Origin of the sequence: Methylobacterium sp. 2A, assembly GCF_009806555.1 — a bacterium.
Classification (GTDB): domain Bacteria; phylum Pseudomonadota; class Alphaproteobacteria; order Rhizobiales; family Beijerinckiaceae; genus Methylobacterium.
The window spans coordinates 56,421-112,946 of sequence record NZ_VUOK01000003.1 but is presented as its reverse complement, the minus strand read 5'-3'; the positions used below and the strand labels follow the sequence as shown (position 1 = coordinate 112,946).

General features: G+C 70.2%; 48 protein-coding genes, 1 tRNA gene and 2 pseudogenes (2 of these 51 running past the window's edge). 26 read left to right on the top strand and 25 right to left on the bottom strand.

Annotation, left to right across the window (positions count from 1 at the left end; translation table 11 throughout):
• Positions 1–139, bottom strand: partial view of a YeeE/YedE family protein gene (locus FVE89_RS00745; RefSeq protein ID WP_160532349.1) — the beginning only. 272 nt of this gene lie to the left of the window's left edge; 139 of the gene's 411 nt are visible here — the first part of the coding sequence; it begins with the start codon at positions 137–139; the stop codon falls past the left edge of the window.
• Positions 140–411: 272 nt separating this feature from the next.
• On the opposite strand from FVE89_RS00745, the gene FVE89_RS00740 reads away from it, so the two are divergent.
• The 4 genes from FVE89_RS00740 to FVE89_RS00725 all read left to right on the top strand — a co-directional run bounded on the left by FVE89_RS00740 (position 412) and on the right by FVE89_RS00725 (position 5,216).
• The gene (locus tag FVE89_RS00740) at positions 412–618 is read left to right on the top strand and encodes a hypothetical protein (protein WP_160532348.1); all 207 of its coding nucleotides are present in this window, start codon (positions 412–414) and stop codon (positions 616–618) included.
• A gap of 13 nt (positions 619–631) precedes the next feature.
• Entirely contained in the window at positions 632–1,477 is an 846-nt protein-coding gene (gene cysE / locus FVE89_RS00735) for a serine O-acetyltransferase (RefSeq protein WP_160532347.1), read from the top strand.
• Positions 1,478–1,894: 417 nt separating this feature from the next.
• Entirely contained in the window at positions 1,895–3,286 is a 1,392-nt protein-coding gene (locus FVE89_RS31455) for a family 2B encapsulin nanocompartment shell protein (protein ID WP_160532346.1), read from the top strand.
• Positions 3,273–5,216, top strand: coding sequence for a family 2A encapsulin nanocompartment cargo protein cysteine desulfurase (locus FVE89_RS00725; protein ID WP_160532345.1), 1,944 nt, complete (start codon positions 3,273–3,275; stop codon positions 5,214–5,216). The genes FVE89_RS31455 and FVE89_RS00725 overlap by 14 nt, the downstream gene beginning before the upstream one ends.
• Before the next feature lie 917 nt (positions 5,217–6,133).
• Here FVE89_RS00725 and FVE89_RS00715 read toward each other — a convergent pair.
• Positions 6,134–6,210 (bottom strand) — tRNA-Arg (locus tag FVE89_RS00715).
• Positions 6,211–6,647: 437 nt separating this feature from the next.
• Between FVE89_RS00715 and FVE89_RS00710 the strand changes: the two genes are divergently transcribed.
• Complete coding sequence (locus tag FVE89_RS00710; protein WP_160532344.1) at positions 6,648–7,352, top strand: L,D-transpeptidase; 705 nt, start codon at positions 6,648–6,650, stop codon at positions 7,350–7,352.
• 24 nt (positions 7,353–7,376) lie between these two features.
• Here FVE89_RS00710 and FVE89_RS00705 read toward each other — a convergent pair whose 3' ends face one another.
• The 4 genes from FVE89_RS00705 to FVE89_RS00690 form a co-directional block, all read right to left on the bottom strand.
• The gene (locus tag FVE89_RS00705) at positions 7,377–7,991 is read right to left on the bottom strand and encodes an LpxA family transferase (protein ID WP_160532343.1); all 615 of its coding nucleotides are present in this window, start codon (positions 7,989–7,991) and stop codon (positions 7,377–7,379) included.
• Positions 7,992–8,164: 173 nt separating this feature from the next.
• Positions 8,165–11,356 carry a CusA/CzcA family heavy metal efflux RND transporter gene (locus FVE89_RS00700; RefSeq protein ID WP_246730432.1) on the bottom strand — a complete coding sequence of 1,064 codons (3,192 nt, stop codon included), beginning with the start codon at positions 11,354–11,356 and terminating at the stop codon, positions 8,165–8,167.
• Between the two features lie 8 nt (positions 11,357–11,364).
• On the bottom strand, positions 11,365–12,705 hold the full coding sequence (locus FVE89_RS00695; protein WP_160532342.1) for an efflux RND transporter periplasmic adaptor subunit: 1,341 nt from the start codon (positions 12,703–12,705) through the stop codon (positions 11,365–11,367).
• A 34-nt stretch (positions 12,706–12,739) separates the two neighbouring features.
• The gene (locus FVE89_RS00690; RefSeq protein WP_160532341.1) at positions 12,740–12,937 is read right to left on the bottom strand and encodes a polyhydroxyalkanoate synthesis regulator DNA-binding domain-containing protein; all 198 of its coding nucleotides are present in this window, start codon (positions 12,935–12,937) and stop codon (positions 12,740–12,742) included.
• Between the two features lie 520 nt (positions 12,938–13,457).
• Between FVE89_RS00690 and FVE89_RS00685 the strand changes: the two genes are divergently transcribed.
• From FVE89_RS00685 to FVE89_RS00675, 3 genes are all read left to right on the top strand, one after another.
• Entirely contained in the window at positions 13,458–14,135 is a 678-nt protein-coding gene (locus FVE89_RS00685) for a response regulator transcription factor (protein WP_160532340.1), read from the top strand.
• Positions 14,128–15,492 carry an ATP-binding protein gene (locus FVE89_RS00680; protein ID WP_160532339.1) on the top strand — a complete coding sequence of 455 codons (1,365 nt, stop codon included), beginning with the start codon at positions 14,128–14,130 and terminating at the stop codon, positions 15,490–15,492. The genes FVE89_RS00685 and FVE89_RS00680 overlap by 8 nt, the downstream gene beginning before the upstream one ends.
• 159 nt (positions 15,493–15,651) lie before the next feature.
• Positions 15,652–16,431 (top strand): YfdX family protein, encoded by a 780-nt coding sequence (locus FVE89_RS00675; RefSeq protein ID WP_160532338.1) that lies wholly within the window; start codon positions 15,652–15,654, stop codon positions 16,429–16,431.
• Positions 16,432–16,511: 80 nt separating this feature from the next.
• On the opposite strand, the gene FVE89_RS00670 is transcribed toward FVE89_RS00675, so the two are convergent.
• Genes FVE89_RS00670 through FVE89_RS00625 form a run of 10 tightly spaced genes read right to left on the bottom strand, consistent with a single transcriptional unit; the run spans position 16,512 to position 25,282 of the window.
• A complete protein-coding gene (locus FVE89_RS00670; RefSeq protein ID WP_160532337.1) occupies positions 16,512–16,856 on the bottom strand; it encodes a RidA family protein in 345 nt (114 codons plus the stop codon).
• A gap of 26 nt (positions 16,857–16,882) precedes the next feature.
• Positions 16,883–18,043: an FAD-binding oxidoreductase gene (locus FVE89_RS00665; protein ID WP_160532336.1), complete on the bottom strand. Its 1,161-nt coding sequence runs from the start codon at positions 18,041–18,043 to the stop codon at positions 16,883–16,885.
• Positions 18,040–18,669 carry a hypothetical protein gene (locus FVE89_RS00660; RefSeq protein ID WP_160532335.1) on the bottom strand — a complete coding sequence of 210 codons (630 nt, stop codon included), beginning with the start codon at positions 18,667–18,669 and terminating at the stop codon, positions 18,040–18,042. The genes FVE89_RS00665 and FVE89_RS00660 overlap by 4 nt, the downstream gene beginning before the upstream one ends.
• Positions 18,666–20,063: an NAD(P)/FAD-dependent oxidoreductase gene (locus FVE89_RS00655; RefSeq protein ID WP_160532334.1), complete on the bottom strand. Its 1,398-nt coding sequence runs from the start codon at positions 20,061–20,063 to the stop codon at positions 18,666–18,668. Before FVE89_RS00655 ends, FVE89_RS00660 begins: the two co-directional genes overlap by 4 nt.
• Positions 20,060–20,380 (bottom strand): (2Fe-2S)-binding protein, encoded by a 321-nt coding sequence (locus tag FVE89_RS00650; protein WP_160532333.1) that lies wholly within the window; start codon positions 20,378–20,380, stop codon positions 20,060–20,062. The genes FVE89_RS00655 and FVE89_RS00650 overlap by 4 nt, the downstream gene beginning before the upstream one ends.
• Positions 20,361–21,494: an FAD-dependent oxidoreductase gene (locus tag FVE89_RS00645; protein ID WP_160532332.1), complete on the bottom strand. Its 1,134-nt coding sequence runs from the start codon at positions 21,492–21,494 to the stop codon at positions 20,361–20,363. The genes FVE89_RS00650 and FVE89_RS00645 overlap by 20 nt, the downstream gene beginning before the upstream one ends.
• Positions 21,491–22,306 (bottom strand): ABC transporter permease, encoded by an 816-nt coding sequence (locus FVE89_RS00640; RefSeq protein ID WP_160532331.1) that lies wholly within the window; start codon positions 22,304–22,306, stop codon positions 21,491–21,493. The genes FVE89_RS00645 and FVE89_RS00640 overlap by 4 nt, the downstream gene beginning before the upstream one ends.
• Positions 22,303–23,190: an ABC transporter permease gene (locus FVE89_RS00635; RefSeq protein WP_160532330.1), complete on the bottom strand. Its 888-nt coding sequence runs from the start codon at positions 23,188–23,190 to the stop codon at positions 22,303–22,305. Before FVE89_RS00635 ends, FVE89_RS00640 begins: the two co-directional genes overlap by 4 nt.
• Complete coding sequence (locus FVE89_RS00630; protein ID WP_160532329.1) at positions 23,187–24,248, bottom strand: ABC transporter ATP-binding protein; 1,062 nt, start codon at positions 24,246–24,248, stop codon at positions 23,187–23,189. The genes FVE89_RS00635 and FVE89_RS00630 overlap by 4 nt, the downstream gene beginning before the upstream one ends.
• Positions 24,248–25,282, bottom strand: a complete 1,035-nt coding sequence (locus FVE89_RS00625; RefSeq protein ID WP_160532328.1) for an ABC transporter substrate-binding protein — start codon at positions 25,280–25,282, stop codon at positions 24,248–24,250. Before FVE89_RS00625 ends, FVE89_RS00630 begins: the two co-directional genes overlap by 1 nt.
• 186 nt (positions 25,283–25,468) lie before the next feature.
• On the opposite strand from FVE89_RS00625, the gene FVE89_RS00620 reads away from it, so the two are divergent.
• Complete coding sequence (locus tag FVE89_RS00620; protein WP_160532327.1) at positions 25,469–26,353, top strand: LysR family transcriptional regulator; 885 nt, start codon at positions 25,469–25,471, stop codon at positions 26,351–26,353.
• A 75-nt stretch (positions 26,354–26,428) separates the two neighbouring features.
• Here the strand turns inward: FVE89_RS00620 and FVE89_RS00615 are convergent, their stop codons facing one another.
• Positions 26,429–26,728, bottom strand: a complete 300-nt coding sequence (locus FVE89_RS00615; RefSeq protein WP_160532669.1) for a hypothetical protein — start codon at positions 26,726–26,728, stop codon at positions 26,429–26,431.
• Between the two features lie 567 nt (positions 26,729–27,295).
• On the bottom strand, positions 27,296–28,009 hold the full coding sequence (locus FVE89_RS00610; RefSeq protein WP_160532326.1) for a Crp/Fnr family transcriptional regulator: 714 nt from the start codon (positions 28,007–28,009) through the stop codon (positions 27,296–27,298).
• Between the two features lie 162 nt (positions 28,010–28,171).
• Between FVE89_RS00610 and FVE89_RS00605 the strand changes: the two genes are divergently transcribed.
• Positions 28,172–29,068, top strand: coding sequence for a helix-turn-helix transcriptional regulator (locus FVE89_RS00605; protein WP_160532325.1), 897 nt, complete (start codon positions 28,172–28,174; stop codon positions 29,066–29,068).
• A gap of 30 nt (positions 29,069–29,098) precedes the next feature.
• Here the strand turns inward: FVE89_RS00605 and FVE89_RS00600 are convergent, their stop codons facing one another.
• The 3 genes from FVE89_RS00600 to FVE89_RS00590 form a co-directional block, all read right to left on the bottom strand.
• Positions 29,099–30,463 (bottom strand): S8 family serine peptidase, encoded by a 1,365-nt coding sequence (locus tag FVE89_RS00600; protein WP_342389774.1) that lies wholly within the window; start codon positions 30,461–30,463, stop codon positions 29,099–29,101.
• Positions 30,464–30,530: 67 nt separating this feature from the next.
• A complete protein-coding gene (locus tag FVE89_RS00595; RefSeq protein WP_160532323.1) occupies positions 30,531–31,340 on the bottom strand; it encodes a phosphatase PAP2 family protein in 810 nt (269 codons plus the stop codon).
• 39 nt (positions 31,341–31,379) lie between these two features.
• Complete coding sequence (locus FVE89_RS00590) at positions 31,380–33,191, bottom strand: adenylate/guanylate cyclase domain-containing protein (protein ID WP_246730431.1); 1,812 nt, start codon at positions 33,189–33,191, stop codon at positions 31,380–31,382.
• Positions 33,192–34,231: 1,040 nt separating this feature from the next.
• On the opposite strand from FVE89_RS00590, the gene FVE89_RS00585 reads away from it, so the two are divergent.
• Positions 34,232–34,960 carry an SDR family NAD(P)-dependent oxidoreductase gene (locus tag FVE89_RS00585; RefSeq protein ID WP_160532322.1) on the top strand — a complete coding sequence of 243 codons (729 nt, stop codon included), beginning with the start codon at positions 34,232–34,234 and terminating at the stop codon, positions 34,958–34,960.
• A gap of 335 nt (positions 34,961–35,295) precedes the next feature.
• On the opposite strand, the gene FVE89_RS00580 is transcribed toward FVE89_RS00585, so the two are convergent.
• The 3 genes from FVE89_RS00580 to FVE89_RS00570 are packed head-to-tail and all read right to left on the bottom strand — an operon-like array spanning position 35,296 to position 38,194.
• Entirely contained in the window at positions 35,296–36,093 is a 798-nt protein-coding gene (locus tag FVE89_RS00580) for an ABC transporter ATP-binding protein (RefSeq protein ID WP_160532321.1), read from the bottom strand.
• Positions 36,087–37,091, bottom strand: a complete 1,005-nt coding sequence (locus FVE89_RS00575; protein WP_160532320.1) for an ABC transporter permease subunit — start codon at positions 37,089–37,091, stop codon at positions 36,087–36,089. Before FVE89_RS00575 ends, FVE89_RS00580 begins: the two co-directional genes overlap by 7 nt.
• Before the next feature lie 8 nt (positions 37,092–37,099).
• Positions 37,100–38,194: an ABC transporter substrate-binding protein gene (locus FVE89_RS00570; RefSeq protein WP_160532319.1), complete on the bottom strand. Its 1,095-nt coding sequence runs from the start codon at positions 38,192–38,194 to the stop codon at positions 37,100–37,102.
• A 530-nt stretch (positions 38,195–38,724) separates the two neighbouring features.
• On the opposite strand from FVE89_RS00570, the gene FVE89_RS00565 reads away from it, so the two are divergent.
• The 12 genes and pseudogenes from FVE89_RS00565 to FVE89_RS00510 all read left to right on the top strand — a co-directional run.
• Positions 38,725–39,819, top strand: a complete 1,095-nt coding sequence (locus FVE89_RS00565) for an LLM class flavin-dependent oxidoreductase (RefSeq protein ID WP_160532318.1) — start codon at positions 38,725–38,727, stop codon at positions 39,817–39,819.
• Positions 39,819–40,757 (top strand): ABC transporter substrate-binding protein, encoded by a 939-nt coding sequence (locus tag FVE89_RS00560; RefSeq protein WP_160532317.1) that lies wholly within the window; start codon positions 39,819–39,821, stop codon positions 40,755–40,757. Before FVE89_RS00565 ends, FVE89_RS00560 begins: the two co-directional genes overlap by 1 nt.
• A 19-nt stretch (positions 40,758–40,776) precedes the next feature.
• Entirely contained in the window at positions 40,777–41,319 is a 543-nt protein-coding gene (locus FVE89_RS00555; RefSeq protein WP_160532316.1) for a cupin domain-containing protein, read from the top strand.
• 19 nt (positions 41,320–41,338) lie between these two features.
• Positions 41,339–42,664 (top strand): LLM class flavin-dependent oxidoreductase, encoded by a 1,326-nt coding sequence (locus FVE89_RS00550; RefSeq protein WP_160532315.1) that lies wholly within the window; start codon positions 41,339–41,341, stop codon positions 42,662–42,664.
• A 180-nt stretch (positions 42,665–42,844) separates the two neighbouring features.
• Positions 42,845–43,645, top strand: coding sequence for a MetQ/NlpA family ABC transporter substrate-binding protein (locus FVE89_RS00545; RefSeq protein ID WP_342389772.1), 801 nt, complete (start codon positions 42,845–42,847; stop codon positions 43,643–43,645).
• 278 nt (positions 43,646–43,923) lie between these two features.
• Complete coding sequence (locus tag FVE89_RS00540; protein ID WP_202130501.1) at positions 43,924–44,742, top strand: MetQ/NlpA family ABC transporter substrate-binding protein; 819 nt, start codon at positions 43,924–43,926, stop codon at positions 44,740–44,742.
• A 25-nt stretch (positions 44,743–44,767) separates the two neighbouring features.
• Positions 44,768–45,568, top strand: coding sequence for a MetQ/NlpA family ABC transporter substrate-binding protein (locus FVE89_RS00535; RefSeq protein ID WP_160532313.1), 801 nt, complete (start codon positions 44,768–44,770; stop codon positions 45,566–45,568).
• Between the two features lie 2 nt (positions 45,569–45,570).
• A complete protein-coding gene (locus FVE89_RS00530) occupies positions 45,571–46,695 on the top strand; it encodes an ATP-binding cassette domain-containing protein (protein ID WP_160532666.1) in 1,125 nt (374 codons plus the stop codon).
• Positions 46,676–47,329 carry a methionine ABC transporter permease gene (locus FVE89_RS00525; protein ID WP_160532312.1) on the top strand — a complete coding sequence of 218 codons (654 nt, stop codon included), beginning with the start codon at positions 46,676–46,678 and terminating at the stop codon, positions 47,327–47,329. Before FVE89_RS00530 ends, FVE89_RS00525 begins: the two co-directional genes overlap by 20 nt.
• Positions 47,326–48,693, top strand: coding sequence for an LLM class flavin-dependent oxidoreductase (locus FVE89_RS00520; RefSeq protein ID WP_160532311.1), 1,368 nt, complete (start codon positions 47,326–47,328; stop codon positions 48,691–48,693). Before FVE89_RS00525 ends, FVE89_RS00520 begins: the two co-directional genes overlap by 4 nt.
• A 311-nt stretch (positions 48,694–49,004) precedes the next feature.
• Positions 49,005–49,234: pseudogene (locus FVE89_RS00515) on the top strand (transposase); the annotation flags it as partial.
• 352 nt (positions 49,235–49,586) lie between these two features.
• Positions 49,587–49,894: pseudogene (locus tag FVE89_RS00510) on the top strand (IS3 family transposase); the annotation flags it as partial.
• Positions 49,895–49,898: 4 nt separating this feature from the next.
• Here FVE89_RS00510 and FVE89_RS31615 read toward each other — a convergent pair.
• Positions 49,899–50,303 (bottom strand): transposase, encoded by a 405-nt coding sequence (locus tag FVE89_RS31615; RefSeq protein WP_342389771.1) that lies wholly within the window; start codon positions 50,301–50,303, stop codon positions 49,899–49,901.
• A gap of 588 nt (positions 50,304–50,891) precedes the next feature.
• On the opposite strand from FVE89_RS31615, the gene FVE89_RS00500 reads away from it, so the two are divergent.
• The 3 genes from FVE89_RS00500 to FVE89_RS00490 all read left to right on the top strand — a co-directional run.
• Positions 50,892–52,823, top strand: coding sequence for a sigma-54-dependent Fis family transcriptional regulator (locus FVE89_RS00500; RefSeq protein WP_160532309.1), 1,932 nt, complete (start codon positions 50,892–50,894; stop codon positions 52,821–52,823).
• A 278-nt stretch (positions 52,824–53,101) separates the two neighbouring features.
• Positions 53,102–55,255: a hydantoinase/oxoprolinase family protein gene (locus FVE89_RS00495; protein ID WP_160532308.1), complete on the top strand. Its 2,154-nt coding sequence runs from the start codon at positions 53,102–53,104 to the stop codon at positions 55,253–55,255.
• Between the two features lie 37 nt (positions 55,256–55,292).
• On the top strand, positions 55,293–56,526 hold the 5' portion of the coding sequence (locus FVE89_RS00490; protein ID WP_160532307.1) for a hydantoinase B/oxoprolinase family protein. 1,097 nt of this gene lie beyond the right edge of the window; 1,234 of the gene's 2,331 nt are visible here — the first part of the coding sequence; the start codon lies at positions 55,293–55,295; its stop codon lies off the right edge, out of view.

The window sequence follows — 56,526 nt, the reverse complement described above, 5'->3', positions numbered from 1 at the left end:
CCCGCCAGCGTTCGCCCGGCCGTGCCAGCCCGGCGACCAGCCCGCTGATCCCGGCGATGCGGCCGTTGAGCAGCAGCAGCATCGCGGCTGAAAGGCCGATCAGCAGGCCGCCCCCGAGGGCGGTAAGGTAAGCGTCCATCGATCGCGAATCCCGGTGTCCTTCGGATCGGGATAGGGCCGGACATCGGCCGGAACAAGCCTTGCCAAACGGCGTTGGATCGACAATTATTGAGATATAACAATGGCTTAGCGAAAAACATGCTCTCATTCGGGCACGTCGCGAACGAAATCGTCTCCTCCGAGGGGGAGGAGGCGGAAGGCCTTTCCTGGGGCGCGATGCCGTTCCGTCCTGCAGGAATCGAGACACGGAATCAGGCTCGGTCACCCGAACCCGGCAACGAGGAGAACAGGATGCCTGCAGACGCGATCAGGCGGGGGGATCAGGTCGTGTTCGAGCGACTCGACCTCGCCGAAGCCCTCGGGATCTGGCGGAATGCCAGGGGCCGAATCGTCCGCATCCACGGCCGGAACGGGCGCCCGGGCACCGTCGATGTCGCGTTCGAGGGCCATGCCGTCCTGGAACGCTACCTGCCGGACCTGTTCCGGCGGGTGAACTGAGCAGGACGTCTCCGTGACCGCGCTCGCTACCCTGCAGCCGCCCCTGCGCGCGATCAGCCACAGCACCGACGAGTCGGACGTCTGGGCGGAATTGCGGGCCGAGGCCACGGCCGCGATGATCGAGGAACCGCTCTACGCGGGCCTGATCCAGGCGACGATCCTCGACCAGCGCAGCCTCTCCCACGCGCTGGCCTACCGCCTCGCCCACCGGCTGGGCGACGGCGACCTCGCCCGCCTGTCGATGCGCGACCTCTGCCTCTCCGCCTTCGAGGCGGATTCGCAGGCCGGCGCCCACGCGGTGCGCGACCTCGTCGCCATCCGCGAGCGCGACCCCACCTGTCGGCGCTATCTCGACCCCTTCCTCTTCTACAAGGGCTTCGCCGCCCTCGAAGCCTACCGGGTCGGCCACTGGCTCTGGCACCAGGGCCGGGCGACCCTGGCGCTGCATGTCCAGAGCCGCATCTCCGAGGTGTTCGGCTGCGACATCCACCCGGCGGCGCGAATCGGCTCGGGGGTGTTCATCGACCACGCCACCGGGGTGGTGATCGGCGAGACCACGGTGGTGGCCGACGACGTGTCGATCCTCCAGTCGGTGACGCTGGGCGGCAACGGCAAGGAGAGCGGCGACCGGCATCCCAAGATCGAGCGCGGCGTGCTCCTCAGCGTCGGCGCCAAGGTGCTGGGCAATGTCCGCATCGGCGAGGGCGCCAAGATCGCCGCCGCCGCGGTGGTGCTGTCCGACGTGCCGGCGCACACGACGGTGGCGGGCGTGCCGGCCCGAGTCGTCTCGCGCCTGCGCGCGGAGGAGGCGCCGGCGCTCAGCATGGATCAGTCGTTCGGCTTCGGCGACGGGATCTGAGGTCGCCAGAAAAATCCTTCTTTTGAAATGTTATCCTCAGGTTGCTCAGGCACGGGCCGGACGACAGAGGATGAATTTCTCGGTCGGCCGATTTTTCTTCGCTTTCCTTCTCCGTCCGGCGATAAACTGGGGGTCAATCTCCCATGCACCATGATCAAATGAAAATGCTCTTCCGTTGACCGGCTGAGCTTCGAGGCCTTACTCAGACTTTGCTGGTTCGGCAGCGGGCCGAGTCAGGCAGACAGCATCGCACCATTTCGGGTGCGCGCGGAAACATTTGATCCATCAGACCGGATCGGGCGTCAAAGCTGATCCGATCTTCATGACATCTTGCGCCCGGCCCGTTCCAGTGACGGGACCGCCCGCCGATGCGCGGGCCGGTGGGGCGCGCCCGCAACCAGACGGAGACGACGAACGATGAGCGGACCGGGTTTGAGCGTCAGCGCCACGGCGGCACGCAACCTTGCGACGGCAACCGTCACTTCTGTCCAGAACGCGGCCAACACGCCGCGCTGGCTGCTCCGGCTCCTGCCCTTCGTGGACGTGGCGGGCGGGGTCTACCGCGTCAACCGGCGGGCGGTCGTGCTGGCCAAGCCCGGCCGGGTCGAACTCGCCACCGAGGGGACCGGCCGGGTGGTCCGCCCCGGGTCGCTCCGGTCCGTGCCGCTGTTCAGCCGGCTGGGCGATGCCGAGCTCGCGACGCTCGCGGGCAAGTTCAAGGAGAGCCGCCACCAGGCCGGCGAGGTGATCCGCGAGGAGGGCGCCGCCGAGCGCGGCCTCACGGTGGTGGCCGACGGCACGGTCGAGCTGACCCTCTCGGGCCCCTACAAGGGCCGCCTGCGCCAGGGTCTCGCCACGAAGGGTGACTATTTCGGCGATGCCGGTCTCGCCGGCGAGACCGCCCCCGCCCCGGCCGTGAAGGCCCTGTCGGCGGTGACGCTGCTGACCCTCGACGCCGCCGCGGTGGAGAGCGAGGAGATCCGCTCCAAGATCGCCCAGTATCAGGAGGAGCGCGAGCGCCTGAAGGGCCACTCCAACGCCTACGGTGAGCAGGGTATAGAGCTCCTGGCGGTCCATACTGGCGAGCCGCGCCTGCCGACGACCTTCGTGGATTACCAGGTCGATCCGCGCGAGTACCACCTCTCGACCATCCAGACGATCCTCAACACCCACACCCGGGTCACGGATCTCTACTCCAACGAGATCGACCAGCTCCGCGAGCAGATCCGCCTCACGGTCGACGCCGTGAAGGAGCGCGAGGAGTGGGAGCTGCTCAACAACGCGCAGTTCGGCCTCCTGGGCGAGGTCGGCCCGCGCCAGCGCATCCCCACCCGCAGCGGCCCGCCCACCCCGGACGACCTCGACGAGCTGCTGACCCTGGTCTGGAAGAAGCCCGCCTTCTTCGTGGCCCATCCCCGCGCCATCGCGGCCTTCGGCCGGGAGGCGACGCGCCGGGGCGTCCCGCCGGTGGTGGTGCACCTGTTCGGCGCGCCGTTCATCACGTGGCGCGGCGTGCCGCTGGTGCCGAGCGACAAGCTGCCGATCGACATCGACCCGGCGACCGGCGCCGAGACCACCTCGATCCTGCTCCTGCGCGTCGGCGAGGGCGAGCAGGGCGTGGTCGGCCTGCAGAAGTCGGGCGTGACCGGCGAGATCGAGCCCGGCCTGTCGGTGCGCTACATGGGCACCAACGACCACTCGATCGCCTCGCACCTCGTGACCCGCTACTTCTCGGCCGCCGTGCTGGTCGAGGACGCGATCGCCCGTCTCGATAACGTGCTGCTGGGCAACTACCATGACTACGCCTGAGGCCTTCGCCATCGGGCTGCCCGGGGCGAGCCCGGGCGACTTGGCCCACGCGGATCTCGTCGGGCGGCTCGCCCGCGAGATCTACGGGCAGGGGCAGGCCGCGAGCCAGCCCTTCGCCCCGGCGATCCCGGCCGGCCCGCAGGCGCCTCAAGCGCTTGAAGGCCTGCCGCAGGGCCTCAGTGGCGCCCCGCTGCCGAGCGCCTCGGTGGGAATCCCCTCGGCTCCGACCGGGGGGCTTCCCTCGGGCTTCCAGCCCGACGTCGCGGCGCTCGGCGCCCGGTCGTACGGGGCGCCGCCGGTCGGCGCGCCGGGCCTCACCGGCCCGACCGTGCCGAACCTCGCCCCCGCGAGCCCCGCCTTCGCCGACGTGGCGGCGATCCCGCCGATCCATCCGGCGAGCCCGCGCCCCGTCCTGCCGGACTTCTCCTTCCCCAGCGCCCCGGCGCTGGCGACCGCCCTCCCGGGCGGTCCGGAGCTGCACCGGCAGATCGCCGCGGACCATCCCCGGGCCAACGCCTTCGCGCACGCGCTGGCCCCGCATCACGTCCCCGCCGCGCCGTCGACGGCCGGCGTGGAGGAAGCCCCGGTGGGCGACTACTACTTCCTGAACCTCGGCGCCCCGGCCCGCCGGGCGCCGGCCAGCCCCCGGGTGGAGCCGGCCCGCTACCCGGGTCCGGCGCCGCGGCTGACGGCGCAGGGGTCGAGCCCGGTGGCGGCGCCGTTCGACGTGGAGCATGTCCGCCGGGATTTCCCGGCCCTGCACCAGAGCGTCAACGGCCACCCGCTGGTCTGGCTCGACAACGCCGCCACCACCCACAAGCCGCAGGCCGTGATCGACGCGACCAGCGACTTTTACGGCAAGCACAACTCGAACATCCACCGGGCCGCCCACACCCTGGCGGCGCGCTCGACGGACCTGTTCGAGGGCGGGCGCGAGGCGGTGCGCCGCTTCCTCAACGCCCCCACGAAGGACGACATCGTCTTCCTGCGCGGGACCACGGAGGCGATCAACCTCGTGGCCGCCTCCTATGGCGGGGCCAATATCGGGGCCGGCGACGAGATCATCCTCTCGACCATCGAGCACCACGCCAACATCGTGCCCTGGCAGTTGCTGGCGCAGCGCACGGGCGCGACGATCCGGGTGATCCCGGTCAACGACCGGGGTGAGATCATCTTCGAGCAATACGCAGCCCTGCTCTCGGGCCGCACGAAGATCGTCTCGGTGACGCATGTCGCCAACGCGCTCGGCACGGTGAACCCGATCCGGGAGATCATCGCGCTCGCCCATGCCTACGGCGTGCCGGTGCTGGTCGATGCGGCGCAGTCGTCGCCGCATATGCCGCTCGACGTGCAGGCGCTCGATGCCGACTTCCTGGTCTTCTCCGGCCACAAGGTGTTCGGGCCGACGGGGATCGGGGCGCTCTACGGCAAGACCGCCCTGCTCGACGCGATGCCGCCCTGGCAGGGGGGCGGCCACATGATCGAGGACGTCACCTTCGCCAGGACGGTCTACAAGGGCGCCCCGGAGAAGTTCGAGGCGGGCACTCCCGATATCGCCGGGGCGGTGGGCCTCGGGGCGGCCCTCGACTACCTGGAGAGCATCGGCCTGCCGGCCATCGCCGCCTACGAGCACGACCTGCTGGACTACGCGCAGGGCGGTCTCGCCGAGGTGAAGGGCCTGCGCCTGATCGGCACGGCGCACGAGAAGGCGAGCGTCATGTCCTTCGTGATCGAGGGGCAGGAGAACGAGGCGGTGGCCCACCATCTCGACGCGCACGGCATCGCGGTGCGCTCGGGCCACCACTGCGCCCTGCCGGCCCTGCGCCGGTTCGGCGTCGACCAGTCGGTGCGGGCCTCGCTCGCCTTCTACAACACCCGCGCGGATGTGGACGTGTTCCTGAAGGCGCTCCACACCCTGCCGCGGCATTGACATCGGAGCGCGCCGGTCCCGCGGGGCCGGCGCGCTCGGCCATGCCGGGTTTGATTTTGCTCCCCGCCCAGCCTCTCGGAACGCGTTGGCCTACCGCTCTCCGGGCTTGAACGGCGGCTCCTTGCCGGGCGGGCACGCCCTCCTCGGCCCTGCTCAGCAACATGGCGACCGTCACGCAGGTGCCGGTCAGCGCGGTCAAATCGACCGCGCCCTGCTCGCCCAGGACCGCCTTGGCCCGCGCGGAGGTCTCGTCCGACACCGCATGCCGCGTGGAGAGTTCCAGGTAGAGATCATACATGGCGTCCTCGTCGGGCTTCATGCCCTCCGGCCGCTTGTTCGGATTGAGGTCCGCCGCGATCTGCTCGGAGAGCCCGGGCTCGAGGGCCGGCGGCTCATGGGCGAACCACGCCACCTGCGAGCGCCACAGCCGCACCTGAAACAGGATGGCGAACTCGTTCAGTCGCGTCGGCACCGAGGTGTGCCAGCGCAGATCGTCGAGCCGGTCGTACATCCGCTGCGCCATCTCGCGGCTGCGGATCATCGGATTGTAGGGCCGGCCAGTCCGACGCTTGAGATCTTCAGGATCGTCTCGCCGAGCGGGCATTGGGCCGGCGTGCGTTGCTCCAGGGTCCGTTGCGGGAAGCGCGGCGCGCCCGCTACCCGGGTCCCCTGCCCCGCCAGCCAGCTCCGCTCGCCGCGAGGATTGCCACGGCCGTGGTGCCGCAGATCCCGAACCTGCCCAACGCCGATCCCCAGATGCGGGCGCGCTTCGACCTGCCTCGGCGGGGTAGTGTCGAGGGGGCGGGAGCCGGGATCCAGCGGTTTCGCCGGGGTTGAGTCGCGCCGACGAAGCGCCCGGCTGCGGGCACACCGGCTCGGACATGCCCGCCGCATCATCGACCCGGCGAGCACAGGGCTGGCGACCCCGGTAGGGCTCGAACCTACGACCTGCCGCTTAGAAGGCGGCTGCTCTATCCAGCTGAGCTACGGAGTCGGGTGCCGAAGCCGGGTCGTAGCAGCCGCCCCGCCGCCTGTCATCAGGGCGCACGCGGGCCGTCAAGCTCATCCCAGCGGAACCGGAGTGAACCCACGCCCGGGCGAGCCACGGCCGTCCGGGCGCCGAGCCGGCCCTCGAAAGGCGGGCGACGGACCGTCCGACGTGCGGTGAGGCCTCTCAACGGCGGACGGCACTGGCAGACGGCGCATCGATCCGCAGACCGGTCGATCGCGCGGGCCCCGAGGCGAATACCTGCGCAACAAGCACTCCTACATTGCATTGGCTGCCCATCGCCTATCGACGACGGATATTAGCCACACTCCCGACGCATTTCCCCGGCTTTCGGCTGTCGACAGCCGAGCTTGCCAGCGACGCCGTGGCGCGGCACCCTCAGCTTGGCGGTTCGCGCGGCGGGACACGGGAAGTCCAGAGACATGACGATCGACGCTCTGAAGACCGGTGCCGGCGGGGTGGATGCGCAGTTCGGGCCGCGACCGGCCCGTCTCAGCCGCCGGGCGTTCCTGGCCGGCTCGGCCCTCAGCGCCGGCGCCCTCGCCCTCGGCGGCTGCGGGACCACCGACAGCCTGCTCCTCGCCGAGGCGAGGAACACCTACGGGCCGATGCCGAACGAGAAGTTCCCGATCCCGGCGGTCGACATCAGCAAGGTCGACCCGAAATATTACCGCCGGACCGTCAGCTACGAGACCAAGGAAGCGGCCGGCACGATCATCGTCGATCCCGCCAATTACTATGTCTACCGCGTCGAGGGCGACGGCACGGCCACCCGGTACGGCGCCAATGTCGGCCGCGACGGGTTCCGGTGGAGCGGAGACGCCTATGTCGGCCGCAAGTCCGAATGGGCGACCTGGACGCCGCCCAAGGAGATGATCCGGCGCCAGCCCGAGGCCGCGAAATACGCCCGCGGCATGCCGGGCGGCCTCGACAACCCGCTCGGCGCCCGCACCCTCCATCTCTACCAGAACGGCGCCTATACGCTCTACACGATCTACGCGAGCAGCGATGCCGAATCGATCGGCACGGGCATCACGAGCGGCTGCGTCGGCCTGCTGAGCCAGGACATGATCCACCTCTACGCGCGCACGCCGGTCAAGACGAAGGTGGTCGTCCTGCCGGCATAGAGCGCTCTAAGGCGGGACCCGCCCTCAGTCCGTCGGCCTCTGATCGACCAAGCCGAGCCGCGGGACGATCGTGCCGGGGGCCAGGAGGGCGCCCGGGGCGATCACCGCGTTCGCGCCGATGCGGCTGCCGTCGCCGACGAGCGCGCCGAACTTGACGGTCTCGGCCGCGATGACCCCGTCACGATGGGCGATCCGCAGGCGCGGGTCGGCCAGCTCGTTGCGGTGGTTGGCGATGACCGCGCCCGCTTCGAGGTTCACGTCGCAGCCCAGGATGCTGTCGCCGACGAAGTTGAAATGCGCGAGCCGCGATCCCCGGAACAGGAGGGTCGTCTTGAGCTCGGCCCCCGGCCCGACGATGCAGCCCCGGTCGAGCCAGCATCCGCCGCGCAGCAGGCTCCCGCCGGCGATCAGGCAATCCGGGCCGACGATCACGGGACCCTTCAGCACGGCCCCCGTCTCGACCCGGGCCGTGCGGTGGACGGCGATGTCGCCCGCGATCGCGTAGCCCGCGTCGAGCGTGTCGAGCAGCCGCGCCACCGTGTCGGCGAGCCCCGCGACGACATCCCATGCGTCACCGGCCGCGCGGGCCGCGAAGGGTGAGTCGTCCCAACCAGCGATGTGTTCGGAGAGGATCGACATGGTGGTCGGGAACTCCGCGCCCCGCCGCGCGGTCGCCGGGATGGTGACGTCCGGGGCGCCGTCGCAGGGGAGGCGGATATACCACGCCCACGCATCGGGCGAGGGCCGGCTTGCGCGCGAGCCCTTCACCCGCGAGGCGCTGCGCCGGACGCAGCCGGTCTATGACCGGTATCTCACGGGACTGTTCGGCGCCCCGCACGCGGCGGAGCCGGTTCCGTCACGCTTGGCGAAGACCCGCCCGCTTCCGCCGTGCGGTCCGCCCTCGCCCGACCCAGGCGCAGGCCCGCCACCCACGGATAGACCGCCGGCAGAACCACGAGGGTGAGCAGGGTCGCGGAGATCAGCCCGCCGATCACCACGGTGGCGAGCGGACGCTGCACCTCGGCGCCGGCGCTCGTGGACAGCGCCATCGGCAGGAAGCCCAGAGCCGCCACCAGGGCCGTCATCATCACCGGGCGCAGCCGCATCTCGGCGGCCCGCGTGGCCGCCTCTTGGGGGTCGAGGCCGGACGCCTCCAGGTCGCGGATGTAGCTCGTCAGCACGACGCCGTTCAGGATCGCGATGCCGAAGGTCGCGATGAACCCGATCGCCGCCGAGATCGAGAACGGCATGTCGCGCAGGGTCAGCGCCAGGATGCCGCCGGTGGCAGCCACCGGTACGTTGAGGAAGATCAGCCCGGCGAGGCGGATGTCGCCGAACATCACCACCAGCAGGACCAGGATCGCCGCGAGTGCGGCGGGCACCACGACGGTCAGCCGGGCGGTCGCCTCCTGCAGGTTCTGGAACTGCCCGCTCCAGACCAGCGCGTAGCGCGGCGGCAGCGTCACCTGCTGCTCGACGGCGGCCTTGGCGGCATCCACGAAGCTCTGGACGTCGCGGCCGCGGACATTCGCCTGCACGGAGATCCGTCGCTGCAGGCGCTCGCGGCTGATCTGCGCCGGACCGGAGGCCACGTCGACGCTGGCGACCATCGACAGTGGGACCATCATGCGGCTGCCCGCCTCGCGACCCGGATCGCCGCCGGCGGACCGGCCGACCGGCAGGGCGCGGATCCGCTCGATGTCGCTGCGGTCGGCGGGGTCCAGCCGCACCACGATCTCGGTGATCGAATTGTCGTCGCCGTAGACGACGCCGCTGGTGCGGCCGCCGATGCTCTCGACCATGTCGAGCACGTCCGAGACGTTGATGCCGTAGCGGGCCGCCCTGGCGCGATCGACCTGGATCGAGAGCGCCGGCATGCCGGCCTGCGCCTCGGCCTTCACGTCCGCCGCCCCGTCGACCCCGGAGACCGCCCGCACGATGGCGTCGGCTTTGTCCTTCAGAACCTTCAGGTCGTCGCCGTAGAGGCTGATCGCGACGTCGCCGCGCACGCCCTCCAGCAGGTCGTCCATGCGCATCTGGATCGGCTGGGAGAAGGTATAGGCCACGCCCGGTACCTCCTCCTTGAGCCGCTTGTCGAAGGCCGCCACGAGGCCCTCCTGCGTCTCGGCGGTCGTCCAGGTGGCGGGGTCGGTGAGGGTGATGAAGCTGTCGGTCGATTCGACGCCCATCGGGTCGGTGGGGATCTCGGCGCTGCCGGTGAGCGAGACGACGCGCTTCACCTCCGGAAACGACTTCAGCACCCGCTCGATGCGGGTCACCGTCGCCAGCGAGGCGGAGAGATCGATGCCCGGCAGCTTCTCGGAGGTGATGACGATCGAGCCCTCCGACAGTTTCGGCAGGAACTCGCCGCCGAGGCGCGTGGCCAGCACGCAGGAGCCGGCGAACAGGGCGAGCGTCGCCAGCACGGTCGTGAGGGCGTGCCGCTCGGCCGCCTTCAGCAGGGGCGTGTAGGCGGCCCGCATCCAATGGACGAGGCGCGTCTCGCGCTCGCCGACGCCGCGGCCCGAGAGGAAGATCGCGGCGAGCGCCGGCATCAGCGTCATGGTGACGACGAGGGAGCCGGAGAGCGCCAGGATGACGGTCAGCGCCATCGGCACGAACATCTTGCCGGCCACGCCCTCCAGCGCCAGGATCGGCACGTAGACCAGGATGATGATCGCCACCGCGAACATCACGGGCTTGGCCACCTCGGCGGCGGCGTCCCGGATCAGGTCCCCGGGCGGACGGTCCGGGTGCTCGCCGCGGGCGCGCAGCACGTTCTCGACCATCACCACGGCCCCGTCGACGATCAGGCCGAAATCGATGGCGCCGAGGCTCATCAGGTTGCCCGAGAGGCCGAACAGCCGCATGCCGGCAAACGCCATCAGCATCGCGAGCGGGATCGCGGCCGCCACGATCAATCCGGCCCGGAGGTTGCCGAGCAGCAGCAGCAGGACGACGATGACGAGGACCGCGCCTTCGAGGAGGTTGTGCTCCACCGTGTGGATCGTGCGGTCCACGAGCGCAGAGCGGTCGTAATAGGGCACGATCTCCATGCCCGGCGGCAGTTGCGGGCGCAGGTCGTCGATCGTTTTCTTGACCTGCCCGACCACCGCGCTGGCATTGTCGCCATACTGCATCAGCGCGATGCCGACGACCGTCTCGCCCTCGGCGTCGTGGGTCACGGCCCCGAGCCGGACCTTGGGAGCCTCGACCACATTCCCCAGCGTCGCCATGGTCACCGGCACGCCGCCGGGCCCCGTGGCGACCACGATGTTGGCGATGTCCTCCGGCCCCTTGGCGAGGCCGAGGCCGCGGATCGTCTCCTGCTGGTCGTTGTGCTCGATATAGGCGCCCCCGCGGGCGGCGTTGTTGTCGGCGAGCGCCGTGAAGACCTGGGCCAGCGTGACGCCGTAGCGGCGCAGCGCGTCGGCCGAGACCCGGACCTCGTAGGTCGGCATCTGGCCGCCATAGATGTTCACGTCGGCGACGCCGGGGGTGAGCTTCAGCTTCGGCGCGATGGTCCATTGCAGGGTGCGACGGAGCTGCATCGGCGTGTAGGCCGGCCCGCGCAGCTCGAACTGGTAGATCTCGCCGAGCCCCGTCGCCATCGGGCCCATCTGCGGATCGCCGACGCCCGCCGGCATCATGCTCCTGGCCGCCGGCAGGCGCTGGAACACCTGATTGCGCGCCTCCGTGATCGGCACGCCGTCCGCGAAGGTGACGTAGACCGCCGAGACGCCGGCCCGGGACGTCGAGCGGATCCCGGTCAGGCCCGGCGCGCCCGCCATGGCGTTCTCCACCGGGAAGGTGACGAGGCGCTCGACCTCCAGCGGCCCGAGCCCGGGCGACAGGGTCAGGATCATCACCTGCTTGGGCGAGATGTCCGGCACCGCGTCGATCGACAGGCCTTCGAGATTGGCGACGCCCCCCGCCGCCGCGGCGAGCGCGATCATCAGCACCAGGAACCGGCGGCAGACCAGCAGGGCGAACCACGACCGCATCGGGGGCCTCAATCCGTCGAGCCGAGCAGGCTGCGCAGCAGGATCGCCTTCAGCCCGAAGCTGCCCTGCGTCGCCACCGTGTCGCCGGCCGCGACGCCGCTCTGCACCTCGACCCAGTCGGAGCGCTGAATCCCGAGCTGGAGGGCGCGCCGCTCGAAGCGGTCGGGGGCCGTGCGAACGAAGGCGATCGGCCCCTGCTCGGTCTGCTGGATCGCGGCGGCCGGGACCGTGACGCCGTCGCGGCCGAGATCCGCCGCGATCGTCACCGACACGAACATGTTGGCGCGCAGCAGGTCGCCGGGATTGTCCAGTTCGACGCGCGCGGGCGCCGTGTTGGTGGCCGGATCCAGGGCGGCGTTCACCGAGCGGACACGCCCCTCGAAGGGGGCCTGACCGGGGATCGGGCTCTCCACGGAGGCGGTGTCGCCGGCCTTCACCCGGCCGATATCGGGTCCGTAGAGGTTGGCCAGCACGAGGATGCGGGTCGGGTCGGCGACCGTGAAGGCGTCGCGGGTGGTGTCGACGACCTCGCCGAGGGTCACGCCGACGCTGGTCACCACGCCCTGGATCGGGGTCACGACCGCGCTGGTTCCGGGGGCGCCCCCCTCGGTCGGGGCGAGGCGCTGATACTGCGCCCGGTACATCTCGGCATTGGCCTGGGCCGACTTCACCGCCGCCTGGGCCTTGGCGAGATCGACCTGCCGCCGCTCGACCTCGGCCTGGGCGACGCCGCCGAACTTGAGCTGCTCCTGGCCGCGCTTGAGCTGCAGCGCCGCCACCGCCTCGGAGGCCTGCGCCTCGCCGAGCGAGGCCTGCGCGGCGAGGTAGCCGTTGCGCGCGTCGAGGAGGCCGGCGGCGTCGAGGGTCGCCAGGGTCTCGCCCGCCGTGACCCGGTCGCCGGGCTGGACCGCGAGGCTCAGCACCCGCCCCTGGGTCCGCGGCTTGAGATGCGTCACCCGCCGCTCGTCGAAGGCCACCGTGCCGGGGGCGCGCACCGGCAGCACGATCCGGCGGGTCTCGGCCGTGCCGAAGGCGAGGCCGAGCCGCTTCTGGCCGGCCGCGTCGAGGGTGACGCGGTCGGGATCCGCCGGCGCCGCGTCGGCCTTGTCGGTCTCCGCCGCCGGCGTGCTCGGCGCGGGTGTCGTGAGGCCGAGCGCGGAGAGGAGGGGCGCGCGCTCGATCCAGCCCGCCACAGCGAGGCCGGCCAGCGCCAGCAGGAGGAGCGCGCGGACGCCGCCGCGGCGCGGTGCGGCCGGGGCGGGCGGCGAGGCCACCGCCTCGTCCAAGTCCTCCGGCTCGACGGCCTCGGCTTCCATGGCGCGGGCGTGCGCCTCCGCGTTCAGTGTCATCGGCGCGCGCACCGATCGCCGGAGAGGGTCGGGCTCATGCGTCGAAACCCGGGCGCAGCACCTCGTCGCTCACGAAGCGCCCGGTCTCGACCTCGCGGACCACCACCTCGTAGCCCGCGCTGCGAAATTCCTTCAGCCGATCCACGGTGACGTAGCTGCGCGTCTCCACGTCGTAGAGACGGGTCTGGGCGTACCGGTTGATCAGGCGCCGGGGACGCTTCTTCCTAGGCACGGGCACGGCGCTCCGGGCGATGCAGATCAGGTCTCGGCGATGGCAGCCGGCGGCAGGATCCGCGCGCTCCTTCCTCCCCCCTCTGCGGGGGACGGTGGCCCGCGAAGCGGGTCGGGAGAGGGGAGCGACGGTGCAGAATCGGGCTGTATCCGTCAGGCCGGTCGGAACACATCCTGAACCCGGGTTCCCCTCTCCCGACCCTCGCTGACGCGAGCGCCGCCCTCCCCCGCCGAGGGGGGAGGGAGAAAGGCGGCGCCGTTCGCCCGTCCACTGGAACCGAGATGTGCGAATCCGCCAACCGAGCCCTGTGGGGCACACGCGTTCTGCGGGGTGGGGTCTGCATCGAGGCGATCCGGTGAGACAAATCGGGCCGTGAAACCGGCGCCGGTACGCGCTAGAGTCATTCTAATAAGTTGGGTGAAGCCGATGCCGCGCCACTAAATTCGGGTTCACAGTCGGGTCGGCATGGGGACCGGCCGGCGGAAATGCGGCACAGGGGAAACGGGTCGGAGGCGCGGGCGTGGCGAGGGTGCTGCTGATCGAGGATGACGCGGAGACGGCAGGCGTCGTGCTCGACGATCTGCGCGGACGCGGCCATGCGGTGACCTGGGCGGCCACCGGGCCCGAGGGCGCCCGGGCGGCCCGGGACGGCGCCTGGGGGGCGATCATCCTCGATCGGATGCTGCCCGGCCAGGACGGTCTCGGCGTCCTGCAGGATCTCCGCCGGGACGGGGACCGGACCCCCGCCCTGGTGCTGAGCGCGCTCGGCGACGTGGATGAACGCATCCGCGGCCTGCGGGCGGGCGGGGACGACTACCTCGCAAAACCCTTCGCGCTCGGGGAACTCGCCGCGCGGATCGAGGCGCTGCTCCGGCGCCCGGTGGACAGCCGCGAGACCCTGCTGCGGGTCGGCAGCCTGGAGATCGACCTGATAGCCGGGACCGGCCGGCGCGGGGCGCGCGACCTCGAATTGCTGCCGCGCGAACTCAAGCTGCTGGCCTATCTGATGCGCGCGCCCGGCCAGATCGTCACCCGGGCGATGCTGTTCGAGGAGGTCTGGAACTACCGGTTCACCCCGAAATCGAACCTGATCGACGTCCATCTCGGGCGCCTGCGCCGCAAGCTCGAGGCCTGCGGCGAGCCGCCCCTGATCCAGAACGTGCGCGGCCTCGGCTTCACCTTCACCCCCGATGACTGAACGCCTGCGCTCCACGACCCTGCGCTGGGCGCTCGGGATCGCCCTGTGGTCGGTGCTGCTCGCGCTGACGATGTTCGCCTTCATCTACTGGCAGACGGCCGCCTACCTGCGCGAGGAACTGGCCGAGACGCTGCGGCTCGAAGTCCGCGCCGTCGCCGCCGATCCCGCCTCGGCGGCTTTGCGGGTCGACACCTGGACCGCCATGGACCTGCACGCCAATCACTACGGCGGCCTGTTCGGTCCCGACGGGGTGCGCCGGGCCGGCAACCTCGACGCGATCCCCGATCGCCTCGCCCGCGACGGGGACGCCGACCGCGTGAGCGCCACCGTGCAGGTCGCAGGGCGCCGGCTCGACGACGAGATCTGGGCGGCCGCCCTGCCGCTGCCCGATGGCAGCACCGTGGTGATCGCCCACGATTCCGACGAGATCGACCGCGTGCGGGGGACGACCCTGCGGGCGCTCGGCCTCGGCCTCGTGCCGACTTTGGCCCTATCGGGGCTCGGCGGTCTCCTGCTCGCCCGGCGGGGCCGGAGGCGGCTGGCCGCCACCGAGGCGGCGCTCGCCGAGGTGATGCGCGGCGACCTGCGCAAACGGTTGCCGGTCGGAAAGCGCGGCGACGAATTCGACCGGCTGGCCGCCAACGTGAACCGGATGCTCGACGAGATCGAGCACCTGATGGGCGAGGTCCGCAGCGTCGGCGACGCGGTCGCCCACGACCTGCGCACGCCGCTCACCCGGCTGCGCGCCCGGCTGGAGCGGAGCCGGGCTCAGGCCCGGACGGTGGAAGAGTTCCACGAGACGATCGACCAGGGCCTCGCCTGGATCGACCAGACGCTCGCCATGGTCACGGCCGTGCTGCGGATCGGCGCGATGGAAGAGGGACGCCGGACCGCCTTCGCGCCGGTCGATCTCGGCGAGCTGGCCGCCGCGGCTCTGGACCTCTTCGAGCCAGTGGCCGAGGAGAAGGGCGTGCGGCTCACCCTCGCGTCCGGACCGGGAAGCCATGTCATCCACGGTGATCGCGACCTCTGCTTCGAGGCCCTGTCGAACCTCCTCGACAACGCGCTGAAGTTCACGCCGGAGCGGGGCGCGGTCTGCGTGCGCCTCTCGCGGCCGGGCACCGCGATCAGCCTCGCCGTGGAAGATACCGGACCGGGCCTGCCCGCGACGGAGCGCGGCAAGATCTTCCAGCGCTTCTACCGGTCGGAGGTGGCGCGCCAGACCCAGGGCAACGGCCTCGGACTGAGTTTGGTGGCCGCGATCGCCAAGCTCCACGACGCGACCGTGAGCGTCCAGCCAGCCTCGATGGGCGGTTGCCGCTTCGACCTGACCTTTCCCCCTGCGACCGCCGGCTGAGACCGGCTCCGGTCCTGCGGGCTGCCGTCGCCGACATGGCCGAATTTTAATCCCGTAGACATGCGACCAATAAGGCCAGCAAATATTATCTGAACACGCAAAGAACGGGGCCGATACAGTCAAAGGTCTTTGTTCCGGCGTTCAGATGGAGGTAGGAAGATGGCTTATCGCAAATCCATGGCCGCGGCGCTCGTGCTCACCACCATCCTCGGCGGGACGGCCTATGCCGCCGAACAGGCCACCCAGCAGCCCGCCACGCAGACGAGAGCCATCGACAAGGATGTGGGCAAGCTCTCGAAGGACGGCGCGCAGGCCTTCCGCGACCTCCAGCTCACGCGGCTGGCCATCTTCGAGGCCAATCCCGGCCAGGCCAAGGACCTGATCGGCAAGACGCAGGCGGCCTTCGCGAAGGCCAAGACCGACGACGCCGTCTTCACCAAGGCCGAAGCCGAGCTCAAGACGCCCGCCGATCTCGCCGGTCAGCAGGCCAAGGCCAAGGCCGCGCAGCCCGCGACCACCGACGCGAAGCCGTCCAAGGATCAGGTCGCCTGGGTGCCGGTCGACGCGCAGCTGACGCTCGGCGACGACTTCGTGGCGACGCCCGAGAAGGCCTCGGCCGTGACCGAGGCGAACAAGAACCTCGCCCACGGCGATCAGAAGGGCGCGATCGAGAAGCTGAAGCTCGCCCATGTGGACGTGAACTTCACGATGGCGGTGCTGCCGCTCGACAAGACCATCGCCGACGTCGATCAGGCGGCGACGCTGATCGGACAGGGCAAGTATTACGAAGCGAACGCGGTTCTGAAGACCGCCCAGGACGGGATGCGCTTCGATGTGATCGACGCGGTCGCTCTCCCGCAGACGGGCAAGCCCGCGGCGGCGAACACCGCGTCTCCGCAGGCGACCGGCACGACCACGGGCGCCAGGACCGGCAAGTAATAAGCCCGGCAAGGAACCGGCGGCCGGGCCGCGGATGGGAGGGGCCGAGGCCGCGGCCCGCCCCTCCGCTCAGGCACCGGTCACTTCGCCGCGGTGATCACAGCCTCGATCAGGACCTGGGGTCCGAGTTCGGCGACCCCGATGGTGGAGCGGCTCGGCAGGATCTCGGGGGCGAACCACGCCGTCCAGGCGGCGTTCATCTCGTCCTTGAGCGCCATATCGGTGATGTAGAGCGTCGCGGTGAGGATCTTGCTCCGGTCGCTGCCCATCTCGGCGAGCAGCGCGTCGATCCGCGCCAGGATCTGCTCGGTCTGGCCGCGCATCGGCGCGGAGCGGTCCTCGGCCACGATGCCGCCGAAATAGAGGACGCCGCCATGCTCCACCACGCGGTGCATGATAGGCGTGCGGATATGGCGTTCGATCATCGCATCAGGTCCTTGTGTGGGAAGGATCAGCCGGCCGGCTGAAGCAGGGCCGGGTGGGTCTCGGGGGCGGGGCCGCCGAGGGTGAAGCGGTCCGGCGCGAATGCCGCGAGGGCGGGCGCCTCCGGTCCGTCGAGCAGCAGGCCGGCGACGCGCGCGCCGATCACGGGCGCGAGCGCGAATCCGTGCCCGGAGAAGCCGAAGGCGTGAACCAGCCCGTCGGCCACGGCGGACCGGCCGATCACCGGCAACGCGTCCGGCATGACGCCCTCGATGCCGGCCCAGGCGTGGACGATCCGCGCCCCGCGCAGGGCCGGGAACAGGTCGAGCGCCGTGCGGGCCGAGTAGGCGAGGCGCGGCACGTCGAGACGCACCGTCCCGGTGTCGAGGTCCGCCTGCCCCTTGTGGCCGCCGCCGATCATCACGTGGCCGCCCTCGGATTGCTTGAACGAGAGCGGCCGCCCGGCCGCCCCCACCACCGGCGTCAGGAGCGGCGGCAGCGCCTCGGTGAGCAGCATCTGGAAGGCGTTGAAGCCGAGCGGGATCGTCTCCCCGGCCGCGCGGGCGATGCGGCCGCCCCAGGCCCCCGCGGCGTTGAGCAGGAGGGGCGCGGCATGCGTCTCGCCGCCCTGGGTCCGCAGGCGCCAGAGCCCGGCCCGGCGCTCGACCGCCGCGACGCGGGCGCCCTCGATGATCTCCGCACCGGCGGCTTCGGCGGCGCGGCCGAAGGCGCGGGTCGTGCGCAAGGGCGACGCGAAGCCGTCGCGGCGGGCGACGATGCCGCCGAGCACGTGCGGGGCGACCGCCGGGAGCAGCCGGCGCACCATCTCGGCATCCACCAACTCTTCGTGCGTCCAGCCGGCGGCGCGCAGGCGCTCGACGCGCGCGGCGAGGCTGGCGAGTTCGGCCTCGGTCTCGGCCACGCGGACCTGACCGACGGCGCGGAAGCCGCACTCGTCGCCGACGAGATCCGCGATTCCATGCCAGCGCTCGATCGCCTCCAGGGCGAGCGGCACCTCGGCGGGGTGGCGACCCAGCGTGCGTACGCCGCCCGCGGAGTAGCCCGAGGCCTGCGCGCCGACCTGCCGGGCCTCCAGCACGCGCACGCGTCGGCCGGCCCGGGCCAGATGCAGGGCGGCGCAGAGCCCGTGCAGGCCGCCGCCGACGATGAGGATATCCGGATCGGTCATGCCAGCACGCCCGCATCCGCCTGCGGAGGAACCGCCTCCGGCATCGTGGCGACGAGGTCGGCGAGCGCCGCGAGGCTGACGGGCCGCGCCGGCACCACCGCCCCCAGGATCGCGTGCTGCGCGAGCGCGGTCCGATCGCGCTCCGATCCCGCGGGCTGCTCCAGCAAAGCCGCGAGGGCGACCGGATCGAGCCGCAGCGGGGCCGCGCTCTCGGCGGGCGGGGTCACAAGCGGTTCCGGACCCGTCGAGCCGGCGGCAAGCGCCCGCGCCGCGGCGATTGCCTGCCGTTCCGCGGTCTCGGGTGTCGTCGCGCCCGCGACGCAGCCGGCGGCCGAGACGCCCGGCACGCCGGTGCGGCCCTCGGCATCGGCCACGACACGCCCGTCGCGGACGGCGCAGCCGAGGGCGGCCAGCAGCAGCGGCTCGTCGGCGCAGACCAGCAGGGCGTCGAACGGCTCGGCCCAGACCCGTCCCCCGCCCTCGACCCAGAGGCGGCCGGGCTCGGCGTGCCAGGCCGTGGCGTCGGGCCGGGCGATCAGAACGGCGCCGGGCAGCGCTGTAAGGGCAGCACGGCCGGCCGGGCCGCCGCCGACGATCACGATCCGGGGTGTCGCGGTGGTGCTCACGCGGTCAGCTCCGGCATCGCCTCGGGCCGCGCGTTCGCGAGTTCGCCCACCGTCATCGGCTTGAACGGCGCCCGCGGCCGCAGGGCGCCGACCTGTTCCATCGTGGCCCCGCGGGTCTCGGCGATCAGCCCGGCGACGACGGTCCCGCACATGCGCCCCTGGCAGGGCCCCATACCGGCCCGCAGGAAGGCCTTGACCTGATTGGGTCCGGCAGCGCCCCGGCGGGCGGCCCCGCGGATCTGGCCGGCGGTGATCTCCTCGCAGCGGCAGACGATCGTGTCGTCGGCGGGGGTGAGGATACCCGGGCCGGGGCGGTAGAGCCGGTCGAGGAACGGCCGGAGCGCCAGGGCCGCGCGCTGCGCCTTACGGACCCCCGCGGCGCGGCCATCGCGGGCGGCGGCGTCGAGCCGGCCGAGGCGGTGGGCCGCATCGATCGCGGCCAGCCGCCCGCCCGCCGCGGCGGCCTCCCAGCCGCCGATGCCGCCGCCATCGCCCGCGACCGCCACGTTCGGATGGCTCGTGGCGCCCCATTCATCGAGGCGCGGCCGCCAGCAGAGCTGCCTTTCGTCCCAGTCGTGATCGAGCCCGAGCGCCCGGGTGATGTGGGTCGAGGGGATCACCCCCTCGTGCAGCAGGAGCGTGTCGCAGGCCAGCGCGTGGTCACGTGTCCCCTGGCGCCAGCGCACGGTCGAGACCCGGCCGTCGCCCTCCGCCCGCAGGTCGCGGACGTTGCGCACCACTTTGAGACCCCGCGCCCTCGTCTCGCGCATCAGGGCGACGCCCTTCGCGAGCAGCTTGCGCCCGGTCCAGAGGCCGCCCGCCCGCAGCGCGTCCCGGAGGGCGCCGCCGGAACCGGTTTCAAGCAGCGTCAGCCGCTCGACGCCGGCGCGCAGGAGCTGCACGGCGAGCAGCCAGCAGAGCGGCCCCTGCCCGGCGATCACGACGGCCCCCTCCGGCACGGCGCCGGCCGTCTTGAGCAGGATCTGGGCGGCGCCCGCACTCATCACACCGGGAAGCGTCCAGCCGGGGATCGGCACCGGCCGCTCCTGGGCGCCGGTCGCCAGCACGACGCGCCGCGCCTCGATCTCCGCTGTGGCGCCGCTCGACGTGACCGACAGCAGACCCGCATCGGGGTCGAGATGCCAGAGGGTGGTCCGCGGCCGGTAGGCGATCCCCTTCGCGGCGCGGAAGGCCTTCGCCAGGGCACCGCCGGCATCCAGGAACTCGCCCGCGAGCGCCGGGTCACTGGCGGCGGCCTCGACCGCCCTGAAGACCTGGCCGCCGGGGGCCGGTTGCTCGTCCAGCACGGTGACGGAGAGGCCGAGGGCAGCGGCCTCGATGGCGGCCGCCATGCCGGCCGGGCCGGCGCCCACGATGGCGAGATCGGTGATCATGCGGCGTCCTCGATCCGCGCCGCACGGGCGCCGACCTGCGGCTCGATCCGCATGCCCGGGGCGACCGGCACGAGGCAGGACTGGCGGTTGGCCACGCCGTCGATCTCGGCGAGGCAATCGAAGCAGATCCCGATCATGCAGTAGGGCAGCCGGGGCGCGCCGCCGACCGGGGTCGTGCGGATCGCGGGTGCGCCGGACAGCAGCACGGCCGCGGCCGCCGAGGCGCCCTCCGGCACTTGGACGGGTTTGCCCGCGACGAAGACCTCCACCAGCCGGCCCCCTTGGGCCGGACGGGCCTCAGGCCGCCTTCTGAACATCGAACCGTCTCGCGCTGAAGGGGGACAGGTCCGGCGCCAGCGCGCCGGTGGCGATCATCGGGGCGAGCAGGCCGGCATGCGCGCCGGCGAGCGTCACCCCCGAATGGCAATTGGCGATGGTGGCGCCCGGATAGCGCTCGGATTGATCGTAGATCGGCTTGCCGTCCGGCGACATGACGCGGAGCGCCGCCCAGGCCCGGACGATGTTGAGCTCGGCGATCCACGGGAAGGTCTGGACCGCCTTGCGGGCGATGGCGCGCATGATCGCGGGCGTCTGGGTCAGGGTGTCGAAGCCCATATCCTCCTTGCTGTCACCGAGGAGCAGCGAACCCTCCTCGGTCTGGCGGACGACATGGGTCGGCAAGGCGAGCACCTGCCGGGTGCGCTCCGTGACGAGGATCTGGCCGCGCTCGGGCCGCAGCGGCGCCGACAGGCCGACGAGCGGCGCGAGATCGGCGTTGCCGAGGCCGGAGGCCAGGACGAGCCGCGGCGCCCGGACAGTCTCGGACCCGATCGCGACGGCGAAATCGCGCGGGGCCGCCTTGATGGCCGTGACCCGGGCGTTCGGCCGGTAGAGGCCGCCCCCATCCTGGAACGCCGCGTGGAGCGCGCGCAGGAGGTGGAGCGGGCTCGCATGGCCGTCATAGGGCGTCCACGAGGCGCCCACGACCTGCGGGCCGAGGCCCGGCACCATGTCGCGCAGCTCCGCGGCCGGGATCATGCGGTATTCGTAGCCGGCATTGCCCGCCTCCCGGCGCAGCTGGCCCATCAGCGCGTCGCGCTGGGCCATCTCGTCGTCCGAGAAGCAGAAATGCAGGCCGCCCGGCTGGTGCAGCCCGACATCGATGCCGGTCCCGGCGAGCAGGTCGGCGGCGAGCTGCGGCCAAGCCCGGGCCGAGGCGTGGGTCCAGTGCTGGTAATGCGGCGCGCCGAGCCCCTTCGACTGGACCCAGACCAGCCCGAAATTGCCGCGGCTCGCCCGGTGGGCGACGTCGCCCTCGTCGAGCATCACGGTCGACAGGCCCTGCCGCTGGAGGCCGTAGGCGATCGCCGCGCCGACGAGGCCGCCGCCGATTACGATCGCGTCGTGCATCGCGTGTCCGCTCGCTGTCATGCGCGGCGCTCCCCGGTGAGCAGGCGGTCGATCGGGTAGAAGCGATCGAGGCCCAGGAGGACGACGGCGGTGACGAGGATCAGCGCCGCCGAGACCGACGCGACCAGCGGGTCGGTCATCTGGTCGATGTAGTTGAAGAGCTGCACCGGCAGCGGATTGGCCGCCGGCGAGGCCAGGAACAGGCTGACCGTCAGCTCGTCGAAGCTCGTCACGAAGGCCAGGATCCAGCCGCCCGCCAGCCCCGGTGCGATCAGCGGCAGGGTCACGCGGCGGAACACCGTGAACCGGTCGGCGCCGAGGCTCTCGGCGGCGCGCTCGATGCGCGGATCGAGCCCCGACAGGCCGGCGCCGACGAGGCGCAGCATGTAGGGCGTGATCACGATGACATGGGCCGCCACGAGGCCCGCGAAGCTGCCCGACAGGCCGAAGCCGGAGAAGAAGCGCAGCAGCGCCACGCCCAGCACCACGTGCGGGATCATCAGCGGCGAGGCGAGGATCGCCACGAGGGTGCCCCGGCCCGGGAAGCGCCAGCGGGCGATCGCCAGGGCGGCCGGGACGGCGATCAGGCCTGAGATCGTCGCGGCGGTCACGCCGAGTTCGACGCTGTACTGGAAGCTCTCCAGGAAGCGCGGGTTGTCGCCGATCGCCCGCCACCAGCGCAGCGACAGGCCGTCGAACGGCAGGGCGAGGTAGCCCTGGCCGGTGAATGAGACGGCGATCACCACGACGAGGGGCGCCAGGATGAAGGCGAGGAACAGGGCGTGGAAGGCCAGCGCCAGCGGACCGTTGCGGCTCGAGCTGTTGGCACTCATGCCGGGCCTCCCTGCGCGACCTCGCCCAGGCGCCGCAGCGCCCGCCGCTCCACGAGCCGCGTCCAGAGGAGCGTGGCGAGCAGGATCGCCGCCATCAGCACGGTGGCGAGCGCGGCGCCGAGCGGCCAGTTCAGGGTGTTGAGGAACTCGTTGTAGGTCATGCTGGAGACGACCTTCAGGCGCTTGCCGCCCAGCATGGCGGGCGTCGCGAAGGCCGAGGCCGAGAGGCAGAACACCATCAGCGCGCCCGCCATGACGCCGGGCATCACGTTGGGCAGCACGACGCGGGTGAACACCGTGAACCGCCCGGCCCCGAGGCTGGTCGCGGCCCGCTCCAGCACCGGATCGAGCCGGCCGAGGCTCGCCCAGACGGACAGCACCACGAGCGGCACCATCACGTGGACGAGGCCGATCACCACGGCGAGTTCGGTGAACATCAGCCGGAACGGGGCGCCGGGCACATGGAGGGCGGTCAGCGCCTGATTGACGAGGCCGTTCGTGCCGAGCAGCACCATCCAGCCGAAATTGCGCACCACCACCGAGACCAGCAGCGGCCCGACCACGACGAGGAGCATCGGCCCGCGCCAGCGCGGATCCATGCGGTGGATGATCCAGGCCTCGGGCACGCCGACCAGCAGGCAGATCAGGGTGGTCAGCCCGGCGATGCGGAAGGTGCGCGCCAGGGCCTCGCCGAACAGCGGGTCGGTGAACAGATCCTGGTAGTTGGCGAGCCCCCAGCCGGGGAGCACGCCCTTCTCGAAGTCGAAGCCGTGCAGGCTCAAGGCCAGCACGCCGGCGAGCGGGACGAGGAGCGCCCCGGCATAGACGAGGGCGGAGGGCGCCGTCAGCAGCGCCGGGGTGAGGCGGTCGGAGCGGGTCATCATGCCGGCTCCAGCCGCCGCAGACTGTGGGCGTCCCAGTCGAGCGTCACCGCGGCGCCTTCGTCCAGCGGCGTCGCGCCGGTGTTCTGCGCCATGACGGCGAAGGCGCCGAGCGCCGTCTCCACCGTGTAGAGCCAGAACCCACCGAGGAAGAGCCGCGCCTGCACGCGCCCCTCAAGGCCCGGCGGCCCCTCCGGCGCCCGCTCGCAGCGGATGCGCAGCCGCTCCGGCCGGATCGTGAGCAGGATGTCGCCCTGCCGGTCCGCGAGTTCCGGCGGCAGGGAGAAGCGGTGGCCCGCGGCCTCGGCCTCGCCGGAGGCGGCGCGCGCCGGCAGCCGGTTGCTGCGGCCGAGGAAGTCGGCCACGAACGCGTCGGCCGGGATGTCGTAGGCCTGCCAGGGCGCGTCGATCTGGACGACCCGGCCGCCCTGCATGATCGCCACCCGGTCGCACAGGGCCATGGCCTCGGCCTGGTCGTGGGTGACCAGCACCGTGGTGACGCCGATCCGGCGCTGCAGGTCGCGCAGCTCGACCTGCATCTCCTCGCGCAGCTTGGCGTCGAGGTTCGAGAGCGGCTCGTCGAGGAGCAGCAGGCGCGGCTCGACCACCAGAGCCCGCGCCAGGGCGACGCGCTGCTGCTGGCCGCCCGACATGTTGCGCGGGTAGCGGTCGGCGAGGTGCCCGAGGCGGACCTGCGCCAGCGCCTCGGCGACGCGCCTGCCCCGCTCGGCCTTGGGCACCCGGCGCATCTCCAGCCCGAAGGCCACGTTCTCGGCGGCCGTCATGTGCGGGAACAGGGCGTAGGACTGGAACACCAGCCCGATCCCGCGCTGGGCCGGTGGCGTGCCGGTCAGCTCGCGCCCCTCCATCAGGATGCGGCCGCGGCTCGGCGTCTCGAAGCCGGCGATCATCTGCAGCGTCGTGGTCTTGCCGCAGCCCGAGGGGCCGAGCAGGCCGAGGAACTCGCCGGGCGCCACCGCGAGGCTGACGTCGCGCACCGCGGTGACGGTGCCGTAATCCTTGCCGAGGCCGTCGAGGGTGAGGAAGGCGGGCGCGGACATCAGCGCTCGACCTGCCGCTGCCATTGCCGGGTCCAGTCGGCGCGGTTGCGGTTGACCACGTCCCAGTCGAGGCCGATCAGCGAGCGCACCTGATCCTCGCCGTAGATCACGCGGCCCGCGACCTCCGGCGGCAGCTTGGTGGCGCGGTTGGTCGGGCCCGCCCCGTACTGCGTGGCGAAGATCTCCTGGACCTTCGGCGAGACGAGATAGGCGAGGAACTTGTCGGCGAGCGCCGGCTCCGGGCTGTCGGTGATGGCGCAGCCCGCCGTCATCAGGACGACGGCGCCCTCCTTGGGCCGGGCGATGGCCAGCGGAAAGCCCGCCTGCTGCATGGCGGCAACCCGGGACGAGCCCCAGACGGCGAGCCAGATCTCGCCCGACTGGAACATCTCGCTCATCTTGCCGGGGCTGCTCTCGTAGGCCAGCACGTTCGGGTTGATCTGCTGGCGCATGACCTTCAGCCCCGGGGCGATGTCGGCGTCGCTGCCGCCGTGGATGCGGGCCATCATCGCCAGGGTGTGGACCCCGTAGGTGTTGTCGATGCCGGGAATCGCGATCCGCTGCCGGTATTCCGGTTTGGCGAGATCCATCCACGAGGTCGGCGCCGGGAAACCGCGCTCCTTGAAGAGCTTCGTGTTGTAGGCGATCCCCGTGAAGCCGAAGCCGGTGCCGACGGCGTGGTCATCGCCCAGGACCGCGATCGGGTAGACCGCATCGCGCACCGCGTCGGGGAGCGTCCGGCACAGGCCGAGCGACACGGCCTGTACCATCGGGCCGTCGTCGAGCACCGCCACGCCGACCGTCTGGTGGCCGCGCTGGGCCTGCATCCGGGCGAGGTTGTCGGAGGAATTGCCGGTCAGATAGTCGATCCGGACATCATTCTCGCGCTCGAAGGCCGGAATGACGCTGGTGCGCATGATCTGCTCGTAGCTGCCGCCGTAGCCCGCCACGGTGAGGCGCTGCTCGGCCGAGGCCTGCGCGGCACAGAGTGCGGCGGCGGCCGCCGTGAGGAGCCCCAGTAACGACCGCATCATCGCTTGCCTCCGTGAGCAATCGGAAAGCCGTTCTTGCGCGCTGAACAGGCAAGACGCTTGTCCAATAAGCATCTCCCGCGCCTATTGGCTCGCGAATGCTGTGTAGCGTGCGCAGTCTTGACGGGAGACGCAAATTCATAATTTTTGCGGTTCCATTCCTTTCGGTAGCGAAACAGGGGGGTCCGGATGACGCCGAGCCGGCTTCGGCAGCTGGAAGCGTTCCGGGCCGTGATGCAGAGCGGCTCGGTCAGCCGGGCGGCGCAGCGGATGCTGCTCACGCAGCCCGCGGTCACGAAGCTGCTGCGCAGCCTGGAGGACGAGACCGGGCTGCCTTTGTTCGACCGCTCGCGGCGCCATCTGCAGCCGACGCCGGAGGCCGTGAAGCTGGAGGGCGCCGTCGCGACCCTGTTCGCGGCCGCGGACCGGCTCGACCGCGTCATCGACGACATGCGCGGCGTCGGCAGCGGCGAGTTGCGCGTCGCCGCCATGCCGCTGATGGGCCTGTCGCTGATCCCGCGGCTGCTGGCCAAGTTCGCCACGGAGGTGCAGCCGGTGCGGATCTCGCACGTGGTGGCGAGTTCGCGGGAGGTCCACGATCTGGTGCAGGCCGGCAATGCCGATCTCGGCTTCGCCCTGCCGGTCGGCCGCAGCGCCCTGGTGGCGGCGCCCCCGATCGAGCTGCCCGGGCTGGTGGTCCTGCCGCCCCGACATCGCTTGGCCCGCCACAAGGTCGTGCCGCTCTCGGACCTGCACGACGAGCCCTACATCTCGCTCGGTCGGCAGTACCGCCTGCGCGATCAGGTCGATGAACTCTTCACCGTCAACGGGGTCACGCCGCGCCTCGTCGCGGAGACGCAGAATGCGGCGGCCGCCTGCGCCATGGTGGCGGCGGGCCTGGGCTTCGCCATCGCGGAGGCCGTGACGGTGAAAGCCCTCAAGGGGCAGGTCGTCGTCCGCGGGCTGCGTCCGACCGTGATGTTCTCGGTCACGATCCTGGGGAGCCCGGGGCGCCCGCTCTCGAGCGCCGCCCTGGCCTTTCTCAAGCTGGTCCGCAGCGAAGTCGGCGAATGACACGCGCTTCGCTGCGACGGGAAGGCGCCTGACGGCCACCGTCAGGGACCGGCGTCGGAGCGCCGGCCCGCGCGCTCACCAGCCGTAGTGCCAAGCCGCCCGGTGCCAGCCCCAATGATGGTGCCAGCCCCAGGGGCGATGCCAGCCGACCCGGCGCCAGCCCCAGTGATGGTGCCAACCCCAGGGACGGTGCCAGCCATAGACCACCGGCCGGACGTAATAGACCGGGCGGTAGGCATAGGGACGCCAGTTGGGCTTGCACCAGCCGTAATAGCCCCGGTGAAACCCGGGACCGCAGCCCTGGGCGGCGTCGGCTGTGCCGACGGACGCGGTGAGGGTGCCGAGCGCGAGGAGTGCCGCGCCTGCAAGTTTCATTCGCATTGTCGTCCTCCTTTCAAGCCGTGAGGTCTTCGGATCCGCCCTCGCTCCGAAACAATTCCGACCGGATCCCGTCGGTTTCCCGACTTGAGCCAGGAACCGGCATGAAACAGCCACGCGCAGGGAAGCGTTTCTTCACGAAAAGGTGCGTATGCCGAAGCACAGGAACAGCACCGGCTCACCCCGGAGCAGACGCGCGGACGCGACGAGGCCGCGCGTCCACTTCGAACAACATGCGTCCGGCGGCCGTGGGAACCGGCTGCACCGGTATGGGCACCGGATCCCGGCCTTCGCGTCTTTCCGGATGCATGGCGCCATCGCCGGCACGATCAGGCGCGCGTCGCCGGACACGGTGCCGGCGAATGGGGCGCCGATACCGGTACGATCCTGCGGTGAGACCTGCGACAGCGGCGGACTCTACCTGTCTCTGTAGAATCCGCGCGTGGACGGTAAAAGCAACCATCGATCCGTGATCCCCCGAAGCGCGGATCCACCTTCGCCCGCCCGGTTCGCCGGCGCGGGCCTTTTCATGCGCGCAGGGGACGTCGGGCCGCGTCCGGGCGATCAGACCGCGCCGGCAAGCCCCGCCGCGATGTTCCGCAGCGCTTCGTGGTTGCAGATCGTGCAGGCTCCCGGCGCGAGGGCGATATAGCCCTTGCGCTGCCAAGCCGAGAGCTGCCGGTTGGTCCCCTCACGCGAGAGGCCGATCATGTGGCCGAGCTCGCGTTGCGTGGTCAGCACCCGGGTGCCATCGCATTCCGACCCGCCAGCCAGCGTGATCAGCGCCTTGGCCAGACGCTGCTCCGCGCAGACGAACGCCTGATCCGACAGCTGCTGGCTCGTCCGCCGCAGGCGCGCGCTCAGGATCGCGAGCAGCCGGACGGCGAGGACTGGAAAATCGTTGAGCAGGGGCATCAGGTCGCGCCGCTCCAGCCGCAGCAGAAGGCAGCGGGTGGCCGCGAACGCATCGGCGGTCCGTGGCCCGTCATCGAGCAGGGCGATCTCGCCGAAGACCTCGTCCGGGCCGATCAGATTCATCACGAGTTCCGATCGGTCGTCCGGGCCGGTCGCCGAGATGCGGACGTAGCCGCTCACGACCGCGAGCAGCCCGTGGCTCTCGTCACCGCGCCGGAAGATCCGCTGACCGCAGCGGAACGTGAGGGGCTGAGCCCGGAGCGCGAGGCGCTCGATGACCGGGGGCGGCGCTTCGCAGAACAATTTGTGCCGCGCCAGAACGGCCCGCTTATCGAAAGCCGCACCGACCCTATCGGACCGCATGGGGCGCGCTCAGGATCGGAGACGATCGGTCCCTCTCGGATTCACGCATGTCCCAACGCACCCGATAGACGCCGCTTGCGGAAGCCGCCCTATTCAGAATCGTCTGCCTGCATTCAACAAGTACCGCAGCGGGCGAATGCTGTAAAACGATATCGCGCCGCCATGGACGACAGGATCAGGCAGCCGGCCTCGCAGCGGATGCCGTGCCATGGCGCACGCGGCGCTTCACGGCGCATGGATCTGCGCCGATCCCGTCGCGGGCCGTGTGAGGGCCGTCACACGCGCCAGGCGCTGACCAACCTTACGGTGTGCACTCCACAAGTTCCTCGCCCCAAGCCCGAGGAGAGGGTGCAGATGCGAACGGCCGAAAACCGAACCTCTGTCTCCCTGGATGCGTCTCGGGCCGGGTTTCGGGATGTTAGCCATCCCCTCCCCCATCGGGAGGAGAGGGCCGGGGACCATCGGTGCCCGTCTCCGTTTCCGGCCATCGTCGACGGCGCCCTTCGGATCTTCATCGAGCAGTTGGAGGAGGGCTTGGCCGTCGTCGACCGGCGCGGACGCGCCCTGTTCCTCAATGCTGCGGCCAGGAGGATGGTCGATGGAGAGCATCTCGTCCTGACGGACGGCGTTCTGCGGGCGAATGCGCGAAGCGCCAGCCTCGTGCTCCACAAGATGCTCGCCGATTGCGTATCCGGGGGCCGCGAGATTGCCAGCCGGCTCGTCTTCGAGACCGAGACCTTGTTGATCGCCGCAAGCGCGCTGCCGCCCGAGCGGGCGAATTCCGAGGCCGCCGTGCTCCTGCGCCTGATCAATCCCGCAACGGCGCCGCTGCCGAGTGCGCATACCCTGCGCGCGCAGTTCGGGTTCACGTCGACCGAGGCCGCGTTCGCCCTCGAGATGCTGGCCGGGAACGACTTGGCGGCCTGCGCGGCCCGCCGGGGAATCACGCTGAACACGGCACGCGCGCATCTGCGCAGCCTCTTCGACAAGACCGATACACGCCGTCAGGCCGCCCTGGTCCGCCTCCTGCTGCTCTGCCCGCGGCCGATCATGGACTGAGGCGCCCCTGCCGCCGGGCAACCCGCCGCCTCACGGAATGAGGCCGAGGCTGCGGCCGGCTTCGACCGGCTGCAGGATGCCGTAGCCGAGCTCGGCATTCCACCCCGGGGGGCCGGATTGCAGGGCGGTCGCGCGCAAGGCCTGCACCATCGCGGCGGCGGACGTGGTGGCCGGCTTCGCGCGCGTGCGGAGCGCCGCCACGCAGCCGGCCGCGACCGCGCAGGCCGCCGAGGTTCCGCCATCGGGCGTGAACCGGTTCCGGCTCTGCGAGCCCAGGAAGTGGCTGTCGGCCGTCACGTCCGGTTTCTGCGGCATCATCCCGGCGATCGACGGCCCCGTGGCGGAATAGCCGAGCCGCTCGCCGGCGACCGTGCAGGCGCCGAGGGTCAGCACCTCCGGATAGGCGTTGGCCCCCATGATCGCGCCCTGCACCCGCTGAAGGCACGGCGCGGCGGGGCATTCGGGCCCGCAATTCGAGCCCGCGAACACCACGTCGGTGCCCGCCAGCGTCAGGGCGCGGACATAGGCGCGGAACGGATGGTCCGGATTGTCGATGTAGCGGCCCGGGTGCCCCTCCGGGAAGTCGAGGCTCGGATGGTAGATGCCCCAGCTGTTGCTCACCACGAGCGCCCCGAGGCCGGGGGGCGGCCCGGAGAGCACCCAGCGGGTGATCAGGAACCAGTAGGCCTGGATGGCGATCCCGATCGTTCCGGCCGCCGAGTGATCACCGGCCGAGCGGGCGCCGAGCGCCGGAATGTCGAGCAGGGTCGCCTTCGGTGCGGCGATCAGCGCGTCGAAGGCGCACATCGTCCCGTGCCCGACCCGGTGCTGGCCCGGAGCGGAGACCCGCGTCGGCGGCGACCAGGACTGGTCGCCGTCGAGAAGCGGTGGCGTGCCGAGCCGCGCGGCGAGCCGCGCCAGGGAGATGCCGCCATCCACGATGGCGATCGCGACACCCGTGCCGTCGAGACCGTTCCGGGCGAGCACGTCGGTCCCGAGCCGCGTCCGCACGTCGGCCGTGGTCCCGACGGCCCGGCTGCTGCCGCAGGTCAGGGTCGTGCCGATCTCGGCGTCGGAATGGATCGCGCCGCCGTCGAGTGCGGTGGGGATCTCACCGGAGGCGGGCACCGGAATGGTGGCGCGCACCAGAAAGCGATCCGCTTGGCGCGGGTCGAAGGTCGCGGGTGCGATCGCCCGCGCCGCCGACCCCGCGCCGATCGGGACCGCCCCGAAATGGCGGTGCAGCCGCACCCCCTCGGGGACCCGGTGCGCGCCGAGCCGCTCGTGGGGCGACTCGCCCGCAGCGACACGCTCGGCGGCCCCGATCAGCGCGGGGTCGCGGGGCCTCTCCCAGAGCACGCGCCGGAACGCGGGTTGCGCAGTCTTGCGTGCCACCGACGCCTCCATGGTGCACCGGAAAAGCCTGCCCCGCGCGGGCGGCGACCGCCGCGGCGGGGCCGGTTCAGGCCCATTCCGCCTGCGCGGCCGCCAGCGTGTCCTTGTAGAGCTGGCACTGCTGGACGAAGGGCTTGAGCTGCCGGCCGACCTCCAGGCCGACATCGACGTCCTGGCGGAAGTGCAGGCCCGCGAGGACGCGGTTGAAGCCGACCCGCGCGGCCAGCGCCTCCAGAGCCTGGGCGTGGGCCGGAACGAGCTCCGCCAGGCAGGCGGAGGTCAGGCTGCCGATCAGCGCGTGCCCGGCGGGATAGGAGGCATGGCCGGGCACCGGAACCGGCGGATAGAGCATCGGGCACACCTGGGAGGGCCGCGGACGCGCCGGGTTGCGCCGCTTCAGCACCATCATGGCCAGCTCGCCGCACCGGGCGATCAGCTTCATCAGCCGGTAGGTGTGCGGATGCGACGTCCTGCTGACGTTCAGCAGCTGCAGCCAGCAGATCTGAAAATTCTGGTTCTGCTGGACGATCTCACCGAGCGCGTCCGGTCGCTCCGTGATCGCCAGGATCAGCATGTCGTCGATCATCGGCTGGGTGATGGCGGCCGGCGCCGGCAGGGTGATCGCCGTCTCCCAGGTCTTGGTGCCGACCTTCGCCTTCATGAATTGCGGCAGGATGGTGAGGGCGAGGAGATCGGGATCCCATTCGGAGGCCCGGAAGGTCGCGGCCAGATTCGCCGGGACCGGGATCTCCGCGAGGGGATGGTCCGTGCGCATCGCGAAGACCTGGGGGCCGGGCGCGCCCGCAATGTCGGACCAGTTGCCGCCCATCGGGCTCGCGCTGTTGCCGCCCCCGGCGTCGATCCAGTTTCCCCCCATCGCACGCTCCCCGATCCGCCGTTGGACCAACTGGGGCCATTATTGCGGCAATCCAGCCCGCTCCAACTTGTCGATAAAACTATCTAGCAGATTTTTTGAGAACGGACACCGCTTTGAATAAGCCCTCAAGCGGAAGTCCGGCTGGATCGACAGAATTGCCTGGGCAGCAAACCTGGATTCAGCAACACGGTCCAGGGACACCAGTGTCGCCGCTAGGATCCTCAAATTCGCACAGAGTCTCGGATTGAGGAGGAACGCCTTCTGCGACCACACCAAGGCTTCCTCGTATTGACCTTTGAGGTAGTGCGCCTGCGCCAGAAACATGAGGTAGAAATAGGCTTGCACATCGACGGGGGACAGGCGCAAACCTTGCTCGGCGCGTGAGACGGCCGCGTCGCCCTGCCCGACATAGCCGTGAACGCCGCTGCTGAGCGTCCAGGCCATCGCGTTGCCGGGCGAGGCTTCGAGGGCACGCTCGAAGATCAGCATCGCCTTGGCGTATTCGCGGAAGAACAGCGCCTGCGTGTGACCGTAGACCGCCAGGGCGAAGCCATCGGCCGGGTCGCGCTCGACGGCCGCCATCGCGAGGCGGGTCGCCTCCTCGGCCTCGGCGGCCACGTCCGCGGCCCAGCCCTGCGCCATGTTGTGGATGTGCCAGAGCGCGGCATACGCGAAGGACGTCGCGTAGCCGTCATCCGCCAGCATCGCGCTCTGGAGCAACTCGCGCGCCTTCGGAAATTCGGGACTGCGCATGAGATACATGGCGTCGACGGCCTGCAGCACGAGCTCGTAGGCGTTCCGATTCTCGGACCGCTTGCGCAGCGCGCGCTTCAACTCGGCTTCGCGGACATGGGGGGCGATGCTCCACAGGATGCGGGTGGCGATGCGGCTCTGCAATTCGAAGATCTCGGCACGCAATCCATCGTAGCGGTCGGCCCAGATCACCGCCCCCGTCTCCTGATCGACCAGACTGGCGCTGATCCTGAGCTTGTCCGCGCTGGCGGCCACGGATCCGCTCAACACGTAGCGGACACCGAGTTCCCGGCTCACGCGCCGGCGATCGACGTTTCGGCCCTGATAGGGCAGCGTGGAACTGCGTGCGATGACCAGCAACCCGCGCACGCTCTGCAGCGCCACGATCAGATCGTTTGCCAGCCCCATGCCGATATAGCTGGAGCCGCCCTTGCGTCCCTCTATCCGGAAGGGGAGCACCGCGATCGACGGGACCTTGGCCTTCAGTCGGCGCAACGGGCGCGCCGTCGCGCGGGATTCGGGCGGGTCGCCGCGCACCAGATAGGCCCGCACCGGTATGGCCATGTTCTTGAGGTGGGTCGGACCGAGATCGACCACGTTGATCCGCGCCCGCGATGCGATCGTGTCGAAGACCGGCTTGGAGATGATGATGCCGTCCGGCGGCGCGATCTCCTGCAGGCGCGCCGCGACATTGACGCCGCGGCCGAACACATCGCCCGAATCGATGATCGCGGAGGCGACGTTGACGCCGATCCGGAACCTGATCCTGCGTTCACCCGGCTGGGCACGCTCATTTGTCGTGACCTCGTCCTGCAGTTGAATGGCGCATTCGACCGCGTCGAGCGGCGAGTCGAAGGACGCGATCAGGCCATCGCCGGTGTTCTTGACGATATGCCCGCGGAAATTGACGACACAGGGGTCGATGGTCCGCACCCGGAGGGCCTGGAGCCGCGTATGCGTATCCTCCTCGGCGATCTCGGTCAGGCGCGCGTAGCCGACCACGTCGGCCGCCAGGATCGCCAGCGTACTCCGGACGATCTTGTCGACCGGGCCGGCCAGCCCCCTCTCATGCGCCATCCAGGACTCCTTATCGGCCATCCGTAGCGAGCGATCCCGGAAGAGCAGTACATCGCGGGTAATACGGCCGCATATCACAATCGGAGACCGGAAGGGAGCATTGCCACGCTCGGCATTTCCATCACGGAGTCACGAATGCTGCTACATTGAAAAGCAAATCGGCACGTGTTGTGCGTTGTTGGGCGAACGCGATAGAAACGCGTTGATCAAACTGGCATGCGACACAGCAAATGCGTGTCGATCCTTTGCCGCCCTATGTGCCACCATCCGGTATTGTTCGGCCCCAATTTCGGGGTCTTCATCGCGCTTGCCGGTGGAAGAACAGGCGTCACGCCGGGAGGGCCTCGGGAGCAAACCGTTCCACCTGCACGTGGCAGATGCCGGCATCTGCGGGCGGCGCAACAGTGAGCCGAAAACTTCGGAACTCTATCGCGGCTGACGGCGTGCCGCCAAGTCGAGCGATGCGTCATGTGTCGCTCTACAGTCTTGATCGACCATCAAACGTGTAGGCCGGGGACGACCAAACGGAGCGCTTGGCGGACCTGCCGCTTGAGGCGTTGCACACCGGACTCGTATTCGCGGTTGTCCCAACCTCGGATGCCGACGCTGTGAGGCTCAACCGGACGGCACGTCGCGCTCCGGAGAGCCTGATCGCGCATGAGCGTCTCGACGCGTAGTACATGGTTCACTCGGTAATCGAGTCCTTGACGATTTCATTAAATCAATACCCGCGGCCGAAGAACCCATTCGAAGAATCGGGTGGGATCCAGACGAACGCGACATGGCATCGCGAAGCATGCAGAGCGTGCTCGAAAGCCTTCATGCCGTGGCCGCTGTTTTGACAAAGATAGATCGTTTCCAGCGCGCCGGTCGCCCCGGACGATCGTCGCGCCCGGCTCCGCTGAAGCCCCTTGGCCTCACCCGGGTCGGAACTTGCGGGACTCATGCTATTTGCGCGCGGCGAGACGCCAACCCTGCCTGTTGGCCATATCTCGCGAGACCGGCCGGCATGAACGCCGCCAAACAGGCCGATCCTCCGCAACCCTCCGGGTGCCATCGCGATGACCTTGTCACCCTCGACCAGCGCGGTCGTGATCGGCGCTTCCGGCGGCATCGGCCAGGCCCTGGTCTCCAGACTCGTTGCCAGCGAAGCCTATGCGCCGATCTTCGCGCTCGCCCGCTCGCAGCCGTCAGGCCTGCAAGGCGTCCGCACCCAGGCGATCGACCTCGGCGACGAGGCATCGATCGCTGCGGCTGCGGCCAGGGTCGGTGAGGCCGGACCGGTCGGTCTCGTCATCGTGGCGACCGGCATCCTTCACCAGGACGGCGTTTCGCCCGAGAAGACGGTCAAGGCGCTCGATCCCGCCGCGATGGCCGCCGTCTTCTCGATCAACACGATCGGCCCCGCGCTCATCGCCAAGCATTTCGTCCCGCTGCTGGCGCGGACGGGACGGTGCGTGTTCGCCGCCCTGTCGGCGCGGGTCGGATCGATCGAAGACAACCGGCTTGGGGGCTGGTACGCCTATCGCGCCTCGAAGGCGGCGTTGAACCAGATCCTGAAGACCCTCGCGATCGAGGTCGCCCGCAGCCGGCCGGAGGCCATCGTCGTCGGCTTGCATCCGGGCACGGTCGCTTCCAACCTGTCGCGCCCGTTCCGGCCGGACCCGAATGCCGAGGGCGTCCTGCAACCCGACGAGAGCGCGGGCCATCTCCTGCGCGTGCTCGGCACCCTCGATGTACAGGACACCGGAGGCGTCTTCGCCTGGGACGGCACGCGCGTTCCGGCTTAGAGCCGTACCCGAGACCGAGCGCTTCTGCCGGGACAGCCCGAAGACCGATCCGGGCTTCCTCGACGCCCTCGACGAGGCCGCGAACTTCATCACCGCGGCCTCGACCGCGATCTCCCATCCGGCCGCAAGGGTCACGGGGAGCGCGAGGACGATTTCGCGACGGACGCGGCTACCCTGCCGCAGCACCGGCGTCCCCGCCTCATCGGGCGGCGACGGGATTGAAGCGCGTGTCGCGGATGGGAGGTCTCCGCAGGTTGCTGACCTGGACAAGACCTTGATGTGCATCGCCCTGCGGAGACGGCGTATTCGGGAGAAATCAGGCAAGGCGCATCCGGTCAAGTCTGCTGGCCGAGGATACCCAGGATCTCCCGGCGCAGCCGCACGATCGCGGGGTCGTCGCGGTGGCGCGGGTAGGTGACCGGGACGGGCAGTTCGGCCCGGATCGCGGCGGGGCGGTCGGAGAGCACGATCACCCGCTCGGCCAGGACGAGCGCCTCCTCGACGTCGTGGGTGACGAGGAGCGCGGTGAACCGCGTCTCCTGCCAGAGGCGGAGGATCTCGGCCTGCATGGCGAGCCGGGTCAGCGCGTCGAGCTTGCCCAGCGGCTCGTCGAGCAGCAGAAGCCGCGGCGCGTTGACGAGGGCGCGGGCCAGGGCGACGCGCTGGGCCATGCCGCCGGAGAGCTGGTGCGGATAGACCTCGGCGAAGCCGTCGAGCCCGACGCGGTGCAGGGCCGCGTCGGCCAGCGCGGCCCGCTCGCGGCCGACGCCCCGGGCCTCCAGGCCGAGCGCCACATTGGCGCGCACGGTGCGCCAGGGATAGAGGGTCGGGTCCTGGAAGACGAGGAGCCGCGACGGGTCCGGCCCCTCGACCGGATCGCCGTCGATCGCGATGGCGCCCTGATCGGGCGGCTCCAGCCCGGCCACGAGCCGCAGCAGGGTGGACTTGCCGCAGCCCGAGGGTCCCAGCAGCGCCACGAAGCCGCCGGGCTCAACCGCGAGGCTCACCCGGTCGAGCACCGGCAGCGGCGCGCTCCGAAGGCTGAAGGCGTGGCTGACCGCCTCGATCGTCAGCCGGGCGCCGTCCGCCTGCGCGGCGGGCCGTTCGCGCGAGGCGGCTACGGCGGCTACCATTGCACCAGCCCCTTCTGCCACGCGAGCAGGCGGTCGCGCAGGCGGAACAGCAGCGTGATCAGGGACGAGCACATCAGCGCCATCACGATCAGCGCGGCGTACATGTTGGCGTAGGCCGCCCAGCCTTGCGCCCATTGCAGATACCAGCCGAGGCCGGCCTTCACGCCCAGCATCTCGGCCACGACCAGCACCGCGAAGGAGCCGCCGAGCCCCATGAACAGGCCCACGAAGACGTGCGGCAGCGCCGCCGGGATCGCCACGCGCAGGATCAGGAAGCGCCGCGAGGCGCCGAGCGTCCGCGCCACGTCGAAATAGGCCCTGTTGACCCCCGCCACCCCCGACCACGTCAGGACCGTGACCGGGAAGCCGGTGGCGAGCGCCACCAGGAAGGTGCTGGCCGACCACGAGGACGGGAAGACGAAGAAGGCGAGCGGCAGCCACGCCGTGGCCGGCAGCGGCCCGACGAAGCGCAGCACCGGATGCGCCCAGTAGCCTACCGACCGCGACGCGCCGATCGCGACGCCCAGGGCGAAGCCGGTCGCCGCCCCGATCGTGTAGCCGCCGGCCAGCAGGATCAGCGAGGCGACGATGCTGGCGCCGAGCCTCGGCCAGTCCTCGTGAAACACCTCCACGACCGCCTGGGGCGGCGGGAAGAACGGCATCGGCAGCACCGCAAATTTCGCGGTGACCACCTCCCAGACCAGCAGCGCCAGGGCCAGCGCAATCAGCCAGGGGCTCCCGTGGCGCAGCCGCGGACCGAGGGCACCGAGGCGGCCGGCCAGGGGGGCGAGTGCCAGGACGAGGAGGCCGAGCGCCGCCGCAGCGGCTCCGAAGGCCGCGGTATCGGGGAGGTCGTCCGCTTCGGGCAGGCCCAGGGTCGCACCGGCCAGGGCCAGCCAGGCGAGCCCCGCGACGAGGATCCGCCAGGGCGGATGCGCCCCTCCCCGGGTCGGGACGGCGGCCCGTGGCGCCACACCGGCTGTGATGCTTCCGGACATGAGGCGCCTCAGCTCAGCACGTCGACGTAGACCCGCTCGGCGAATTTCGCCGTGTCGGTCGAGCGCTTGAAGACGTTCACCAGCTTGAGCTCCTCGCCGTAGAGGGCGAGCTGCTGCTTGAGCGCGGCCCCGACCGGCTGGAGGCCGTGCGTATGGCTGCGCAGCATCGCGGCCAGATCCTCGACCGAGCCCTTGCCGCCATAGCCCGAGAACGCCCGCGCCGCCGCCTCGGGCTCGTGGTGGACGAGGTGGCCGCCCTCCAGGATCGCCCGGGTCAGGGCCGCCGCCACGGGCCGCTCGTCCCGGATCAGGCTGCCGCGGACCGCCACGATGCAGCAGGTGCGGTCCGCGTAGGCCCCGGACAGGTTGGTGGCGATCTCGGTGAGGCGTGGATCCTTCAGCCAGAGGTAGGTGCGCGGGTCGGCATCGGCCAGCGCCTGCGCCTCGCCCTTCTCGACCGCGAGGTTGAGCAGGTCGGCCGGATATTGCCGCCACTCCACCCCGCTCTCCGGATCGATCCCGGCCTGGGCCAGCATCAGCCCGAAGAAATTCTTGGCCGGGCTCGCCTGATCGCTGATCGCGATGGTCTTGCCCTTCAGCCCCGCGAGGCCGGTGATGCCGGCGGACTTGGCGGCGAGCAGGCGCATGCAGCCGCCGTGCAGGCCGGCCGTGATCTTGACGTCGAACCCCTGCTCCAGGGGCTTGAGCCAGCGCAGCGCCATGCCGATCCCGGCATCGGCCTTGCCGGTGGCGATGGCCTCCAGCAGGGTCTCCGTCACGCCGCCGAAATTGATGAAGTTCACGTCCAGGCCGTGCCTGGCGAAGATGCCCCGCTCCTTCGCGAGCGGCGCGGCGGCCGTGCAGATCGAGACGGCGCTCCAGGCCAGCGTGATCGGCCGCAGCGGGCCCGCCGGGACCTCGGCCGCGGCCGGCCGGCACAGGGGGCCGGGATCGAACGGCGCGCCGGGACCCGGCGCCCAGGCCAGACCCGTTCCGACGCCGAGCGGCAGCGCCGCGGCCGCCGCGCCGATCTGGAGCAGGCGGCGACGCGAGGGCAGCGGTCCGGTCGGGGAGCTGCCCAAACTCGAGGGCGCGTCGGTCATCGAAAGGTCTCCGTTCGGCGCAGGCGTCGGGCGGCAACGGCACGTGGCTCCGTCCCGGACGCGCGGGAGGGCGGATCTGGCGTCGTTGTCCGCAAGAGGTGATCCGTCGAGGGATCGATGGCTTCAGTATTCGAATGGCCGGCGCCCGAGTCAACGAAAGCATATTCTCAACTTTTCCCGGATCGGATGATAACTTTGCGTCCTTCCGGAACCGGACATGTCTGTTCATCCACGCGGCGGCGGGCGAGCACGGGGTGTCGCAGCGCGCCGCACGCTTTCGACGCGCGGTGGACGAGAGGACGATCTCTCTCCTCCGGACGGCGAACAGACAGAGTCTTCTCCGGCCGGCACCCGGTTCAGGTCTTCCTCCTGCGCGGGCGATGATCTTCGAAAGAGCGTTTCGTTGACGCGCCGCGTAGCCGGGCGGACGATCACGATCATCAGAGGGCGGTCACCGGGAGCGGCCGTCGAGCGCGCCGCAGCGCGGGCAAGGTCGCTCCGGCGCGAGCCCCCGACTCGGAGATCGGCCCATGAGCCTCCTGCCCCCCGATGCCGTCGCGTTCATCGGCTTCGTGGCCCCCCGCCACACCTCCGAGATCCACCCGGCCGAGGGACCGGCGATCGACCGCGATTACCTGAAGCTGCTGGCGCAGGCCCACGAATGGGGCGGGTTCGACCGGGTGCTGGTGGCGTTCCATTCGACCGCGCCGGACGCGCTGCTGCTCGCCGGGCAGGTCGCCGCCGTGACGGAGCGCCTGGGGCTGATGATCGCCCACCGCCCCGGGTTCACGGCCCCGACCGTGGCGGCCCGGCAATTCGCGACCCTCGACCAGCTCACGGGCGGCCGGGTCGCAATCCACGTGATCAGCGGCGGCGACGACCGGGAACTCGCCCAGGACGGCGACCACCTCACCAAGGACGAGCGCTACGCCCGCACGGGCGAATTCCTCGACATCGTCCGGCAGAGCTGGACCGCAACGGCGCCGTTCGACTACGCGGGCCAGTATTACCGGGTCGCGCGCGGCTTCTCCGAGGTGAAGCCGGTGGGCGCCATCCCGGTCTATTTCGGCGGGGCCTCGGCGGCGGCGCTGGCGGTGGCGGGGCGCCACGCCGACACCTACGCCCTCTGGGGCGAGACCCACGCGCAGGTCGCCGAGCTGATCGGGCGGGTGCGGGCGGCGGCCGCGGCCCATAACCGGTCGCCGCGCTTCAGCCTGTCGGTCCGGCCGATCCTGGCCGAGACCGAGGCGCGGGCATGGCAGCGGGCCGAGGACATCCTGGCCCGGACCCGCGCCCTCCGGGCCGCCAGGGGGCTCGGCCCGGCCGCGACGCCGCAGAACGAGGGCTCCCGGCGGCTGCTGGCCGCCGCCGCTGCGGGGCCGCGCCACGACAAGCGGCTGTTCACCGCCATCGCGGCCGAGACCGGCGCGGCGGGCAATTCCACCGCCCTGGTGGGCACGCCCGAGCAGGTCGCCGACGCGCTGCTCGACTATCACGCGCTCGGCGTGCGCACCTTCCTGATCCGGGGCTTCGACCCGCTGGAGGATGCGATCCAATACGGGCGGGCGCTGCTGCCGGCCTTCCGGGCCGCCCTCGGGCGCCGCGGCGCGGCGGAGGCTGCGTGATGCGCGCGCTCATCCTCGGTCTCGTCGCCCTCCTGGCGGCCGGACCCGCCTGCGCCCAGGACGTGCTGCGGGTCGGGGATCAGCGCGGCAATGCCCGCGCGCTGATGGAGGCGGCCGGCGTCCTGAACGATCTGCCCTACCGGCTCGACTGGAGCGAGTTCCCGGCCGCCGCGCCCCTGCTGGAGGCGCTCAACGCCGGGGCGATCGACGCGGGCTGGGTCGGCGACGCGCCCTTCACCTTCGCGGCCGCCGCCGGGGTGCCGGTGAAAGCGATCGTCGCCTTCCGCAACCGGCAGGACGGGCTGGCGATCCTGGTGCTGAAGGACTCGCCCCTCCGCACCGTGGCCGATCTCAAGGGCCGGCGCATCGCCACGAACCGCGGCTCGATCGGCCATCAGGTGGTCCTGGCGGCCCTGGAGGAGGCGGGGTTGCCTGCCGACAGCGTCACCTTCAGCTTCCTGCCGCCGGCCGACGCCAAGATCGCCCTCGCCTCCGGGGCGGTCGATGCCTGGGCGACCTGGGAGCCCTACACCTCCACGGCCGAACTCGCCGGCCTCGTGCGGGTGGTGCGCGACGGCAACGGCATCACCCCGGGCCTGACCTTCGCGGTGGCGAGCGACGTCGCGATCCGGACCAAGCGCGCCCGGCTCGCCGATTTCGGCGAACGGCTCGCGAAGGCGCGGGCCTGGGCCCTGAAGGACCCGGCGCCCTACGCGGCGGTCTGGTCGAAGCTGATCGGATTGCCGGAGGCGGTGCCGCTGCGCTGGTTCGGGCGGGCCGGCTACCGGGCCGTGCCGATCGATGCCGCGGTGATCGCCGACGAGCAGCGCAACATCGATCTCTATGTCCGCGCCGGCCTGATCCCGAAGGCCCGGGCGCCGCGGGCCGAGGCGATCCTCGATGCGAGCGTCTCGCAAACCGCCGCCGCCGTGCCATGATGGCGCTGGAGGACCCGACATGCACGACCACGGCGACGATCATGGCCACCCGCACGATCCTGCGCAGGACCATGCCCATGACCACACCCACGACAACGGCGCCTCCGGGCGCTGGAAGCACGACGGCGTGCGGGTGATCCCGGGCGACCGGCTCGATTCCAACACGGCGCAGACGCCCGGCATGTTCCGGCAGGCGGCGATCAATGCCGCCCGGGTCGGCGCGCAGAAGATCTGGGCCGGCACGGTGGCGATCCAGCCCGACGCCAAGACCGGCGTCCACCACCACGGCGAGCTGGAGAGCGTGATCTACGTGGTCTCGGGCCGGGCGCGGATGCGCTGGGGCGAGCGGCTGGAATACGTCGCGGAGGCCGGCCCCGGCGACTTCATCTTCGTGCCGCCCTTCGTGCCCCACCAGGAGATCAACGCCTCGACCGACGAGCCGCTGCACTGCGTGCTGGTGCGCTCGGACAACGAGGCGGTGGTGGTCAACCTGCCCGACGTCGAGGCCGCCGAGGCGCCCGAGACGGTCTACTGGGTCGATCCGATTCACAAGCACCCGTAAGATATCGGAGGCGGCATCGATGAGCCGGGACCGTCAGCTGCATCTCGGCGCCTTCATGCGCCCGGTGGGGATCCATACCGGGTGGTGGCGCTATCCGGGCGGCTACCCGGACGCGAACTTCAACTTCGAGCACTTGGCGCATTTCGCCCGGCGGCTGGAGGCGGCGAAGTTCGATGCCTTCTTCATGGCCGACCATTTGGCGGTGATGAACATGCCCCCAGTGGCTCTGCGCCGCTCGGCCACCGTCACGTCGTTCGATCCGCTGACCCTGCTGCCGGCGCTCGCCGTGCTGACCGAGCGGATCGGCCTGATCGCCACCGCCTCGACCACCTACAACGAGCCCTACCACGTCGCCCGCAAGTTCGCCTCGCTCGACCACATCTCGAAGGGCCGGGCCGGCTGGAATCTCGTGACCTCCGGAAACCCCGACGAGGCCCATAATTTCGGCCGGGACGCCCATGTGGAGCACGCCACCCGCTACGCCCGGGCGCGCGAGTTCTTCGACGTCGTGACCGGCCTGTGGGATTCCTTCGCCGACGACGCCTTCCTGATGGATCCCGAGAGCGGGCTGTTCTTCGATCCGGAGAAGATGCACGTGCTCGATCACCGGGGCGAATTCCTGAAGGTGAAGGGTCCGCTCAACATCGCCCGGCCGGTTCAGGGCTGGCCGGTGATCGTGCAGGCCGGCGCCTCCGAGGCGGGCAAGCAGATCGCGGCCGAGACCGCCGAGATGGTGTTCGGCGCCGCCTCGACCCCGGAGGCGGCCCGGGCCTTCTACGCCGACGTGAAGGGCCGGATGCCGGCGGCCGGGCGCGATCCCGAGCACCTGAAGATCCTCCCGGGCTGCCTCGTCTTCCTGGGCGAGACGGAGGACGAGGCCCGGGCCAAGAAGGCCCGCCTCGACGACCTCGTCCATCCCGACAGCGGGCTCGCCAACCTGTCGGTGCGCCTCGGCGTCGATGCCTCCGGCTTCGACCTCGACGCGCCGCTGCCGGAGATCCCCGAGACCAACGCCAGCAAGAGCGGACAGGCGCAGATCGTCGACTACGCGCGCCGCTCCGGCGCGACGGTCCGCGAGCTGGCCCGCAAGGTCGGCGGCTATGGCGGGCTGCAGATGGTCGGCACGGCCGCCCAGGTCGCGGACCGGATGGAGGAATGGCTGGAGACCCGCGCCTGCGACGGCTTCAACGTGATGTTCCCCTTCGTGCCGGAGGGGCTCGACGACGTGGTCGACCGCCTCGTGCCGGAATTGCAGCGCCGGGGGCTGTTCCGCCGCGATTACGCGGGCGCGACGCTGAGGGACCATCTCGGCCTGCCCCGGCCGGGGAACCGGTTCTTCCCATAAGGGGCCGATCCGCGCCGGCCCTGCGCCGGAAGAACGTTGACATCGTCCGATCGCGGGACGTTGAAATAATGATCTTCGGACACGCAGAAATTCGACAATCGATACTCTTGCTCACGGCATCTGATTTCGAGATACGAAGATGAACTTTCATCTTCAAACCGACTTCGAAGAGCGCGCGCCGTGCCTGCATCGACCCGTCGTGTCTTCCTGTCCGGCGTCCTCGTGCTGGGCCTCGGACCGGCGCGTGCCGCCACGGGGCCGCTGCGGGTCGTGGCCTCGTCCGTACCGCATGCGGAGATCCTCGACTTCGTCGCCCAGAAGCTCGCCCCGGATCTGCCGCTGAAGATCATCGAGATCTCGGGCGATCTCCGGCCGAACGCCCTGCTGCAGGACGGCGATGCCGACGCCAACTTCTTCCAGCACGTGCCCTTCCTCCGCTCGGAAGAAGCCGCCATGGGCGTGCGCTTCGCCGTCGTGGCGGCAGTGCATATCGAACCGCTCGGATTGTACAGCCGCCGCGTGAAGACGCTGGACGCGTTGCCGGCCGGCGGTGTCGTCTCCCTGTCGAACAACGTCTCGAACACCAGCCGCGGGCTGTCGCTGCTGCAAGCCAACGGGCTGATCCGGCTGCGGGCGAAGGATGCGGGCGTGAACGCGACCCTGGATGATGTCGTCGAGAACCCGAAGAACCTCCGCTTCGTCGAGATCGCGCCGCCGCAACTGCCGCGCTCGCTCGATGACGTCGCGCTCGCGGTGATCAACGGCAATTACGCCCTGGAAGCAGGGCTGGAGCCCGCCCGGGATGCGCTGGCGCTCGAACGCGCCGAGGGCAATCCCTACGCGAACGTCCTTGTCACGACCGAGGCCCTGGCGAGGGATCCGCGCGTGCTGCGCCTCGGAACGCTGCTGACCTCGGCCGAGGTCGCGGCGTTCATCCGCACCCGCTACCGCGGCTCGGTCCTCCCCGTCCGCCCCGCCTGACCGGCTCGTCCTCGGCACGAAGCCGGCGGCCCGTGCCGGAGTCCGGACAGGCAGAATGCTGCGTCGTCCTCTTATTTCGACGCCGTGGAGATCATTACTCTGTCGTTGCGAAGAACTTTGGCATGTCGAACGGCGCCGGGTCGAAGTAGAACCCTTGCAACCACCGAATGACGTCCCCGCGGGGAGGCGCCGACCGATCCTGTGCTGACGAGGGCCCAATGACCTGCCCCCTGATGACCTGCCCCCCGATGACCTGCCTCCCGATGACCTGCCCCCCGATGACGTTGCGTTTCCGCCGCATCGCGTCCTTGCTGGCCCTGCTGCTGGTGGCGGTGCTCGCGGCGGCACCCGCAAGGGCGGAGCTGCGGATCGGGGTGACCCCCGGTGCCCTCGCCGATTCCATCCTCGTCCCCGCGCAGGAAGCGAAGGCGAAGGGCCTTTCCGTGCGCGTGGTCGAGTTCAGCGACTGGACGACGCCCAACGTCGCCCTGGAGGCCGGGGACCTCGATCTGAACTACTTCCAGCACCAGGCCTTCCTGGACAACGCCGTCCGGCAGAACGGCTTCAAGCTCAGAAGCGTCGGGCTCGGCCTCCTCCCCAATATCGGCCTCTACTCGGAGCGATACGCCCGCCTCGCCGACCTGCCGGTCGGAGCCCGGGTCGCGGTGGCGAACGATCCCGTCAACCAGGGTCGCGGCCTTGCCCTGCTCGCCGCCGCTGGACTGATCACCCTGAAGGACGGTGCCGGCGCGAAGGCGACCCTGGACGATATCGCCGCCAACCCGCGCAAGCTCGCCTTCGTCGAGATCGAGGGGCCGCAACTCGTCCGCGCCGTCGCGGATGTGGATCTCGCTCAGGGCTATCCGGCCCATTACGTCAATGCGGGCCGGGGCGACTTCGCGGGGCGGGCCCTGACCTATTCGGGCGTGGGTGATCTGGCCTTCGCCATCCGCTTCGTCGCCCGCGCCGACCGGGCGGACTCGGTCGAGATCCGGCAGTTCATCGACCTCTACCACACGTCCCCGGCGGTGCGTGCGAAGATCGACGCCGCCTTCGCCCACAACCCGACCCTCTACACGCTCCCGTGGCTCGACTGAGCCGGGAGACCGGAGTCCACGACCGATGCACCTTCTGAAAACCATCGCCCTCGCGCTCTTCGCTTTCGGCGCGGTGGCGGCCCGGGCGGAGACCCTCAAAATCGGGACCGTGCCGGGCGCCTACAGCGACGCGATCACCGCGGCCGCCGCGGAGGCCAAGGCGCAGGGCATCGACGTGAAGGTGATCGAGTTCAGCGACTGGACGACGCCGAACGTCGCCCTCGATGCCGGCGATATCGACCTGAACTTCTTCCAGCACCGCCCCTTCCTGGAGAACGCCGCGAAGCAGAAGGGCTACCGGTTCGAGATCGTCGGGCTCGGCATCCTGCAGAATATCGGGCTGTTCTCCCTCAGGCATAAGAGCCTGGATCAGATCCCGGTCGGCGGAAAGGTCGCCATCGCCAACGATCCGGTCAATCAGGGGCGCGGCCTTCTGCTCCTCCAGAAAGCCGGCCTCATCAGGCTCAAGGAGAATGTCGGCTTCCTCGGCACCGTCGACGACATCGTCGAGAATCCGAAGAAGCTGCGTTTCACCGAGGTCGAGGGGCCGCAACTGGTGCGGATCACCGGCGATGTCGATCTCGCGCAGGGCTACCCGCATTTCATCGTCGCCGCCGGCACCTTCGATCCGACGAGCGGGCTGATCTATTCCGGAATCGAGGATAAGCTGTTCGCCGTGAGCTTCGTCGCCAAGGCGTCGCGCAAGGACGACCCAGCGATCAGGACATTCGTGCAGATCTTTCAGAATTCCGAGGCCGTGAAGAAGCAGATCCACGCCTCCTTCGCCGGCAGCGACAAGCTGTACCTGCTGGCGTGGCAGAACTGATCATGGCGATCCTGGCTCTGGACAGTCTCGGCGCGGCGCGCCCGGCCGTTTCGGCGGCGGTGGATCCGCAGGCGATCCCGGCCGCCCGGGTGGGTGGGCGCGGCACCGGCACCGTGCGGTTCGAGAACGTCTCGAAGACGTATCGCTCCGCGGCCGGCGAGGTCCGCGCGCTCGACGATGTCAGCCTCGCCGTTCCGTCCGGCGCGATCTTCGGCATCATCGGCCGCTCGGGGGCCGGGAAGTCGAGCCTGCTCCGCACCGTCAACCGCCTGGAGGAGCCGACATCCGGCCGGGTGCTGGTCGATGGCGAACCGATCGCCGCGCTCGGCACGGATGGCCTCGTCGCCCTGCGCCGCCGCATCGGCATGATCTTCCAGCACTTCAACCTGCTCTCGGCGAAGACCATCCGCCAGAACGTGGCCCTGCCGCTCACGGTGGCGGGGGTCGGCAAGGCGGAGATCGCCCGCCGGGTGGAGGAGGCGCTGCGCCTCGTCGGCCTGGAGGACAAGGCCGGGACCTATCCGTCCCGCCTGTCGGGCGGGCAGAAGCAGCGCGTCGGCATCGCCCGCGCCCTGGTGAGCGATCCCGAGATCCTGCTCTGCGACGAGGCGACCTCGGCGCTGGACCCGGAGACCACCCTGTCGATCCTGAACCTGCTGCGGGACATCAACCGGCGGCTGGGCCTGACCATCATCCTGATCACCCACGAGATGAGCGTGATCCGCGAGATCTGCACCGACGTCGTGGTGCTGGAAGCCGGGCGGGTCGCCGAGGCGGGGCCGGTCTGGCGCGTGTTCGGCGCGCCGGAGCACCCGGCGACGCGGGCGCTGCTCGCGCCCCTCACCCGCGACGTGCCGAACGAGCTGGCGGAGCGGCTCTCGCCGCATCCCCGGCCGGGCGCCAGGGCCGTGTTGCGGATCACCTATTCCGGGCGGACGCCGCCCGACCTGTCGGCCCTCGTCGCGGCGACGGGCGGGCCCGTGCAGCTCCTGCAGGCGGGCGTCGAGCGCATCCAGGGGCACGCGGTCGGCCGCCTGCTCATCGCCGCGGGGCCGGAGGCGGAAGCCCGGCTGCGGGCCATCGGGGAAACCGTCGAGGGGATCGGCTATGTCGCCGCAGATGATTGACCGCCTCTGGCAGGCGGCGTTCGATACGGTGTTCATGGTCGGCGTCTCGGCGGCGATCGCGGTGCTCGCCGGCCTCCCGATCGCGCTGTTCCTCGTCACCTCCGCGCCCGGCGGGATCTTCCCGGCGCCGCGGGCGAACCGTCTCGTCGGCCTCGTGGTGAACGGCTTCCGCGCCGTGCCCTTCATCGTGCTGCTCGTGGCGCTGATCCCGTTCACCCGGCTCGTGGTCGGCACCACCATCGGGGTCTGGGCCGCCATCGTCCCGCTCGCGGTGAGCGCCACGCCGTTCTTCGCGCGGATCGCCGAGGTCTCCTTACGCGAGGTCGATCCCGGGCTGATCGAAGCCGCGCAATCCATCGGCTGCCGCCGCCGCCACATCCTCGTCCACGTCCTCCTGCCCGAGGCCCTGCCGGGGATCGTGGGCGGCTTCACCATCACGGTCGTGGCGATGATCGGCGCCTCGGCGGTGGCCGGCGCGGTCGGCGCCGGCGGGCTCGGCGACGTCGCCATCCGGTACGGCTACCAGCGCTTCGACACGACGGTGATGTCGGTGGTGATCGCGATCCTGATCGTCCTCGTCTGCTGCGTGCAGTTCGCGGGCGACAGCGTGGTGCGCAGGCTCCGGGCGCGATGACGGCGCCCCGCAGGGAGATCCGCCTCAACGCGTTCACCATGAACTGCGTCGGCCACATCAATCACGGTCTGTGGACCCACCCGCGCGACCAATCCAGCGCCTACAACACGCTGGGCTACTGGACGGATCAGGCGAAGCTCCTGGAACGCGGCCTGTTCGACGGGCTGTTCATCGCCGACATCCTCGGCGTCTACGACATCTACGGCGGCGGCATCGACGTGACCGCGCGGGAGGCCGTGCAGTTGCCGGTCAACGACCCGACGCTCATCGTCCCCGCCATGGCGGCGGTGACGGAGCATCTGGGCTTCGGCGTCACCGTGAACGTCTTCGCGGAGGCGCCCTACACCTTCGCCCGGCGGTTCGCGACGCTCGACCACCTCACCGGCGGCCGGGTCGGCTGGAACATCGTCACCGGCTATCTGGAGAGTGCCCATCGCGGCCGGGGCGAAGCGCTCCCGGCCCATGATCGGCGCTACGATTACGCCGACGAATACCTGGCGGTGCTCTACAAGCTCTGGGAGGGAAGCTGGGACGATGACGCGGCGCGCCGGGACCGGGCGGCGCGCGTCTTCAGCGACCCGGCGAAGATCCGGCCCATCTCCCACCGCGGCGAATTCCTGGCGGTCGAGGGCTATCATCTCTGCGAGCCCTCGCCCCAGCGGACGCCGGTTCTCTATCAGGCGGGGGCCTCCGGCCGGGGCCGGGCCTTCGCGGGTCGGCACGCCGAATGCGTGTTCATCTCGGCCCGGGACAAGGCGTCGGCCCGGGAGGCCGTCCGCGCGATCCGCGCCGAGGCCGCGGCTGCCGGACGCGACCCGCAGGATGTGAAGGTGTTCGTCGGCATCGCGGTCATCCCCGGCCGCACCCGCGCGGAGGCCGAGGACAAGCGCGCCGAATACATGCGCTACGCCAGCGCCGAGGCCGGGCTCGCGCATTTCTCGGCCTCCACGGGCATCGACTTCGCCCGCTACGGCCTCGACGAGCCGATCCCCTACGCCCCCGGCAACGCGATCCAGTCGGCGACAGCGGCGGCCGCCAGACGCGGGCTGACCAAGCGCGACCTCCTGGCTGAGATGGGTCTCGGCGGGCGTTACGCCGTGCTGACGGGCGATGCCGTTTCCATCGCCGACGAGCTGCAATCCTGGATCGAGGACGGCGAGGTGGACGGGTTCAACCTCAGCCGGATCGTCGTGCCGGAGAGCTTTTCGGATTTCATCGACCTCGTGATCCCCGAGCTTCAGGACCGGGGCCTGTACAAGACCGCCTACGCGCCCGGATCGCTGCGGCGCAAGCTCTTCGGCCTGGGCGACCGGCTCCCCGCCCGCCACGCCGCCCATGCCTTCCGGCCCGGGGGCCGCCTTTGAGGATCCGCACGACGAAATTCTGGGGCGGGACGTGTCCCGTTCACGATTTGCAGAACCCGTGTTCCACCGGCGCTGCGGTACGTTAGCGTAGGGGCGGCCCGCATGATGATACTGATGTCGCTGACGGCCGGACGTGCCCCTCGGTGGATCACGCCCTCAACGGATCGTCACCCGATGAGTCGGCGGAAGAGGCTGAGAGTTCCTCATAAAAGTTTGGGCCACTGGGAGTTTTTCCTCGGGACAAGACAGCACAGTGGGAGTTGAACCGCGCCGGGTTTCCCGGAGGCTCCAACTCCTGAGAGGATGGAGCCCTGACGAAACGCCGCTTACCCTTTTCACCTGAGTTCGCGAGCGCGCGGGCCGGATGGTGTTTGACCACCAGGGCGAGCACGGCTCGCAATATGCGGCGATCCGCTCGGTCGCTTCCCAGATCGGTCGTTCGGGCGAGACGCTGCGGCACTGGGTCCGGCAAGCCGAGCGGGAGCAGGGCCAGCGGGCTGGACCAACGACGGATGAGCGGGAGCGGATCAAGGCGCTGGATCCAGCCCTTTTAGAGCTCCTCACAAAACTCCCGAGCACCGGATATTTCCCTCTGGCCGCGACAGCGCAGCGGGAGTTTTGTGAGAGGCTCTTAAGGTGTTTGCGGAAGCAACGAGACAGGGGCCAAGCGCACTCTCCTCCCCCTTGTGGGGAGGAGTTGGAGGTGGGGGTGGTGCAGACGGCACCGCTGCGCCTCATCCTGCACCACCCCCACCCCTGGCCCCTCCCCACAAGGGGGAGGGGAAAAGGCGGTGCTCTTTCAGGATGTTAGAGCCACGACTTGCGATTTTCGCAGCTAGTCCAAACACCTTAAAAGGGCTGGCGCTGGATCCTTCGACAGGCTCAGGACGACGCCGATCTGCAGGGTGCTGCCGATCGCCCCGGCGACCTATCGCGCCCATGCCGCGTGGCGGGCTGATCCTGGCAGGCTGCCGGCTCGGGCTCGCTCGGATGCGGCGCGGATGGTCGAGATCCGGCGCGTGTTCGAGGCGAACTTCTGCATCTACGGCGTGCGCACGGTCTGGCGGCAGCTCGGCCGGGACGGGATCACGGTGGCCCGTTGCAGGTGGCTCGGCTGATGCAGGCCATGGGGCGACAGGGCATCGTGCGCGGCAGGAAGGTCCGCACCACGATCCCCGGTCCAGCGGCGGCCTGGCCTGTTTTGCTCAGACCGAGGTGCAAGCCTTGGCGGCCTGAGCCAAACTCAAAGGCCTTCGGGAAACTCGGCGCGATTCACCCCTCATCCTGCGCCTGTCGAAGGATCCACGACAGCGCCGCTCCAGCACGACGAAGCCCTTCTGATCCGGGTCTTTCTCGACGACGCTGTGGCGCAGGCCGTGGATGTTACACCATTCCCGGCAGCGTTCGGCCGTGAAGGCACCGTCGAGGATGGCCAAGCGCAGATTGGGCCGCTGCTCCTTGCCGGCCTCGAGGGCGGACAGGGTATCGCGATCCCGCACGTCGGCCGGCACGACGGCGAGCGCCAGAACATGGCCTTCGGCATCGACCAGGACCACGCGTTTGCGCCCGACGACCTTCTTGGTGCCATCGTAGCCGCGCGGTCCGCGCACCCCGATGCCCTTGACGCTCTGCGTGTCGATGATCGCCAGCCGTGGCTCCGACCGGCATCCGCAACGCCGCCGCCGCCGGCGGCCAGAGCCCGCAACAGGCTCTCGAACGGGCCTTGTCGATCCCGAATCGGAACCAGCCGTAGGCCGTGCGCCACGGCGGAAAGCCCGCAGGCAGCGCCCTCCGCCCGTCCGCAGGTGCCAGGCGATCCCTGCCAGCGCGTGATACGCCGGTGTAGCCGCCGGACAGCTCGGCGGATCCGCGCGCTCCAAGAGGCGAGCCACCTCGTCCAAGCCCGCTTGCAGCACCATGTCCTTCAGGCGCGCTTCGTGACGAGTCCGATGTCGGTCCGTCCACATCTGCTCTCCAATCCGCCCCGCCAGGCGAAATTCGTGTGCGCACACGAGACAGAGGGGGACGGCCGGCAGAGGCGCTCAAACAGGCTCTGAGGGCCTGCTTTGCGCCGCGATCAGCGTCGAGGATTGCCGTCGGTCGCCGTGTCCCTTTCCCGGCAGCAGGTGCTAATTTCGGGATGAAGCCGGAGCCCATGGACGCAGAGACACGGTGCTTCGGCTCGGAGGAAAACGCCGATGCACAGACAGCGGGCCATCCGTCTGGCTTGGGAAACGTTCCTCTCGGAGGGTCGGCTGGTGCAGGGCCCTCCTCAGGCGGTCTCGGAATCCTGGGTGCGGTGTCGCTCGCAGGGCGTGTGGCATCGCCTGTCGGAAGCGCCGCGGGTCGGTGAGGCCGAACTCTTCAGGTTGAAGTCCCGGAACCGGCAGCTTCTCGGTGTTGCGAGGCCGACGCTTCAGCGTTCCTCCCACCTCCTCTCCGACGCCGCCTCGATGGTGCTGCTCACCGACGCGCAAGGCCTCATCATCGACGCGGCCGGAGACCGGCGGGTCGTCGAGGAGGGCCGGCGGAACCACCTTGAGGAGGGAGGCCGATGGAACGAGGCCTTGATCGGCACGAACGCCATCGGCACCGCGCTGACGCTCGGGCGCCCCATCTGCATCTACGGGGCCGAGCATTTCTGCCAGGACGTCCAGCGCTGGAGTTGCGCCGCCGCACCGATTCACGACCCGGGCGACCGGGCTCTGCTCGGCATCGTCGACATCTCCGGGCCCGCCGACCGATTCCATCCTCAGAGCCTCGCCTTCGCGGCCGCTCTGGCCCGCGAGATCGAGGTGTCCCTCGGCCACGGCCGGGAGGCGGCGCATGCCCTGCTCCTGCTGCACTTCGTCTCGAAACGCTCGGTCTGGCTCAGTGATGAGATCCTCGTCCTCGATCACCGGGGCACCGTGGTCCACGCCAGCGAGGAGGCGCGGCGGCGGTTGGATGCGGGCGCGAGCCTGGAGCAGGACGCGCGCGCGTGCATCGACGGTGCCGAACCCGAATCCTGGGCGGAGAACTGCCGCCGGCGCTTCCCGCAAGCCAGCCTCGAATTGGTCCGCCAGGACGGAGAGGCGATCGGCTGCCTGATCGTCCTGCATGGCCGCCACGCCAGCACCGGCCCGCGGCGTTCGAACCGCACCGCACCGCTCAAGGTAGCGCCGGGCGAGCGGTCCGTCAGCTTCGACGCGATCATCGGCGACAGCCCGGCCATGCGGGCGGTCAAGGAGCGCGCCGGACGGCTCGCGACCCTTCCCCTGCCCGTCCTGATCGAGGGTGAGACCGGCGTCGGCAAGGAGTTGTTCGCCCGGGCGATCAAGCAGGCTCGCACGCCGGACGGGCCGTTTGTCCCCCTCAATTGCGGCGGCATGGCCCGCGACCTCGTGGCAAGCGAGTTGTTCGGCTATGTCAGGGGCGCCTTCACCGGCGCTGACGAGAAGGGGCGCCCGGGCCGGATCGAGCAGGCGGATGGCGGGGTTCTCTGCCTCGACGAGATCGGCGAGATGCCGCTCGACCTCCAGGCCTACCTGCTGCGCGTGCTCGAAGACGGGATCGTCTACCGGCTGGGAAGCCACGAGGGGCGCACGGTCGATTTCCGGCTCGTCTCGATGACCAATCGGGACCTGGAGGCGGAGATCGAGGCGAAGCGTTTCCGTCGCGACCTGTTCTATCGCATCGCGGCGGTTCGCTTGCGCATCCCGGCCCTCCGCGAACGCGGCACCGACGTGCTCCTGCTGGCCCGTCACTTCATACGCAACGCCGCCGAACGCTTCGGGCGCAAGGTCCCACGCCTCACTGCGACGCTTGAAGCGACCCTCCTGGCCCATCCTTGGCCAGGCAATGTGCGCGAGTTGCGCAATGTCCTGGAGGCGGCCGTCGCGATGGCGGCGCGAGACGACGAACTCACCGAGGCCGATCTGCCGGACCTGCCGAGAGCGTCCGTGATCGCCGCGCGCAGCGCCGACGCATCCTCGTCCAACCTGCACGCCATCGAGAGGGCGGCCATCCTTGCCAAGCTCGACGCCTGCGGCGGGAACGTGACCGAGACGGCCCGGCAGCTCGGGATCGCCCGGTCGACCCTTTATCTGCGCCTCGCCGAATTGGGCCTTCGCTCCAGCGCCCGTTCCTAGCGCCGTCTTCGGTACGCTCCGGTGGATTCCAAAGGGATCATCCCTTTGGTGGGGTGTCGGGGTGAAACCCCGACGCCGCAGGATCCTGCTCGAACCGTCCGACAACGGCCGAACGAGCGTCCGAATTTCGGACGTGTGCCGCCGCACAATGATGCCTGCGCACCTGCGGCAAGTCATTGATCTGCATCATAATGCAAAATCGCTGAGCCGCTGGCACGGCATCTGCCCCTTCTTGGATGCGAAGCCCGACAAGACTTCGGATCACATGGAGGGAACTTGTGAACGTTCAGCCTCACAACATCAGGAGCGTTCAGGTGCTCGGCATTGATGCCGGCGGCACCATGACCGACACCTTCTTCGTCGATGCGGACGGCGATTTCGTCGTCGGCAAGGCTCAATCCACCCCGCAGAACGAGGCGCTCGGCCTCATCGCCTCGAGCCAGGATGGGCTTGGGACCTGGGGCCTGTCGCTGGAGGATGCGCTCCGCCAGTTGCAGACCGGCGTCTATTCCGGGACGGCGATGCTGAACCGCGTGGTGCAGCGCAAGGGTCTGCGCTGCGGCCTCATCGTCAACCGCGGCATGGAGGATTTCCACCGCATGGGGCGGGCGATCCAGTGCTATCTCGGATACGCTTACGAGGACCGCATCCACCTCAACACTCACCGCTACGACCCGCCGCTGGTACCGCGCAACCTGACCCGCGGGGTGGTCGAGCGCATCGACATGTTCGGCACCGTCGTCATCCCCCTGCGGGACGAGAGTGCCCGGGAGGCGGCGCGGGAGCTGATCGCCGCCGATGTCGAAGGCATCGTCATCAGCCTGCTGCACTCGTACAAGAACCCCACCCACGAGCGTCGCGTGCGCGACATCGTGCTGGAGGAGATCGGCAGGAGCGGAAAGGCGATCCCGGTCTTCGCCTCCGCCGACTACTACCCGGTGCGCAAGGAAACCCACCGCACCAACACCACCATCCTGGAAGGCTATGCCGCCGAACCGTCCCGCCAGACGCTGAAGAAGATCTCCGACGCCTTCAAGGAGCACGGGACCAAGTTCGACTTCCGGGTCATGGCGACCCATGGCGGCACGATCTCGTGGAAGGCCAAGGAACTCGCCCGCACCATCGTCTCCGGGCCGATCGGCGGCGTGATCGGCGCGAAATATCTCGGTGAGGTGCTCGGCTATACCAACATCGCCTGTTCCGACATCGGCGGCACCTCGTTCGACGTCGCGCTCATCACGCAGGGCGAGCTGACCATCAAGAACGATCCCGACATGGCGCGTCTCGTCCTGTCGCTGCCGCTCGTGGCGATGGACTCGGTCGGGGCCGGGGCCGGCTCGTTCATCCGCCTCGACCCCTACACCAAGGCGATCAAGCTCGGGCCGGACTCGGCCGGCTACCGCGTCGGCGTGTGCTGGAAGGAGAGCGGTATCGAGACGGTGACGGTGTCCGACTGCCACATGGTGCTTGGCTACCTCAACCCGGACAACTTCCTCGGCGGTGCGGTCAAGCTCGACCGGCAGCGTTCGGTCGAGGCCATCAAGGCGCAGCTCGCCGACCCGCTCGGACTCTCGGTCGAGGATGCGGCGGCAGGTGTGATCGAACTCCTCGATTCCGAGCTGCGGGATTACCTGCGCTCAATGATTTCGGGCAAGGGCTACAACCCGACAAGCTTCGTCTGCTTCTCCTATGGCGGAGCCGGCCCGGTCCACACCTACGGCTACACCGAGGGTCTCGGCTTCGAGGACGTGATCGTACCTGCCTGGGCGGCAGGCTTCTCGGCCTTCGGCTGCGCGGCGGCGGATTTCGAATACCGCTACGACAAGTCGCTGGACATCAATCTCGCGCCCGAAGCCTCGGCCGAACAGGGCGAGGCGGCCGCCCGCACGCTCCAGGGTGCCTGGGAGGAACTCACCCACAACGTCCTCGAGGAATTCAAGCTCAACGGCTACGACGCGGCCGACGTCACGCTGCAGCCGGGCTACCGCATGCAGTACCGCGGCCAGCTCAACGACCTCGAAATCGAGTCCCCGATCCCGGCGGCCCAGAGCGCCGAGGACTGGAACACGCTCGTCGCGGCCTTCAACGCGACCTACGGGCGGGTCTACGCCGCCTCCGCCCGATCGCCGGAACTCGGCTACTCGGTGACCGGGGCGATCATGCGCGGCACCGTGCCGATCCCGAAGCCGAAAATCCCCAAGGACGACCTTGAGGGCGAGACGCCGCCGCAGGAGGCCGTCCTTGGTCAGCGCAAGTTCTACCGCAGGAAGCGGTGGGTCGACGCGCAGCTCTACCGAATGGAGTCCCTGCGGCCGGGCAACCGCATCAAGGGGCCGGCGATCATCGAATCCGACGCCACCACCTTCGTGGTCCCGGACGGGTTCGAGACCTTCCTCGACGGACACCGCCTCTTCCACCTGAAGGAAGTGTGAGCGGCCCTCTCTCTTTCTCGTTCAAGGACATCCGATCATGAATGTGAACGTCAACAGCGGGACCCTGAAGGGCTCGACGCGCGGTGTCGTGCGCGGCGGCGAGACTCTCAAGCAGCACCGGGACCGCCTCATGGAGGCGACGAAGCGCACCAAGCACTATGCCGGCCTCGACAGGCTGGAGCTGCGCGATAGCAACCCCATCCTCTACAACAAACTGTTCTCGCGCCTGCGTGCCGGCATCGTCGACGCCCGCGAGACGGCCAAGAAGATCGCCGCCTCGCCGATCGTCGAGCAGGAGGGCGAACTGTGCTTCACCCTCTACAACGCCGCCGGCGACGCGATCCTGACCTCGACCGGGATCATCATTCACGTCGGCACGATAGGCGCCGCGATCAAGTATATGATCGAGAATGACTGGGAGTCGAACCCCGGCGTCCGGGACAGGGACATCTTCTGCAACAACGACTCGTTGCTTGGGAACGTCCACCCCTGCGACGTCCACACCATCGTGCCGATCTTCCACGCGGGCGAGCTGGTCGGCTGGGTCGGCGGCGTGACCCACGTCATCGACACCGGCGCGGTCGGCCCCGGCTCGATGTGTACCGGCCAGATCCAGCGCTTCGGAGACGGCTACTCGATCACCTGCCGCAAGGTCGGACAGGACGACACGCTGTTCCGCGACTGGCTGCACGAGAGCCAGCGCATGGTCCGCACCACCCGCTTCTGGATGCTGGACGAACGCACCCGCATCGCCGGCTGCCACATGATCCGGAAGCTCGTCGCGGAGGTGATCGCTGAGGAGGGCATCGAGGCCTACTGGAAATTCGCCTACGAGGCGATCGAGCACGGGCGAATCGGCCTCCAGAACCGCATCAAGGCGATGACGATCCCCGGCGTCTATCGCCAAGTCGGCTTCGTCGATGTGCCCTACGCCCATGAGGACGTGCGGGTGCCCTCCGACTTCGCCAAGGTCGACACCATCATGCACACGCCGTCCGAGATGACGATCCGGGCGGACGGCACGTGGCGGCTCGATTTCGAGGGCTCGTCGCGCTGGGGCTGGCACACCTACAACGCCCACGCGGTGAGCTTCACCAGCGGCATCTGGGTGATGATGACCCAGACGCTGATCCCGTCCGAGATGATCAACGATGGCGCTGCCTACGGCACCGAGTTCCGGCTGCCGAAGGGCACTTGGATGAACCCGGACGATCGCCGGGTCGCCTTCGCCTACAGCTGGCACTTCCTGGTCAGCTCGTGGACGGCTCTGT

Bases quoted from the DNA above. Each gene is read 5' to 3' on its own strand.
- FVE89_RS00740 (WP_160532348.1), top strand. From the start codon at position 412: ATGCCTGCAGACGCGATCAGGCGGGGGGATCAGGTCGTGTTCGAGCGA.
- FVE89_RS31455 (WP_160532346.1), top strand. From the start codon at position 1,895: ATGAGCGGACCGGGTTTGAGCGTCAGCGCCACGGCGGCACGCAACCTT.
- FVE89_RS00725 (WP_160532345.1), top strand. From the start codon at position 3,273: ATGACTACGCCTGAGGCCTTCGCCATCGGGCTGCCCGGGGCGAGCCCG.
- FVE89_RS00710 (WP_160532344.1), top strand. From the start codon at position 6,648: ATGACGATCGACGCTCTGAAGACCGGTGCCGGCGGGGTGGATGCGCAG.
- FVE89_RS00705 (WP_160532343.1), bottom strand. From the start codon at position 7,991: ATGTCGATCCTCTCCGAACACATCGCTGGTTGGGACGACTCACCCTTC.
- FVE89_RS00700 (WP_246730432.1), bottom strand. From the start codon at position 11,356: ATGCGGTCGTGGTTCGCCCTGCTGGTCTGCCGCCGGTTCCTGGTGCTG.
- FVE89_RS00695 (WP_160532342.1), bottom strand. From the start codon at position 12,705: ATGACACTGAACGCGGAGGCGCACGCCCGCGCCATGGAAGCCGAGGCC.
- FVE89_RS00680 (WP_160532339.1), top strand. From the start codon at position 14,128: ATGACTGAACGCCTGCGCTCCACGACCCTGCGCTGGGCGCTCGGGATC.
- FVE89_RS00675 (WP_160532338.1), top strand. From the start codon at position 15,652: ATGGCTTATCGCAAATCCATGGCCGCGGCGCTCGTGCTCACCACCATC.
- FVE89_RS00670 (WP_160532337.1), bottom strand. From the start codon at position 16,856: ATGATCGAACGCCATATCCGCACGCCTATCATGCACCGCGTGGTGGAG.
- FVE89_RS00665 (WP_160532336.1), bottom strand. From the start codon at position 18,043: ATGACCGATCCGGATATCCTCATCGTCGGCGGCGGCCTGCACGGGCTC.
- FVE89_RS00655 (WP_160532334.1), bottom strand. From the start codon at position 20,063: ATGATCACCGATCTCGCCATCGTGGGCGCCGGCCCGGCCGGCATGGCG.
- FVE89_RS00650 (WP_160532333.1), bottom strand. From the start codon at position 20,380: ATGTTCAGAAGGCGGCCTGAGGCCCGTCCGGCCCAAGGGGGCCGGCTG.
- FVE89_RS00645 (WP_160532332.1), bottom strand. From the start codon at position 21,494: ATGACAGCGAGCGGACACGCGATGCACGACGCGATCGTAATCGGCGGC.
- FVE89_RS00640 (WP_160532331.1), bottom strand. From the start codon at position 22,306: ATGAGTGCCAACAGCTCGAGCCGCAACGGTCCGCTGGCGCTGGCCTTC.
- FVE89_RS00635 (WP_160532330.1), bottom strand. From the start codon at position 23,190: ATGATGACCCGCTCCGACCGCCTCACCCCGGCGCTGCTGACGGCGCCC.
- FVE89_RS00630 (WP_160532329.1), bottom strand. From the start codon at position 24,248: ATGTCCGCGCCCGCCTTCCTCACCCTCGACGGCCTCGGCAAGGATTAC.
- FVE89_RS00625 (WP_160532328.1), bottom strand. From the start codon at position 25,282: ATGATGCGGTCGTTACTGGGGCTCCTCACGGCGGCCGCCGCCGCACTC.
- FVE89_RS00620 (WP_160532327.1), top strand. From the start codon at position 25,469: ATGACGCCGAGCCGGCTTCGGCAGCTGGAAGCGTTCCGGGCCGTGATG.
- FVE89_RS00615 (WP_160532669.1), bottom strand. From the start codon at position 26,728: ATGAAACTTGCAGGCGCGGCACTCCTCGCGCTCGGCACCCTCACCGCG.
- FVE89_RS00610 (WP_160532326.1), bottom strand. From the start codon at position 28,009: ATGCGGTCCGATAGGGTCGGTGCGGCTTTCGATAAGCGGGCCGTTCTG.
- FVE89_RS00605 (WP_160532325.1), top strand. From the start codon at position 28,172: ATGGACGACAGGATCAGGCAGCCGGCCTCGCAGCGGATGCCGTGCCAT.
- FVE89_RS00595 (WP_160532323.1), bottom strand. From the start codon at position 31,340: ATGGGGGGAAACTGGATCGACGCCGGGGGCGGCAACAGCGCGAGCCCG.
- FVE89_RS00590 (WP_246730431.1), bottom strand. From the start codon at position 33,191: ATGGCCGATAAGGAGTCCTGGATGGCGCATGAGAGGGGGCTGGCCGGC.
- FVE89_RS00585 (WP_160532322.1), top strand. From the start codon at position 34,232: ATGACCTTGTCACCCTCGACCAGCGCGGTCGTGATCGGCGCTTCCGGC.
- FVE89_RS00580 (WP_160532321.1), bottom strand. From the start codon at position 36,093: ATGGTAGCCGCCGTAGCCGCCTCGCGCGAACGGCCCGCCGCGCAGGCG.
- FVE89_RS00575 (WP_160532320.1), bottom strand. From the start codon at position 37,091: ATGTCCGGAAGCATCACAGCCGGTGTGGCGCCACGGGCCGCCGTCCCG.
- FVE89_RS00570 (WP_160532319.1), bottom strand. From the start codon at position 38,194: ATGACCGACGCGCCCTCGAGTTTGGGCAGCTCCCCGACCGGACCGCTG.
- FVE89_RS00565 (WP_160532318.1), top strand. From the start codon at position 38,725: ATGAGCCTCCTGCCCCCCGATGCCGTCGCGTTCATCGGCTTCGTGGCC.
- FVE89_RS00560 (WP_160532317.1), top strand. From the start codon at position 39,819: ATGCGCGCGCTCATCCTCGGTCTCGTCGCCCTCCTGGCGGCCGGACCC.
- FVE89_RS00555 (WP_160532316.1), top strand. From the start codon at position 40,777: ATGCACGACCACGGCGACGATCATGGCCACCCGCACGATCCTGCGCAG.
- FVE89_RS00550 (WP_160532315.1), top strand. From the start codon at position 41,339: ATGAGCCGGGACCGTCAGCTGCATCTCGGCGCCTTCATGCGCCCGGTG.
- FVE89_RS00540 (WP_202130501.1), top strand. From the start codon at position 43,924: ATGACGTTGCGTTTCCGCCGCATCGCGTCCTTGCTGGCCCTGCTGCTG.
- FVE89_RS00535 (WP_160532313.1), top strand. From the start codon at position 44,768: ATGCACCTTCTGAAAACCATCGCCCTCGCGCTCTTCGCTTTCGGCGCG.
- FVE89_RS00530 (WP_160532666.1), top strand. From the start codon at position 45,571: ATGGCGATCCTGGCTCTGGACAGTCTCGGCGCGGCGCGCCCGGCCGTT.
- FVE89_RS00525 (WP_160532312.1), top strand. From the start codon at position 46,676: ATGTCGCCGCAGATGATTGACCGCCTCTGGCAGGCGGCGTTCGATACG.
- FVE89_RS00520 (WP_160532311.1), top strand. From the start codon at position 47,326: ATGACGGCGCCCCGCAGGGAGATCCGCCTCAACGCGTTCACCATGAAC.
- FVE89_RS00500 (WP_160532309.1), top strand. From the start codon at position 50,892: ATGCACAGACAGCGGGCCATCCGTCTGGCTTGGGAAACGTTCCTCTCG.